Origin of the sequence: Bacillus salacetis (assembly GCF_049177075.1) — a bacterium.
Taxonomy (GTDB): Bacteria; Bacillota; Bacilli; order Bacillales; family Bacillaceae_B; genus Rossellomorea; species Rossellomorea salacetis_A.
This window is the reverse complement of record NZ_CP185377.1, coordinates 1136990-1194382: the sequence shown is the minus strand read 5'-3', so window position 1 is coordinate 1194382 and position 57393 is coordinate 1136990. Positions and strand designations below refer to the sequence as shown.

The following is a 57393-nucleotide window of genomic DNA, read 5'->3' as shown; positions in this document are numbered from 1 at the left end:
TGTTACTCCAAGTCTGTCTTTATCGATAAAATCGCAGTTTTCAGTAACATGGTTCACAGCAGCCATTACATCTTCATAATCTCCGCCTCCATAGTCCCCTCTCACCGCATCAACAAACGTCTGGCCGTACCCGTGGCTTCCCCTTGGATTGATGAACAATACGGCATAACCTTCAGCTGCAAGCATCTGGAATTCCTGATAATATGTATTACCATACATCATATGAGGGCCTCCATGAATTTCAACGACCAAGCCGCATTTTTCTCCTTCGCGCAAGCCCGCGGGCTTCATCAGCCAGCCATTGACTTCCAAACCATCCCTGCTTTTAAAAGAAATCGCTTCTGTTTCTGACAACGTAACTTCAGCCAGGAATTTTTCGTTCACAGATGTAAGCTTCTTCAAACCGCCTGATGGGATGTCGAGCATGAATAAATCTCCTGGCAGCAATGGATTGCTGATGGCCACAATCGCTCTTTGACTTTCAGCATCCAAATCGAACCCATAAACATGCTGATTATCCAAAAGGGCCGGATAGAGGGCTCCCTCGCGATTTCCATAATACAGGACGGTATTTCCATTATCAGATGTCAGGAAGTAAAAACTTTCATTATCTGCAGCCCATTGCACGCCGGGATTGGATACACCTTGCTGAAAGTCAATTACCATGAAATCGCCAACCGGGCTGTCCAGTTCACTTGTCATGCAGCTAAGGGAGCCTGTTTCCAATTCATACATCCATACTTTTGTCAGTGTCGCATTTTCATACTCTCTTTCATGGCCGAGCAGGGCGATGAAACGGCTGTCAGGGGACCAGGCTGCATTACCGAAATAGCCTGTTCCATTGGTTATTTTTTGCTCGTTGGATTCTTTTACATCATATAAAAATAAATCCGTTTGGAATGATGTATCAAGGTCGACACTTTTATCTGCACCATATGCTATGTATTTGCCGTCTGGAGACCAGGACTGCAGGGAGTAATCAATATCCCCCTCGGTTATGATTTCCATATCAAGGGTTTCCACATCAAGGACGGCAATATGGCTTCTCTTTCCTTTGAAAAAACCGCTGTCATCTGACTTGTATTTCATTTTTTTCACTTCAAGCGGCTGGGGATGCTTTTCTTCTTCTTTCCCTTCCGTCAACGTTTCTCCTTCCCGCAAGGCTGTTGAAAATGCAATCTTCGTGCTGCATGGAGACCATACGGGCTGTGATGCACCATTAGGGCAGAATGTCAGCTGCTTCGCTTCTCCCCCATTACAAGCCAGTAGATACAATTGGCTTTTATCAAAGCGGTCCGAGACAAAGACCACTTTTTCCCCATCAGGAGACCACTTGGGTGACGAGTTCCGATTTTCCCCGAATGTCCATTGCGTGCTTTTCCCCGTCTCAACATCGAGATGAAACAGGTTGGATATGTAATCATTTTTTTCTTTATCCATTTCCGTTACAACATAGACAGCTTCCTTTCCACTGGGTGAAAGCTTCGGGTCGGAAACAGACTTTAATTCAAATAAATCTTCTGCAGTTATACCTCTTTTATTCAAAGTGTCAACTCCCTTTCAATTGCATTATAGGTCCTATTGTAAAAAATTCGACAGGTATGCCTCAAATCCTTTGTCTCGGGAATTTTCAAGCGCCTTGGTGATTAGATTCCCAGCCAATTCACCATACTATGGAAAAAAGATTGAAATTCGACCGGATTCTGCAATATTGGATATTGAAAATTTGGTAAAAAATACGTACAATAAAAATACGAACAAATGTTCTGTAATTCCTTATAAAAAGGAGCATAATTATGACCAGGATATCCGAGGAAGATCGAAACATCTTAGAGCAGGCGATATACCTGCCAATGGTCTTGACTGTGCTTGACAGGGATTTCACCGTTGTGGAAAAGAGTCCCTTCAAACTGAAAAGACCCTACCTGGAACTCATCGAGGAAACGATGAAGATTATTCAAAGCGAACTTGCAGGTGTGAAAAAGCACATGAAACTGAATGGAATGAAAGTGGAAAGAATCAAGACTGATGATGCCTTCACCATGTACTTGTTTCTTTACAAAGGGTACGAGGAGCATCATAATTACTTCAATCCCCGCCTTCGCAACCGGGTAGAGGAATTGCTGAGGCACTATTTGTATCAGCGTTTCTTAAAAGTCGAGACTCAGGAAAGCAAAAAAGCCTAAGGCCTTACTTTACCTCCCATTGGCACGCCGCCAAACCGCCTTCCAAGAATTACACTCTTGATTACAAGCGAAAGCCGCAGGAATAACTCTATCCTGCGGACTTTCAGCTTGCCTCCTAAAACTTTCGAGGATAACCGGATCATCACATATCTTCCCCTGAAGTTTCCTGTCTCCAGGCATAAGCCGGCACCTGTTCTGATGCTCTCCCGGGATAGGAGGCAAAATGCCGCGATGAAGATTTCCTTTCCGCATTCACTATCCGATGCTGAAAGTTGATTCTCAGCATCGCTGTCCTCATCATCTGCGCCTCGAAACTTGCATAGGACATGGGGAGGGTGAAGCTGCCGCGATTACGGAATGTCACACTTATTTCTTTACTGTTTAATTTCCGATGCGAAAGTACGTGATCATGGGATACCCAAATACATTCTGATTTGGCTGGTGATGTGGTTGGAAATAGATAGATGGACGAATGAGGATCTACAATGATGGGGGCTTTGTGGGTGATGCCTGTTAAGCGTTTGGTTCCATCTTTCCGGCCTTGATACGATGACCCAAAAAACTCACAGCTTTTTTTAATAATATCAAAGGGTTTAAAGGGAGATAACAGCGTTTCGTTTACTTCATGAATTTCTGTATACGTCCTGGCTCCATATTCTATCGGCATAATCAGCATCGTATCAGGATTGATTTCATATTCTTCAATTATTCGAGATTTCTCGACCATTCCTCTGCCTCCTCTACATTTTCTCTTGTATAATAACATAATATTCCAAAAAGTTACACTATTTTACTATTTTTATGCCAGGAATAATTTTTCAGAAAATTTAAATATTTACGTTGTTTTCTTATGACTTTTCTCATATAATATAAAAAAGTTCTTTTCACCGGAAATACCCGGAGGGCCCAAAAGGAGCTTGTTTATAAACACAGCAAGGTTTTCGTTCCTTTCCGAAAGAAACCAAGTCAACAAGACGACACTGCAGACGCCCAGATAGATATCCTGATACTATTCCGCATACGGCAATTGATCACTTTGCGCATCTATAAACCGTTAACTATTATCCACTGAATTTTTCCTGTCATGGTGATGAATCGGTTTTTATGTAACGTGCTTTATAAAAAAGACTTCAGGGGTGAGCGTATGGATAAAAAGAAAACTTATTCAGAATTGATGAAGGCTGGTGCAATGTCCCGGAAAACGGCCACCGAAATGACTTTGAATGAAATTTATGTTGATATGGTGTTAAATGAACTTAGCTTGCTGAATCAAAAAAGAAAGCTGAAAGAAGAATTGGACCGCGCTCTTGATCAGCGCGATGAAAACAAATTCATGACACTTTCGCATCAATTAAAAAATTTGACCGAGGAATATGGCATATAACCATTGGACTGACTAATAAAGTCAGTCCAACTTTATTTTCAGGCATATTTTGCATCATTTAGAGACGAATGGAGTTTTCATAAAAAATCCCTCCCTTTTTCAAATAAAGGGAGGGTTTTGGTTTATTGATCTGTATCATATTCCTGAAGCATAATAAGCCTTTCAAGCATTGTCGGATGACCGTAACGGAAAAACTTGACCAGAAGAGGAGGGTTTACTTGGCTTAAACCGACTCTGGACAGCTCCTGGAATGATGATATAGCAGCTTCCTTATCACCCGTCATTTCAATGGCATACCGGTCCGCACGTGTTTCCTGATATCGGGATATGAAGTTGGAAAACGGACTGATTGTGAACATCAGCATAGAGGTGATCAGCAAGAACAGTGGCAGTGAACTCAAGCTCGATACTTTATTCACCTTTAGGTCATCTCCATGTTTTCTGACTAAATGATTCATAAGCTTGGCAGCAATCCACAGGCCGAAAAAGGAAAAAACTAAATACAGAGCTATGCCGATATAGATGTGTTTTTCAACATAATGAGCCATTTCATGGGCCATAACAAACAGTATTTCTTTTTCCGACAGTTTGTTGATGGTCGTATCCCACAGGACAATCCTCGAATTGGATCCCACTCCGGTCACATAAGCATTAAGCGCATTTGTCTTTGAGGACATATCGACTTCATATACATGATCAGCTGGAATGTTTGCCCGGTCAGCAATAGCCAGAATTTTTTCTTCCAGTACTTTATCCTGAAGAGGGGTGAACTCATTATATAAAGGATCAATAAGGACCGGCTGAATGAACATCATGAAGATACTGAATGGCACAGACAATCCCCATGCAGCCAGCCACCACCTTTTAGGAAACTTTCTGATCAACAAATAGAGCACGGTGATGATAATAAACATCGTCAGATAATTCACCCAGAAATCTGTCAATTCATCTTTCATCCACTGAGAAAAGCTTTGGGTAGAAATATCATAAGCCTTCGAAATCCTGAAGGAAATGTATTGGAAAGGAAAGATCACTACATTGGACAGCAGCGAAAGCCAGAAAAGATAAATTGCCGTCTGGAGGATCCTGAACTTGGATGTTGCTTCCGACCACCGTTCGAATGCCCTCGACACACCAAGTATTAAAATGATGAAATAAAATAACCATTCATATGGGGTGGAAAGAAAAAACAATAGATTTTTTATTTTAGAATACTCTTCACTCAGCATCAATTCCCTGCTGTTCATGAATGTTTCCGGGTCGGCACTGCTTCCTTTATAAATATCAGGTAAAGAAGAGTCGGCTAAAAAGTAAAGATAGACATAAAAAAATATTCCTAACAGCAAATAGAGCAATACTGCTCTGAAAGCCCATTTACGCAATACTCATTCCTCCTTTCATTCCTCTATACTATATGTAATGACATGTCCCAATAAATAGAACAGGCACTTTCAGAATTTCCGTTCACATCTCTATGTTGTATTTTACCACTTTATAACAAAGCTATTAAAAAAACAAAAAGGGAGGAATCGAAATTCTCCCCCTACATGAACAACAGCGAATATACAGAGAGCACGGCAATTGCCCCCAAAACAACCACAATCACATTGGCCCCCAGATAAGCCAGCAGGAATGCAGCCGCTGCACCTGCAGCCCCAAACCAGATATCACCCTCTTGAATGAGAAGGATTTTCGGAAAGATCAATGCTCCCAATACCGCGAACGGGACATTTTTCAGAACACCCTGTAAAAATGGAGGAAGCTCCTTCCCCTGGAACGTAACGAGAGGGACAAGTCTCGGGATGTAAGTAACAGCAGCCATCCCGACAATCATAATCAGAATCGTCTCATTCACTTAACGTCTCCCCCTTCTTTCTCTTGCTTGCCACAAACTCTACAAGAACTGCCGAGATTACCGTAGCAATCATAATCGCCCAGCCTTCGGAAATATTGGTCGTGAAAAGAAATACACTATTTAAGGCTGCTGCCGTTCCAGCAAGATAAACGACTTTGACACTTTTTTTCATGGACGGGACGAGCAGGCCAACGAACATGGCATATAAGGCTACGCCCATGCTCACCTGCAGGAACTGGGGAAGAATCTGTCCGATGACATAGCCGAGGCCGGAATTCACGACCCAGCTGAGATATGAAATAAGGATCACCCCAAAAGCAAAGGATGTTCTCACCTTTCCATCTTTAACGGAAATAACAGTAAAGGTTTCATCTGTTATGCCAAAAGAATAAATTGCTTTTATCCATCCCTTCTCTTTCTCTAGTTTCTCGTTCAGGGATGCGGACATCAGGAAATGGCGGATGTTCACAATGAACGTTGTGAGGATGATTTCAAATACACCTGTTCCAATTGCTATCAAACTCAAGGAGATATACTGCGCCGCGCCGGCAAACACAAGGAGACTCATCAAGACCGTCTCATAAAGTGTCAGCCCGGTTGTCCTGGCCAATAGACCAAAGGTAAGGGCAACAGGAAAATAGCCGACGGCAATACTGATCCCCGCCTGCAGCCCAACCCGGAATTCACCGCCGGGTTTTCTTGTATTGATTAACGCTTCCACTTTCAATCCCACCCCATTTATGTAAAATATATCAATTTCTGAAGTAAATAATTTCATTATATTATAGCGGTGAAGATTTTAGTATACAAGAATAATTGTTAAATATTTTTAAATATTTTGCTGGAGTATGAGAATCGTCCATTGCCCAAATAACCGGTAATCACTTTTACGGGCCGGCATCCACTTTCTCATTGGCCCTGTAACTCCCTTTACGGGCCAATACCCCTCCGATTCTTCCTTCTCATTGGCCCGGTAACTGCCTTTACGGGCCAGCATCCCTCCGAATCCTCTTTCTCATTGGCCCGGTAACTCCTTTTTCGGGCCAGCACCCCCACGTATCTTCTTTCTCATTGGCCCGGTAACTCCTTTTTCGGGCCAGCACCCCCACGTATCTTCTTTCTCATTGGCCCGGTAACTCCTTTAATGGACCATTAGAAGCCCTTATACCGTGAGAAGCCAGCCAATCATCAAAGCATTTTAAAGTATCAAGAACTTTCAGCTTCTTCATCAAATACAACCGCCTTCACAACCCCAAAATATTCTCGGATCATGTAATTGATTTTGATAAAGAAATCTGACTCTCCTCCGATTCCATAGCAATCCATCCCGATCTTTTCTGCAGTCAGCTTGGCCCGGAATACATGATAATCGCTGGTAACAATCAAGATAGGGCTGTCAGCCGCACCTTCCTTCTCCAGGATCCGCTTGGAATTCCGAAGATTTTCAAAGGTGGTCGTCGATTGGTTCTCTTCTGTTATCCGCTCTGCCGAAATACCACGGGAAACGAGATAGCTGGACATCGCGGTTGATTCGGGAATATCTTCCCCCTCTCCCTGACCGCCGGATACAATGACTTGAGTATCAGGGTTTTCTTGAAGATAATTCAGCCCTGCCTCCAGCCTGTTTTCAAGTGTCTCTGAAATCTCCTCTCCCTTCAGTCCGGCTCCAAGGATGACAGCATAATCAATGTTTTCAGGTGCAGGATTGTCCATCTCAACTAGAAGCAGCAATTGCACCGCCGCAAAAGACACAAGAAATAAGCCATAACCTGCAAGAAGTATTCTATGAATGCTCCTCCACACCCTGTCTCTGGTTAATGGAAGAGAATAGTATAAAAAGGCAGCAAGAAGAAGATTCAGCAGGATGAAGACAATTCCAAAAGTCACCCCGAATAATGCCGCAAAGATCAGGAATATCAAAGCGGAGGCTGCGCAAATAGATAAAAATGGTTTTAGTTTCATGAACTACATCCTCATTCTAAAATTATCTTTATTTTCCCATCATTTGGTCCTATATAATGAAAGCTTCACCAGACATAATCCTTAAAATATATAATTCTAGGAATAACTGTAGAAACGGCTCAGAAGCGAATGGTAAAATGGACCCAGCAAAATACCTCTACATAAAATGGATGGTGTTGTATGAAAGAGATTTCTAGTATATACAAGTGTGAAAACTGCCAGCGTATTCTGCCATGGATGTATCCTCTTTCTCCATTTGTCGACTCACCTTCATTCGCGGTATTCAGTCTGACTACCGGTCCTCAGCAGGTAGATCTTGTTGAAAAAATGAATGACTATACTTACAGGTTTCGATTATTTTGTAATCTCTGCGGATATACGAACATCTTCACCTATGAAATTGAAAACTAAAAGAAGCATATCAATACGGATATGCTTCTTTTTCCATCTTATTTCCCTTTAAACTGAGGCTTTCTCTTCTCCCCAAAGGCAACCAGGGCTTCCACTCGGTCTTCAGTGGGAATGGTGATTTCATATGCCTTTCTTTCAATTTGCAATCCTGTTTGCAGGTCTGTATTCATTCCATTCTTGATGGCAAACTTGGCTTGCTGAAGGGCAACCGGTCCATTGGACAGCATTTCATCTGCAAAAGCAATAACTTCTTCCATAAACGATTCGGCAGCTGCTGTTTTCGTCAGCATACCGATTTGCAAAGCTTCCTCCGATTTAAGTCGTTTAGCTGTAAGGATAAGCTCCATTGCTTTGGACTCTCCTATCAGTCTCGGAAGGCGCTGCGTACCTCCCGCCCCCGGTATGATAGCCAGACTTGTCTCCGTCAGTCCCATTAAGGTACCGCTCACAGCAATCCTGAAATCACATGCAAGGGCAAGCTCCATGCCTCCCCCGAATGCGTAGCCGTTCATTGCCGCTATTGTAGGCTGGGGAAGAGTAGAGACCGAATTGAACACATCTCCTATCTTGTTCACATTTCTTCTTACCTGCTGTTCCGTCAAAGTTTTCCGTTCTTTCAGGTCAGCTCCTACGCTGAATGCTTTCTCTCCCGCCCCTGTAAATACCACCACTCTGATGTCTGGATTAATCCGAATGGATTCCACTACTTTCTCCAGCTCTGCCAAAGTGTCATAGTTAAATGCATTCATGGCATCCGGCCTGTTGATTGTAACGATTGCAAGGTGTTCCCGCTGTTCCAGCAAGATTGTGTCCATATATGTATCCCCCTTATCGATATTATGAGTAAAACGCTTCCATTATCTCTTTCGACAAAAGCTGTAAAAAACCTTTTACAAAAAAGAGCTCATCTCCGAAAGCGGATGCTTACGGAAACAAGCCCATTTTTTCAAGACTGTACGACTTGCTGTTTCAATGCTCTGCGAAGGATTTTCCCTGTCGTGTTTTTAGGAAGCTCTTCCAAAAATTCAATTGAATTCGGAAGCTTGTATTTAGCCAGATGTTCGCTGCAATAAGCAGTCAATTCCTGCTCAGTCAATTCACTGTCCTTTTTCACAACAAAACACTTTACGGCTTCTCCCATTTCAGGGTCTGGAACACCTATAACGGCCACTTCCACTACTGCGGGGTGGCTGTATAATACTTCTTCCACTTCGCGGGGATACACGTTATAGCCGCCGACAAGAATCATATCTTTCTTGCGGTCGACAATGGTGAAATATCCCTCTTCATCCATCCTGGCCAAATCGCCTGTATAAAGCCAGCCGTCACGAATGGCAGCATCCGTTTCTTCAGGCATTTTGTAATAGCCTTTCATTACGTTAGGGCCTTTCACAGTAAGTTCGCCAACTTCTCCGACCGGCACTTCTTCTCCCAGCTCATTTACAACCTTATTTTCAACATTGACAATGGACGTACCGATGGAACCTGCCTTCCTTGGACGGTCAAGCGGATTGAAGCAAGTGACAGGCGCTGCCTCGGACAAACCGTATCCTTCGGAAATCATCACATTGAATTTTTTTTCAAAGTTTTTCAAAAGAGCTACCGGTAGTGATGCCCCGCCTGAAATACATAATCTTAAAGAAGAAAAGTCTTCAGGGTTGCCTTCCTCATACTGATATAGGAAGTTATACATTGTCGGAACACCAGCAAATACAGTCGGTTCGTATTCTTTTGCCAATTTAAAAATTTCCTGTGGACTGAATCTTGGGGTGATTAACAGTGTCGCGCCCATCATCAGTGGAGCATTCAGGACGACCGTCAAACAGAACACATGGAACATCGGCAGTGTCGTGATGACCTTGTCATCTTCATTCATCTTGAGATATTCCCCAGTATCCCTTGCATTAGAATAAAGATTTTTGTGAGACAACATAGCCCCCTTCGGCTTACCTGTCGTACCTGAGGTATATAGAATCACAGCTGTCTCGTCTTCATTTAACTCAGGTCCCTTGAATGTAACATCCCCGGATCCCACAACCTGTGAAAACGATTTCAATTTAGGGTATGCTGAAAGCTGTTCAGGCTGAATGCCTTTAGCTCTTTCATCCCCTGATTCACAATAGATAAAATGCTCGACTTCAGGCAGATGGTGATGCATCTTTTCAACCAGCGGCAGGATGATATCCAGTGTTACAACTGCTTTGACATCTCCATTTTTCATGATATACCCTATTTCATCCGGTGTATAAATTGGATTGATAGGTATGACCGTGGCACCAACTCTCATCGCTCCGTATAAGGCAATGATGAAGTGAGGTGAATTCCCCAGTACAAGTGCAATATGATCCCCTTTGCCCAAACCAAGTTTTTCAAGCCCGCTGGCAAACTTGTTAACTGCGCCATTCAATTCCCCATATGTACTGGACTGCCCCATAAAGTGGTATGCAGGCTTCATAGCATGAACCTTTGCCGACTCTTCTAATCGTAATGAAAGATTCACGTTCTCCCTCCCCTTTTCAAATTATGAATGAATAGTCATTCATCTAAAAATTATAAGTTTTCAAAATATATTTTATATAAAGAAAACAATTAATTCAAGCTCTCTCCTTCTATTTAAGCAAATAAAACACATAAATTGTCGATTAAGCTTCTTCGTTTCTCTCCTAATCGTGCCCCTTCAGCTGGTTTTCCCTATATTCTCTCCATAAAAAAAACGTAAGGACTGATATCAGTCCTTACGTACTTTTGTTTTTCTTGGCATTTATTATTTAGAAGAAATTCTTGACTACCTGTTCTTCACGTCCGCAAACTGTACACTTGTATTGGATTTCAAGTGCATCCTCTACTGCTTCATGAATCGTTTCTTTTTTGTCATTTTCACAATATCTTTTGACCTGAGCTTTTTCCATTTGAATTCACCACTTTCTTCAAATCTGCTCTCTACCTATGTTTTAACCATAAGCACCACGAATTAACCTGATTTGCAGAAAAAATCCAAACGGATGATTAATAAACTAGGTTCACAATATCCTCTTTTGTGACATTCCCAAAGTAGTGTTGAATCTCTACCGCTTCAAGTGCATGTTCGACCTCAGCTTTTTCATATTTCAAACCAATGAGTTTGTTCTCGATATCACTGACATCACCGACACCAAAGAAGTCACCATAGATTTTGCAATTTTCAATGACCCCTTTATTGACTTCAAGCCTGATATCAATGGATCCGACAGGGAAACGATGAGAATGCTGCAGATTGAACTTTGGCGATCTTCCATAGTTCCATTCCCAATTTTGATATCTTTGCTGAGACAACTCGTTGATATTTTTCCAATCTTCTTCTGTCAGGACATATTCTTCCACTTCATTCTCATCGAAAATATAACGAAGCAGCATGGAACGGAATTCTGTTATGGAAATTTTCTCTTCAAGGAACTCCGCGATATTGGCAACACGGCTGCGGATCGATTTAATCCCCTTGGATTCAATCTTGTCCTTTCTGACTTTCAGTGCAGAAACAACATTCTCGATTTCGGAATCGAACAGCAGTGTTCCATGGCTGAACATTCTTCCTTTTGTTGAAAACTGTGCATTCCCGGAAATCTTCCGGCCCTCTGCTTCAATATCGTTTCGTCCGCTTAGTTCGGCATTCACACCTAATTTTTTCAGAGCCTTGATGACCGGCTCCGTGAATTTTTGGAAGTTATGAAAACTCTCTCCGTCATCCTTTGTAATGAAGCTGAAGTTAAGGTTGCCGAGGTCATGATATACCGCACCTCCACCGGACAGGCGTCGGACCACATGAAGTTTTTGCGCTTCCACGTATTCTGTATTGATTTCTTCTATTGTATTTTGATTTTTTCCGATGATGATGGATGGCTCATTGATATAGAACAGTAAATATGTTTCGTTGATATCCAGATTTTTAAGAGCATATTCTTCAATTGCCAAGTTGATCCTTGGATCGGTGATGCCTTTATTATCAATAAATTTCATAAGATGTATCCTCCTTAAATCATTAACTGTAGATTTTTTTCAGCGAGAATGATCTCCCCATTATAGATACCGCCTGCTTCTTTTACAAGATTATTCAAATCACCGTAGTGCGGAAGGTGCGTGAGAACGAGCTTCTTGACACCTGCAGCTTTAGCGATTCTGCCGCTGTCAAGGCTGTTCATATGGCCTGCACCGCTTCCATCCATGTCCCCGTAAAAATTACATTCACAAAGAAAAATGTCAGCATCCTTAGAAAACGGAATGAAAGATTCCTGGTATGCAGAGTCAGCTGTATAGATGAGGACTTTGCCGCCTGCTTCAATTCTCATGGCATAGCATGGTACAGGATGCTTGGTCTTTAAAAAAGTGATGCTGAAAGGACCGACATTCAAAGGAGCACCCGGATTATAGGCCGTTCCTTTCATCAAATCTTTATATGTAAGTGACTCAAATCCCTGCTTGTCTTCATTATGGGCATAAAAAGGGAGGGATTTATTATATTTGCCCAGGTATTTCTGTATTAGCAGAGCATGCTGAAGGACGCCGATATCTGCTGTGTGGTCAGGATGATAATGAGACAAAATTGCTGCATCAAGGTCATATGCTTCAATATGTTCCTGCAAGAACGATAATACTCCGCTGCCGCAGTCAATCAGTAATTTAAACCCCTGCTCCTCGAGGAGATATCCGGAACTGGCTTCATTCTTCTTTGGATAGCCGCCCCAGTGGCCGATAACTGTCAATTTCAAAGAACTCTCTCCTTTCATTTTCTTTACGTGAGAATGATTTTCACCCTATCACCACTATACTTCAATACGCCTATTTTTTCATTATTTTAAGATTTAGATACAAAATCGATTGACTAAATCTTGACTGTTATAATACAATATAGAAAATAAGTTAATCAGTTATATAACAAAGGGGTATACTAAAATTGGAGGGTGATCAACATGTTAACAAATGTGATGGAATTTTTCAGAAACTTACCTAAGAAGCAGTGTGTACAATGCGGCGAGCATATCGAAGAGCAGCACGAGTGCTACGGCAACCATTGCGATAACTGTCTCACTGACCATGAATTATAAGCACAAAAGCGCAAGCGCCTGGATCAGCCCCGACAGGCATAAGACGAGCCGGCGGGAAGGTTGCTCTTTAACCTTCTTGACGGATCGGCTTATGACCCGAGGGGCTAGGCGCTGGAGCTGGATGCAGAAACATAGTTTCCTAGTATTAAAAAAAGCTGAAGCGAATGCCGCTTCAGCTTTTTATCTTGTAAATTAAGACACAAACCAGACTTTATTTATTTTATCTTCACTAATTTCATACATCGCTACAGCATAGACCTCATTGCCGTTTGCCCTGCCTGTTACATATTCATGGTCGATTGCAACGTTTCCTTTTGTAATGCGGCTTAGAAGTTCTGCATGATTATCGGGGTTCTCTTGGAACATCCGGGTGTACCTCTTCCTCATTTCACTCAGTCCCTGGTACATCACTCTATTCGATGGAAACTCCATGACTGTTACATCTTCACTGTAACAGTCCAAAAAAGCCTCTATATCCTGCGCATTATATGAATCAAGCTGTCTTTGCGCCAGCTCTTCTGCTTTATTGCTCATAATAAAACCCTCCCTTCTCATCTACTCTTCTACCTGTCTATAGACCGATTGGAACATCAGGCCGCTTACATACAAGGCATCCTTTTCACTCAATCCCTCTACACGATAGACCTTTATTCCGAACAGCCAATCATCGATCCCTGCTTCACTGCCAACCTTACCGATCAATTCTCCCATGTCTCCCTCTTCTTGAGCAAACTCTTCATACAGATCCACATCTGCTGCATACGTTTTTCCTTCATATATTACTGAAGAGCTTGTCATCTCATAGAGGCTTAAGTTGACAAAACGGTAGTATGACCAGCCAGCCAACAAAATAATCAATAAAATTAAACCGAGGAGAATCCGTGCAATAGAAATTTCATCTTTCCATTTCTTATTAACCATTAACCTTCGCCTTCCAATATGCCATGCTTATTTTGTGTTGTGTAAAGCATTTCACTCTTCTCTCCCGTTATCTTTGAGCCTGGCTGCTATGCAAAGAGTTGAAACCCTCTTCATAAAAGTTCAATTTTCTTTCCAGCTTGGTTATTAATTCGTTCACCCATTCAGGCTGTTCAGGGTCCAACCTGACATCCAGGGTACCAAGCAGTCCCTTATAAGTGATAAGATTATGCAAACGCAGGAACATCGGTAAATTGTCGATTTCCTGATCTGATAAAGCAGACGCCTTTCGGTACCCTTCTAAGAAAAGAGCGAATTTCTTGCCTTGCAAATCTATACCGTCTTCAAATAAATCCCTTAATGCAAAAGCCACATCAGCTGCATACCAGCCTGTCAAACCGCTTTCAAAATCAATAATCTGCGGTATATCTCCATTCCATATCACATTATCCAATTCCAAATCAAAATGAAGGGCACCATAAGATTCAGAGTTTTTCTGCAGCCCGCTCAACCAGCCGCGTAAATAATTTTCTTCCTGATGAGCTGATTTTGGCAGGACATCCACATGTGCTTCTAATAGGTTTTCCAATCTGAGAGAGTCTGTATTCAACCTCGCTCTCCTGGAAACAGAGTGGATACTGCCGAGGGCTTTCCCCCAGGCAGTCATCCTTGAATTACTAATCCCGCCTATTTCAATTTGTTCTCCCTCAAAATAATTAAATACAACTGCTTGAAAATCTCCTAATTCAGTATTGATTACTTCAATCAAATGGCCGTTCACGGACGGAACAGGCATATTGACTGTTAATCCGTTAGTCGACAGCACGGCTAGAAAATCCATCTCCCTCTTCAACTTGCTTTGATTCTCACCTGGTGTCAACCTTAAGATAAACGATTGATTTTCACTTTGAAATTTAAAAATGAAATTGCTGCTGACTCTTAAGAACTGCTCTGACCCCTCATTATAATTCCATAAAGAAAGTGCAGCTTTTACCCATTCCTTACAGGAAGAGTGCAGGAAATCACGCATAATAGAAATTTTCATCATAATCATATTCCTCCTGAATTATTCCAGAACGAAAGATGTCAGGATTGCCGGTCCCATAGGAAAAGGCTGCCGTAAACACGACAGCCTCCACCAGTAAGAATTTTTATTACTTCTGTATGAAAAAAGGGGCAATAAAGGATATCGGTTTTCTTTCGTTTAAATGGATTTGTTTCCGTACCACAATATCACTCCTTCCTGGTTAATTTTCCTAACATGAATATTTTACATGATTAGTAATTTTCTGTAAACAACCTTATTTCTGCTTTCTCAGCTTATCTCTATCCAGAGTTTGAGGAGGTTTTTCAAACCATCCGTTCCGAATCATGATTTTAGATCCCTCGTCGGCAAACTTTCCAAGATTGAGGATCAATGTTTCATAAAGCAAGGCAATATCCTTTCTCATCGAAGATGCAAGAGCCATTCCATAATCACCTAACCCAATGGCATTCAATGCAGAGATTTGGAACATCATAAGCTTGTCAGAAAAAGGACTCTCAGTTGATGAGGTAATCGTTGAGTCCCATGTCGACGGATAGGAAGCATCATTTGCTTTTAAACAGTTGATAAATTTCTCATTATGCTTCCGGGAAGCATCATATCCCCTTTTAAAATAATCTGCTATCTCTTTGGACTCCGCTACCTGGCTGAAGCCGAGAAGGAGAGTTTTCGCCACATTGGAAACTTCTATGTTTGTACCAAGATGGGCGACTTCCATAGCAAGCAGCGGCCGCTTCTTACCAAAGACTCCCCCCATAAAGTCTGTTTCCTTTACATATTCAACCCTTTCAGGATAAGCCATATAAGGTGAACGGATGAACACACCTTTTTCAAGCATGATTTCACAAGCCATTTCAAATAATTGATCAGATTGCTGCAGCCAGGTGCTGTAGAGCTTCCTCACATCCTTCCTGGCCAAAACTCCTTTTGCAAGTGAATAGGCGTTTAATCCACTTCTACCCACATGATGTATGTACCTTAAATAAGTGATGTCGGAAAATAGCTTCGGTGCCTCTGAATTGACGTCATTGCGCCCAAAACCGTCTGGTACAGGCAGTCCCTCGCTTATAAAGAGCTCCCGAATCACTTCAATATGCTCTTTGGCAATATCAGAAGCATATTTAATAACAGGGTCAACACCTTTATCCTCTGTTGTTTTTAAAAAGTGATGTAAAATACAGTAAGCCATCGTGTCCGCCATATATGTATTCCAGAGCATGGCAATCTCTGAAGAAGTAAGATTTGTATGATGCTTGATTTCCATAGGTCACCTCATCCAAACTCTTAGTAGCCTTTATTATTATGACCATGTATCCTTTTAAAATGTAAAAACATTTCCAAATTCGTTTTTATGTATAAAAAGAGCTGTTCCGGCAATGAAACCGAAACAGCTCAAGTTCGTTATGGTTATGATGTAGTCATTTCATTGTTATAAGTCTTTTTGAAGTAACCTGAAAAGTAAATAGCAGTCAGGCCAGCAAAGGCTGCGAAATACAAGCAAAGGATACCTGCATTCAGCCACATGAATTCAAAGTCACCACTGGAGATTACTGCTTTAAAAGCTGCAACAGAATAGGTCATTGGCAGCAGTGCACTGATAGGCTGCAATGGTGCAGGAATCAATTCAAGCGGAAATGTTCCGGCACTTGTTGTCAGCTGCAGAATCAAGATGATGATGGCAATAAATCTCCCTGGATCTCCAAGGATCGTCACCAAGGCCTGAACCAAGGCAATAAAGGTCAAACTTGCTGCAATTGATACAGCAATAAAGAACGGAACGCTTTGGACTTCGATCCCCAGCCCAAGCAGCAAGATACTATCTGCTAATAAGGACTGAATAATACCAAAGACAATCAATACAGCCAATTTCCCTCTGAACCATGCAAAACCAGAAGCAGGGATAATCGCAGGTTCTCTCAAAGGATAGACAATCGATATCAAGAGTGCACCGACAAACAATCCAAGAGAAAGGAAGTAAGGTGCAAAACCGGTACCATAGTTTGGAACGTGATTGACAGCGTCTTTCTCCACTTTAACAGGCTCTGCCATCATATCAGAGGTTTCATCTGTCGCCTCAAATGAATTGGCCTGCTCTTCAGCATTTTTCATTTCTTCACTGAATTCAGTGGTACCATCATAAAGTGATTTCGTACCTTCCTCCAGTTCCGATGAACCTTCAGCAAGGTCCTGCGAGCCTTGGGCCAATTGACCAGACCCATCTTGAAGTTTGGTTAGCCCTGATTGCAGATCGGATTCACCTGCAGCAATCTGGGTTGAACCACTCGCTGCGGATGCCAGCCCTTTATTTGCTTCAGAGAATTTAGTTAGGAATTCAGAATGACCCTCAGTTAAGGTTTCCATTCCGTCAGCAAGATCCCCGGCCCCCGCTCTTAAATCTGAAAGAGCAGTACTGAATTCGGCGTTACCCTCACTGAGCCCCTTCAGTCCGTCTTGAAGTTTTGCAGCACCGTTTTGTAAATCTGAAGCTCCGGCTGAGAGACCAGATGTTCCTGTTTCAAGTCTACTGCTGCCCTCTTGCAGTTGTGCCAGCAGGGTATCCAGCTGTGCTCGCTGCTCCTCGGGCATTGACTCCAATACCGGTGTAAGCGCCTGGTCAAGAGCCATGATACCTTTATTAAGGTTGACAGCTCCTGAATGAGCTTCAGACGCACCTTCTTCCAGGGATCCAGCTCCTGAAGCTACACTGCCCGCTCCATCCTTCAATGCATTTGTGCTGGACTGGATTTTTTCAAAACCGGCTGCTGCTTGATCCGTACCGGCTGATAACCGGCTTGAACCAGATGCGGCATCTGCGGAACCATTCTGGAGCTTTTCTGCTCCTTGGTACAGCTGGCTGTATCCTTCCGACAATTTATTCAATCCTTGGGACAACTCTTTTGTTTTGTCAGCCAGCTTATCAGCACCACTTTTGACCTCAGACAAACCATTATCGAATTCTATATTCTTCTCTGCCAATAGTGTCAGGTTTTCCTTAAGTTCAGCTGCGCCATTGGATACCTTGCCTGTTCCATCCTTCAGTTTGGCTGCCGCTTCACTAGCATCAGTAAAGCCCTGACCCATTTTATCAATACTTTCAAACATTGTTTCGGCATATGTTTCAGTTACGGTTTTTGACAAACTCGCTTTGATTTCCTTGACAGCTGTGTCGCCTATTTGAGCTGATAGAAAGTTGAAGCCTTCATTAGGTACATATTTTAAAGACAGTTTTTCAGGGTGTTCATCTAAAAGGGTCGTTGCATTTTTGGAAAAGGAATCAGGAATTTCAACTAACATGTAGTACTCCTGCCCCTGAAGGTCATCATAGCCTTCTTCTTTGTCTACAAATTGGAAGTTGAACGTATCGCTGTCCCTCAGTTTCTTGACAAGGTCATCACCCAGTTTGATTTCCTCTCCTTCAAGGACCGCTCCACTGTCATTGTTCACTATAGCTACCGGCAAATCCTTCAACTGGCTATATGGATCCCAGAAAGCCCATAGGAACATGCCGCTGTATAAAATCGGAATGAACATCACAGCAAGAATCGGTATGAGCAGTTTCCTATTTTTCATGATACTCTTCAATTCTGCTAAAAATAATGATTTCTTCATCTTTATCCTCCTGTTAATTGAATAAGTGACTATTTTGGACATTTGGTCATTTTGAACCAAAAAGAAAGAATTATCTTGGAGATAATCCCTGGAATAAATAAAGTTCAAAAAGTTTTGCAATTTCGTCCTTGTCAAGCGGTTTGTGCCTTTGTTCCCAATCAAAAATAAGTGAAACATAAAGCTGCAGCATGATAAAGGCCGTAAGTTCAGGGTCGCAGGCCTTAATTTCCCCTTTTTCAACCGCCTCGATAATTTTCACTTTAATATACGACAAAATCGCTTCTTCAAGCCTTTTTCTTACCTCAATCACAGCAGGAGTTCCCATCTCCTGCTCTTCCTGAAACAGCTTGATTGTCAATTGGTGCTCTTTTCGAAACTCCAATATTCTGAACAAGGCTGCATTCACATTTTCATAAAAAGAGTTGGCTGGTTCAATTACTTCCTCTGCAGCATCTTTCATCTCTTTTATCAATGAAGAAATAATCTCATCAAACAGCTCTTCCTTGTTCTTAAAAAAGTTATAAATCGTCCCTTTCCCTACATTGGCAAGCTTTGATACTTGATCCATTGTTGTAGCTTTATACCCAAATAAAGAAAAGGATTTTGTTGCAGCTTCTATTATTAATGTCTTTCGATCAACGGCCATCCACTCACCCTTTGACTATGTGACCAAAAATGAATTTCAGTCATATTTGATTCATATATACAATAGCATATCCTGTTCTGAATGACAACTACCTTCTAACAACCCTTTAATCTGATCCTTTAAAAATAATCTCAAAAAGAAAATTCTAATTTCACTTGAAATGATTCCGAGTCACTAAAATGTGGCGCGTTCTTCATGTAATACACCATAATATCATGAAGGATACAGAATGTTGGTCTATTCCTCAGAGTAATGCACCACAATATCATGCGGGATAGGGAATGTTGGTCTATTCCTTAGAGTAATGCACCTGAATATTATGAGGCATACAGAAATTTGGTCTATTCCTTAGAGTAATACACCAGGATATCATGCTACATATAGAAATTTGGTCTATTCCTCGAAGTAATGCACCAGGATATCATGCTACATATAGTAATTTGGTCTATTCCTCAGAGTAATACACCATAATATCATGGAGGATACAGGATTTTGGTCTATTCCTGGAGTGCAACCTTGTTTGTAATCAAAGCACTATTTCACAAACCCTCATTAGAAATTGTTCCCCGTATTATTCTAAACTCATAATCATCGTCTTCAGATTTACCCTCCCTTTAAACGTTCGAATTCTTGTCACAGTTTTACTCAGGCTTGAAATTCCTTATTATATCAAGGGTTCAAGCGGCATCCTCTTCCTGTCTTCCCGATTGTAAAAATCAACCTTCCCTTTTTTGTAACAAATTGAACGGGCCACCTGTGATATTATTCACTTACTAGAAGACGCGAGTGTGATTTGCGCTCTTCTGACACACATTAAATTTTTTTCGATAAGTTTGTGAAGTACTGAGCAAATTTTGAACAATTTGTGACATTTATAAAAGAAGGTGAGGAACAGAGATGAAATCACTAAAGCCTTTACTGATATTTCTTCCATTATCATTAGTGCTTTTCTTAAGTGGCTGCGAAACGAATATGGTTGTTTTCGAACCCCAGGGGCCGGTCGCAAGGTCCATCACGGATCTGATTAACTGGTCACTTATCTGGATGTTAATTGTAGTAGTATTCGTTTTTGCATTGTTCGCTTATATCATCTGGAAGTACAGAGAGAAACCTGAAAATCAGGATTACGAGCCGCCTGAAGAACACGGCAGCACACTGCTCGAGGTTATCTGGACAGGCATCCCGATCCTTATCGTCATCGCCTTGACGATTCCTACCGTCAAAACACTTTATGCGCTTGAAGAGGTTCCACAATCTCTTGAAGAAAAAGAACCGATTACGATTCACGTAACAGCAGCAGATTGGAAATGGATATTCAGTTATCCTGAAGAAGGAATCGAGACAGTCAACTACGTCAATATTCCTGAGGATACGCCGGTACTGTTCAAGCTTACTTCAGCAAGCACCATGCAATCTTTCTGGGTGCCTGCACTTGGCGGTCAAAAATATGCCATGGCCAAAATGGAAACAGAACTTTATCTTGCTGCCGATAATCCTGGTTCCTATATGGGGAAAAACTCTAACTTCAATGGACGCGGTTATGCAGAAATGGAATTTGAAGTCTTAGCCCAAACTCAATCAGACTATGACGAGTGGGTCCAGGAAGTAAAAGACACTGCTCCTAAATTGACAGAAGACAAATATGAAGAGCTTTTAGAGCCTACTCACTTAGGCAGAATGACATTCAATAACACACATCTTGCGTGGGTGAACCATGCTGATATGGATTCCAAAACGTACACGAACCCTGAATTATACCGCTACCACGGATACCAGGGAAAAACGTTTGAAGAAGAAGATAACTATAAAAACGCTGATGAATCTGAGGATGAAAATGAAGATTCTCACGGCGAACATGAAACAGATGAACACGACTCTGACGGAGGTGAACACCATGGGCATTAAATGGGATGAATTTTTCGTAACAGGAGACCCCCTTATCTTAGGAGCCCAGATCTCCATTGCACTGACAATGATCGGTATCGTTTTTGGTGTTACCTATTTAAAGAAATGGACCTGGTTGTGGAGAGAATGGATCACAACCGTTGACCATAAACGTATTGGGATTATGTATATTATCTCAGCAGTTCTGATGTTTTTCCGCGGCGGGATTGACGGCCTCCTGATGAAGGCACAGACATCCAGACCCGAAATGGAATTTCTGAACTCACAGCACTACAATGAAATTTTCACAACACATGGCGTTATCATGATTCTATTCATGGCGATGCCTTTCCTGATCGGTTTAATGAACGTAGTTGTCCCGCTTCAAATCGGGGCACGCGATGTAGCATTCCCGCAACTGAACGCACTGAGTTTCTGGCTTTTCTTTGCAGGTGCGATGCTGTTCAACCTCTCATTCGTTATCGGTGGTTCTCCCGATGCTGGTTGGACATCGTACTTCCCGCTCGCTGGTAAAGAGTTCAGCCCGGGTATAGCCAATAACTACTACGCAGTCGCCCTTCAGATTGCCGGTATCGGTACCTTGATGACAGGGATCAACTTTATCGTAACGATCTTGAAGATGAGAACAAAAGGCATGGGATTAATGAAAATGCCGATGTTCTCTTGGACAACGCTGATCACGTCAGTTATTATTGTCGCTGCATTCCCAATCTTCACGGTTGCATTGGCGCTTATGACAACTGACCGTATTTTCGGTACCCATTTCTTCACTGTATCAGGCGGAGGAATGGATATGCTTTGGGCCAACCTCTTCTGGTTATGGGGACACCCTGAAGTATATATTGTAGCCTTGCCTGCTTTCGGTATTTTCTCTGAAGTCATTGCTACATTCTCACGCAAGTCACTATTCGGTTACAAATCAATGGTGTATGCGATTGTCGGTATTGCCATATTGAGTATGGTCGTATGGGTCCACCACTTCTATACAATGGGCTCTGGTCCTGCGGTTAACTCATTCTTCTCGATAACTACTATGATGATTGCAGTTCCGACTGGTGTTAAGATCTTTAACTGGCTGTTCACGATGAGAAAAGGCCGTATCAAGATGACGACCGCCATGCTTTGGGCATTGGCCTTCATTCCGACCTTTACTATTGGTGGAGTAACCGGGGTCATGCTTGCTATGGGTGCGGCAGATTACCAATACCATAATACATTGTTCCTGGTAGCTCACTTCCACTATGTATTGATACCTGGTGTTGTATATGCTGTATTTGCCGGATTGTACTACTGGTGGCCAAAAATGTTCGGCCACATGCTGAACGAAAAGTTAGGAAAATGGCACTTCTGGTTATTCAATATCGGATTCAACGTAACATTCATGCCTATGTTCTTCCTGGGACTTAAAGGTGCGGTACGCCGTTCTTATACGTTCTCAGCTGAATCAGGATTCTCTGAATTATTCTTGGTATCTGCCCTTGGATCGATCATCCTTGCAGCAGGTTTCGCGGTGTTCTGCTATAACATTTATTGGAGCATCCGCTACGCAGACCGAAATATCTCAAGTGATCCTTGGGATGCAAGAACACTGGAGTGGGCAACCTCATCACCAGTTCAATATTACAACTTTGCAAAACAACCTGAAGTTAAAACGATTGATGCATTCTGGCATATGAAAAAGAATAATGAAGGCTTGACACTAAGTGACTCAGAAATCAAGAAAATCCACATGCCAAGCAACTCAGGCTTGCCGTTCATCATGTGTGTATTCTTCGGAATCGCAGGATTCTTCCTTGTATTTGAGTGGCAGATCGCAACTATCATTGCTTCACTTGGTATCATCGCCGGATTGATTTACCGTTCGTTCGACTATAACGATGGATACTACATTCCTGTCGAAGAAATCAAAGAAGTTGAACGTTCTTGGAGAAACAAAAAAGGAGAGGTGAACAAACATGTCAGCTAAAGTCGATACATCCCTTCCTTTAGAGTATCAAACAGAGCAGAACCGCTTGAATATCCTTGGTTTCTGGATATTCCTTGGAGCTGAAATCGCCCTCTTCGCCACCTTGTTTGCTGTATATGGAGTGTTGAGCCACCGCTATGCCGGTGGTCCGACACACCAGGATATCTTCATGATCAAAGAAGTCATGATACAGACTGTATTGCTTTTGACATCCAGTTTCACATGCGGATTGGCCATCTTTGAAATGAGACGCGGCAACCTAAAAGGATTGATTACTTGGTTAGTCATAACTCTTGGACTTGGGGCAGGATTCCTGTTCATGGAGATCAGCGAGTTCATCCACTATGTACATGAAGGTGCCACCATTCAGACAAGTGCCTTCCTTTCCAGTCTGTTTGTACTGTTGGGAACACACGGTGCCCACGTAACATTCGGTATTTTCTGGGCAACGATGGTCATCATCCAGCTTGTTAAGCGGGGATTGACACCGGTAACAGCCCGCAAAGTTTTCATTATCGGGCTATACTGGCACTTCCTTGATGTTGTCTGGATCTTCATCTTCACATTCGTTTACTTGAAAGGATTGGTGATGTAAATGGAACAGAGTACAAAGAGCTATCCTATCAGCCATGTTGTCGGTTTTATCATGTCACTCGTCCTTACTTTTGTAGCAGCATGGGCTGCTTTAAAAACAAGCCTTTCATTCACAGTTGTGATGTGGGTCATTGGTACACTGGCAGTCGTTCAAGCCGGCCTTCAATTATTCATGTTCATGCACGTTAATGAAGGAGAAGACGGCAAAGTGCAGATTATCAATATTGTTTATGCAGTATTCTGTGCGGTCGTCATCGTTGTCGGTTCAATCTGGGTATTGACTTCTGGTCATGCTGCTCATTAATAAAACAACCAAAAGGGCTTGGAGAATTATTCTCCAAGCCCTTTTTTTGCATTTTAGATTAAATTCTATTTTTGATCATACCGCTCATTTCAGGTTTGCTTTTTCCAGTGAACTCCTCGATCAAAGGAAGGAAAATCATTGTACCGAAGATAAACATGAATCCTACCATCACACCGATTCCGATCGAAAGCATATAATCCTGGGTGACACCGCTTACAAAAAAGCTGTAAAAAGTAATCATTAATCCGATAGCCGTACCTGCAACAGATAACCATTTAACAGCTGCTAATATTTGTTGTTTGTTTCCCATCCGTTTCTCCCCCTTTATATTCTATTTTATGCATGTTCACAAATTTGTCAAATAAAATTCTAAAAAAATTCAAAAAGAGTTTTCTGACTACTATAAGGAAAGAAGGAGAGTCCCCTTGGACTACTTGTGAGGAGGTCTAAAGGACATCATAGGCGCGATTGGGTGGCGGTCATGTACTTGAGAGGAGTCCTAAAGTACATCATAGGTGAAATTGTGTGTCGGTCATGTACTTGAGAAGAGGTCTAAAGGACATCCAAGACCAAATTGGGTGGCGGTCATGTACTTGAGAAGAAGTCTAAAGGACATCATAAGTGGGATTGGGTGGCGGTCATGTACTTGAGAGGAGTCCTAAAGTACATCATAAGCGAAGACAAGTGGCGTTCATGTACTTGAGCAGGCCTCTAAAGTATTGTTTACAGCTGGGGATGCTTTTGAACCTACTAATATAGAAAAAAACACAAAAAAAAGCATGCACACTGATTTCCAGCGTGCATGCTTTTTCATTAAGCCAGATAGTCCAATACGTCCTGGACTGCTTTTTCGCCTTGATCGATACAATCAGGAAGGCCAAGCCCTTCAAAAGAACTGCCGGCGATGAATAATCCCGGGAGCTCCTTCTTTACATTTGCCTGCATATTTTCTAACCGGTCTTTATGGCCGACAGTGTACTGCGGCATTGCTTCTTTCCATCTTGAAACGATTGTAAATTCAGGTTCCATGGTGATGTCCATGATCTTGTTGAGATCCTGGAGGACAATCTTTTCAATCTGGCTGTCCGAAAGATCCACAACGGCCTCATCACCTGCCCTGCCAACATAGCAGCGAAGCAATACTTTTCCTTCAGGTGTAGAATGCGGCCATTTCTTGTGTGTCCATGTACAGGCTGTAATGGTATAGTCACTGTTACGTGATACAACAAAACCGGTGCCTTCGATATCCTTTTTGATTGCTTCCTTAGGAAACGCCATTGCAACAGTCGCTACCGAGGTTGCCGGAGTCGTTTTTAGATGATCAAAGAAATTGTACTGCGGGAACATGGATGGAATCGTCGGATGCGGAGTGGTCACCACGACACTGTCCGCCTCCAGCCTTTCCCCATTGTTCAGCAATAGAGAAAAACGGTCAGTCTCTTCTCTCTCAATCTGTTCCACTCGGACACCTTTTAAGATGGAGTCAGCATCAAGCTTCTCTTCGATGGCGTCCACCAAGGATTGCAATCCTCTTGTCAACGTAAGGAATATTCCTTTTTTCTTACCGCTTTTATTCTGTGGTGCAGGCGTCGTCTTTTTCATTCCAAGGATCAAGCTTCTATGTTTCTGCTCAACCTGGTAAAACTGAGGGAATGTTGACATCAGACTCAACTGATCGATATCCCCGGCATAAATTCCCGATAACAGAGGCTCGATTAAATTCTCAACAACCTCATCCCCAAGCCTTCTTCTGAAAAACTGGCCGAGAGATTGGTCACCCTTTACGTTTGACTTCGGTAATACAAAGTCAGCCGCAGCTCTTGCTTTGCCTTGCATTGAAAACAAACCTGTGGTAACAAAAGGTGCCATCTGTGTTGGAATCCCCATAACAGATCCGCCCGGCATTGGATGAAGTTCTTCATTCACAAGAACATAAGACTTTCCTGTCGAATTGTTGACCAGTTCATTGTCAATGCCAGCTTCTTTTGCAAGCCTGGCAGCACTTTTTTTCCTTTCAAGAAACGAGTCCGGTCCTCTTTCGATTACAAAACCGTCCCTTTTCACCGTCTGGATTTTGCCGCCAAGTCTATGGCTCGCCTCGATCAATTTAATGTCAAGTGGACGCCCGGTCTTCTCGGCTTCTTTTTGCAAATAATAAGCTGATGTTAATCCTGTAATTCCCCCGCCGATAATTACTACCTTTTGTTTCTCCACTGGTTCATCGCCTTCTTTTTATAGTTTTGGTACTTATTTAAGATGCTTCATTACAACAGTCGCCAGCGCATCAATGAACTCCGGCTTTGCATTAGGCATTTCAGGTCTGTAATAGCTTGCGCCTATCTCATCTGTTACGACTTTGCATTCATAGTCATTGTCGTAAAGGACTTCCAGGTGGTCTGCTACGAAACCGACAGGAATATACACAAATGTGTTATAACCTTTTTCTTTATGCAGATCTCTCGTCAAATCCTGGACATCCGGTCCGAGCCACGGGTCAGGTGTATTACCTTCACTCTGCCAGCCGACAGCATACTCCGTAATACCTGCGCCTTTTGCGATCAAATAAGCTGTTTCCTGAAGCTGATTTGGATAAGGGTCTCCATCTTTCAGGATTCTTTCCGGAAGGCTGTGTGCGGACACAATCAATACTGCACCGTTTCGTTCTTCTTCCGTCATCTTTTCATAAGTGTCTTTTACTTTTTTCACCCAGTAATCAATGAATTTTGGTTCGTCATACCAGCTTTCAACCGAAGTGATTTTCGGACCGCCGATTTTAGCCGCTTCTTCCTTCGCGCGACCGTTGTAAGATTTTACACTGAATGTAGAGAAGTGAGGTGCAAGAACAATCGAAACTGCTTCCTCAATTCCGTCTTCATTCATTTGCTGCACAGCATCTTCAACAAACGGTTCGATATGTTTAAGGCCAAGGTACATTTTAAATTCGACTTCATCCTGAATTTCGTTCAGACGCTCTTCAAGGGATTTCCCCTGGTCAAGTGTGATTTTAGCCAATGGCGAGATTCCGCCGATTGCTTCATAACGCTGGGTCAAATCTTCCAGCATTTCAGGAGAAGGTGTTCTTCCATGGCGTATATGCGTGTAATAACGTTCGATGTCCTCTTCTTTATAAGGAGTCCCATAAGCCATTACCAAGAGACCCATTTTCTTCTTTGCCATTTAATCATTCACCTCAATATATAAGTTCGTGTTGTATATAAAATGTTATCCTCTCAGTTTCCCGGAACTGTATTCATGAACAAAAGCCGTCAGCCTTTTCAGTGTTTCTGGCTTTACTGATGGGAATACCCCATGGCCGAGATTAAAAATATGGCCTGGATTCTCGATGCCCTGGTCAATGATTGCTTTTGCTTTTTCCTCGATGACTTCCCATGGAGCAAGCAGAATTGCCGGATCTAAGTTACCCATGACCGTCTTAGTAATTCCATTAGAGCGTGCTTCCTGAATCGGCAGCCTCCAGTCAAGGCCCACCACATCAATCGGAAGGTCATGCCATTCCATGGAAAGATGACTTGCGCCGACACCAAACATGATCAAAGGCACATTCTCTTTCTTCAATTCAGTGAAAATCTTTTCCATCGTCGGTTTGATGAAGGTCCTGTAATCCTGTACATTCAATGCACCTACCCACGAATCAAAGATTTGAAATGCCGAAGCACCTGCTTTGATCTGAGAGCGGCCATATGTAATCGTCATATCAGCCAGCTTGTCCATCAACGTGAACCATGCTTTCGGTTCCGCGTACATAAAGGCTTTTGTCTTATTATAGTTTTTCGAAGGACCGCCCTCTATCATATAGCTTGCCAATGTAAAAGGGGCACCCGCAAATCCGATTAACGGTACGGAAAGCTGCTCTTGAGTCAACAGCTTGATCGTGTCCAATACATAAGGTACATCACTTTCCGGGTCAATTTCCCCAAGTTTCTCTACATCCGCAAGTGATTGGATCGGATTATCAATAACTGGACCGATTCCTGTTTTGATATCCACATCCACCCCAATTGAAGGCAGAGGTGACATGATGTCTTTATAGAGAATGGCTGCATCCACATCATATTGTTCAACCGGCAAACGAGTCACGTAAGCACAAATTTCCGGCTGGTGCGTAATTTCAAACAGTGAGTACTTCTCTTTCAATTCCCTGTATTCAGGCTGTGAACGCCCGGCCTGTCTCATATACCAAACTGGTGTATAATCCGTCTTCTCACCTCTGGCAGCTTTTAAAAATGTGTCGTTCATCTTTTTCATATTTATATGTCCACCCTTCTGATTCCTCTATGTATCCCATTGTATTATATTATGGCTCAAGAATAAAAAATGAAGCAGTTATATTAACCTATCCGTTCATATATCCCGTTTTCACTATAGACTTTTCCACTATAAAAGTATAGTTAAGGGCTGTAAATGTCATAAATTTGCCGATTTTATTATGGCGGAATGTTCAAAATTGAATCACTGGATTTGCGGGCTTCCTTTGAAAGCGATATCATATAAGATAAAATACATATGTTTTACCCGCATCCGGGAGTTTACCTGTTGCGGCAAAGGGAAAAATAAAAATAATCTGTAGTGGCAGGAGTGAAACGAAATGTATGTTTATATGACAAGCGGAACACATGAATTTTTAAAAACATTGGAAGACAAACATTCCGATCAAACAATCATCCTGATGGATAATGCCGATACTTCCGTTCTCGTCCATGAAACTAAAGGAAAATCGGTCTTTCAGGAACCAAGAAGATATGAAGTCATCGACTCTACAGGTGACCTCAAAAGGCATGGATTTGTTGTCATCAACAATATCCCTGTTTCTGATGAAGGCCGCCCCATCTTTGAATACCGATTCAAGAACCGTGCTGGGCTGATTGAACAGGTCGACGGGTTCATAGCTATCAGGGTTCTCCGTCCAATCGACACGGATACTTATTCTATCCTCACCCAATGGGAAGATGAGCATGCCTTCAAGCAATGGCAGGATTCCCAGCAGTATGCAAAAGCTCATGAAAAAAGAGGTACTGAGGATGGCGTGGATGCTCAAAGAAACTTGTTCCCCCGTCCTTCCTTCGTAACGAAGTACAGCATAGCTGACGACGAAGAATAACCAAAAGGCCGTTCCGCTTTCAACTGCGGACCGGCCTTTTGTTTTTTTATGGACACAAAATTGTTTCCTTGTGGCTCAATTCGATAATAGGAGAGTTAAAAAGGGGAGTAGATCTCCGCTACAGCTGTACGACTCCGCGGGGCGGGCGGTGAGCGTCCTCGGCTGCGCCTGCGGGGTCTCACCTGTCCCGCTAGTCCCGCCGGAGGTCGCACAGCTTCCGCTCCAATCAACAAATGTATATTAATACACCACTGTGGTTCTTAACAACTATCCAGTCTTTCTTTTAACTCACACTATTTTTTTGGATTAAACCGTTTTTTCTTCCGGTGTTCTTGCTTAATCACCCTATTACACGGCTTGGGCCACTCTGTAATCCAGTGTTTCTCCTTTATTCACCCTACTACTCGGCTTTGGACCGCTCTATATTCCGGTGTTTCTCCTTTATTCACCCTACTACTCGGCTTCGGACGACTCTATAATCCGGCGTTTACCTCTTAATCACCCTACTACTCGGCTTGGCACGGTCTATAATCCGGCGTTTACTTCTTTTTCACCCTACTACACGGCTTTGGCCGCTCTATAATCCGGCGTTCTAAAAGGAATTTTGCTAAAACAGCCTTGCCGCTTCATTTCCCTGGACTCTTCAGCAATATTCCATTTCTATTGGCATAAATGGCAGCCTGGGTACGGTCGGCAACGCCCAATTTGCTGAGGATGTTGCTTACGTGGGTTTTGGTTGTTTTGACACCTATAAACAATTCATCGGATATTTCCTGGTTTGTCATTCCTTCTCCGAGGCATTTCAAGACCTCCAGTTCCCTGGCGGTCAATTCCTCATGCAGCTTCCTTTCCTGAGGACGGAACCTGTTCATCATCTTATCGGCTACTTTTGGGGCAATTACGCTTTCCCCCTTTGCCGCTTTATAGACAGCCGATATCACTTCATCGGCGCTTGCTGTTTTTAAGAGATAGCTGTGGGCACCTGCCTCTATTGCGGGAAACACTTTTTCATCATCATAATAGCTTGTCAGGATAATAATTTTGCAGTCAGGCAGGAATGTAAGGATTTCCTTTGTTGCGTCGATTCCATTTCCGTTCTCCATTAATAAATCCATCAAGATGATCTGAGGCTCGTAAAGCTTGGCGAGTTTCGCTGCCTCATTCCCGCTGGATGCTTCTCCGAGAAATTCGATTCTCTCCTCGGTAAGCAGGTATGTCTTCATTCCGAGCCTGACCATTTCATGATCATCCACAATCATCACTTTGATTTTATCCATCACTGTTCTCCCCCTCTTCCCTTAATGGAATCCGTATATTAATATATGTTCCTTCGTTTTCCTTGGACCGGATTTGAAAGATGCCGCCGATTTCCTCACAGCGTTCCCTCATCGTCTGCAGCCCATAGGAGGTCATTTTTTGCTGGTTGACACTGAAGCCTTTTCCATTGTCACTGATGTATAAGTTCAGGCTTGAATCGATTCTTTTAGTGGAAATTTTAATCTGCGAGGCTTCGGCATGCCTTAGGATGTTGGAGATTCCCTCCTGGACAATCCGGAATAGATGTGCCTCGGCACCCTTAGTCAAACCGTCCAGGTGGTCGAACTCGGCTGTTATTTCAATCGGCGTTTTTTCTTTCAACTCCTGGATAAGCTTCTTTAATCCTTGAGCGAGGCTTTCACCCTTCAAATCTATCGGTCTTAAATGAAGCAGCAGCGCTCTCATTTCTCCTTGGGCTTTGGAAGCAATTTCCGCCACCTGTTTCAATATCGGTTCTGCATCTGCAGGCTTTTTTTGAACAGTACGTACTGCAGCGGAAGACAACATGTTAAGGGCAAACAGCTGCTGACTGACAGAGTCGTGCAGGTCCCTGGCCAGCCTATGCCTCTCTTCCATTACAGCAGCCTGGTGAGCCTGATCGGCCAATTCCGATTTCTCATCGGCCAATCTTTGCAACGACTTAACCTGCTCTTGAATATAAACAGCCAGCTGGTTTAATTCATCTGTCAAAATTCCAATCTCATCCTGTTTACCGTCATCCACCCTGGCGGAGAATCTCCCGCTCCGAAGGACGGAAACAAAGGTGGAGATATCATCAAGCCTACCTTTAAACAAATAGCCTGTCCGGAAACCAAAATAAATGCTCAGCAGTAAAAATATAATAAAAACAAGAAGAGTGAGATATAGGGAACCAGCCAGTGTAATATGCGGGGCTTCTGCGACCAGGATATATAATTGAATGATCAGGAAAAAGAATAATGTTCCCATTAATCCCATCATGAAAAAACCCTTGAAGAACCAGAATCGTATATTAGATGATTTATTCAATGGAAACACCTCATTAAACCTTATTGATTCGAACAGAACCTATGGTAAATTCTATTATGATTTTCAACTTTTTCTCCGCTTCTTCATATCCCGGGGACCGATAGCTTAAGCTAGGCTTGATATCTGAAGATTTCTGGCCGAAGATCTTAATGTCACCGATGCTTCCTTCTACACTTATATCTACCGGGATATCTTCGGGAATCAGCATCTTCACGTCTCCTATCCACCCTTTAATATGGATGGGGGTTTCTCCCTCAGGAATATACGCTTTGCTTATATCAAAATAGTAATCTCCAATCATGTTATAAAGCCTCATTGATTCAAGCGGCCAATTGGGCTGATTAAATTTCACATCCCCTATGATATATCCACGGTTTATTTTGACTTTTGTTTTTCCGCCTTCATGAGTTTCCTTCTGTACCGCTTTCTCTTCATCGAAAGGATAATCACTCGACAAAGTCACTCTGATCTGGCTTTTTTTCCATATGACCATAAAAGCAAAACCAATCAAGCTGACCGGCCACAGCCTCCACCAGTCACCATAGGTGAAAGAAACGACATCAAAGAAATTGAGTATGAGCAGTCCACCATATATAAACAAAAATAATCCAAATGTGAATTTAATCATTCTTCTCCATTTAATACTTGTATACATCCACTTCAATCCCTGTATCAGGATTAGAAAAGGGATGAATATGACAAATATCTGTTTTATTTCCAAGGAAATGACACCAATATTGATTAGAAGCAATACTATACCTGACATTAAAAGTATCGCTGCGAAAAACCATTGTTTACCGCCAGAACTTTTCACTTTCTACACCGCCTTTTACCATTCTTTTTTCATTTCGATGAACAACCCCATAATCCTTTTATTATTTCGCTGTATTCTTAAGTTTCCCAGGGATAGAAAATTTCGGGTTAATTACAGTCTACAAGGATTTCTTTCTTCTTCAGAGGAGCATCGGCATGATTTCAACTCCGTCCCAGGGCGGAAATTTTCACTTGGAACTCTCTCACCAACGGTATCAACATGAATATTCTGTAAAAAAAGGCTGATGCCCTTTTTAAAGTTTATCATCAGGTGAGGGGGAATTCATATGCTGGTGGAATTGACTGCATTACACTGGCTGTATTTAGTTTTTATCGGATTAATTATCATTTTCATGGTGTTCAGAAAAGATACGACCATCGTCTGTATTGCCGGGATTTTTCTTATTGCCCTGCTGGCGAAAGGTTCGCTGACGAGCTCTGTGAGCAGTGTCTTTAACAGCTTCATCTTTGCTATAACTGAGCTTTTGTCTACTATTCTGGTAATTTCAATCATCGTCGGGATGAGTAAAAGCCTTACTAAAACCGGCATTAACGATGTCATGATCAGCCCTTTCGCCAAACTGATTAAAACCCCCGCCCTCGCTTACTGGACCATCGGGATCGTGATGATGCTGATTTCATGGTTTTTCTGGCCTTCGCCTGCTGTAGCACTCCTGGGAGCAGTGCTTGTTCCGGTTGCACTCCGTGTCGGCTTGCCTGCTCTTGGAATTGCAATGGCCATGAACCTGTTCGGCCATGGGATTGCCCTTTCCGGCGACTTTGTCATTCAGGCCGCTCCCAAGCTTACTTCAGATGCTGCAGGGCTCGATGTTTCACAGGTTATACAGGCCAGCATCCCCCTTGTAGCTGTAATGGGGATCGTAACTACAGTGACAGCATTCCTATTTCTAAAAAGGGATATGAAGAAAGGATTGCTGACTGTTAAAGACTCAGAATTGCAAGAGACAGCCAAGGAGGAAGGACCGGAGTTATTGAGCAGCTCTGCTAAAAAGTTTTTTGCCCTCATGATTCCGTTCCTCTTTGCACTGAATATCTTGGCCATGTTCTTGTTTGACTTGCAGGGAGGAGATGCCACAGCACTTATCGGCGGTACATCCATTTTCATCCTGCTCATCATCTCTCTCGCCGGTTATAAAGCAAAAGGACTTGAACAAACAACAAGCTTCATCATTGATGGTTTTCAGTTTGGTTTTAAAGTATTCGGCCCCGTCATTCCCATTGCTGCGTTTTTTTACCTTGGGGATTCAGGCTTCACTGCCATCATCGGTGATGGGTTTTTACCGGAAGGTTCTTCGGGGATTGTAAACGACCTTGGCGGAGCTCTTGCGGCGGTAGTTCCACTTTCCAAAGCGGTTGGTGCTGTCACGCTGACAACAGTAGGGGCAATCACAGGACTGGATGGTTCGGGATTTTCCGGAATATCACTTGCCGGTTCAGTTGCCCTTCTATTCTCGGATAGTATCGGTACAGGTGCTTCAACATTAACAGCTCTTGGCCAGATTTCAGCCATTTGGGTCGGCGGCGGCACCCTGGTACCTTGGGCACTTATTCCTGCAGCTGCCATTTGTAATGTTGACCCTTTCGAGCTGGCAAGGCGAAACCTTCTGCCCGTCATCATCGGATTGATTGTGACTACAATCACCGCTATGTTCTTAATCTAAAAAAGCTGAATCCAAGAGGTGTTTAACATCCTCTTGCGATTCAGCTCTTTCTATTTTCTGGTTATTAATTTCAAATAAACAAGCTCACAGAGTACATAATAAGAAAACCCTATCAGAAAACCAGCCAAGACATCTGAAGGATAATGAGCTGCATCTGGAATCCTGCTAAGACCTGTCAATATCCCCAATACAATGGCAGCTGCGTATACAGTCAACTTCTGCTTGGCAGAAGTGAAATATTTTGAAACAATGAATGCCAATACAAGCATAAAAATCAGTCCAACCATCGCATGTCCGCTTGGAAAACTGAATCCATCTTCGCCATGCAGCGCTTCAGGCCTTTCTCTCTCTACCATAGTTTTTAGAAACTTATTAATGTAATTTCCTCCGCCGATTGCCAGTACAGTAAAAATGATGCCGGTAAAATTCTTTTCCTTCAAAGCCAGCCAAAGGATCAGAAGGATGCTGACGGATCCAATAAATAACTCTGAACCCAAAATAGCGAAGTACTCTAATATCGGGATGTTTTTAATCAAGGAATACATCGGCCGATCGAACCAATTTATGTAATCTGTTACGACAAGTACCATAACGATGATGAATGAAGCAAATGAAATCCAGCCCCAAGTTAATTTGCTTTTAGACATGTTCTCACCTCCCTTCATTGTTTTATCATAATTTAACTGCTTTCTCTACAGAAATCCCATCAACCATTCTTATAAATATAATGATATAATATTCTTAATTTTCTTTTATATATTTAAAATATACATAGGTTGAAGGGGAGGAAAGAGAATGCTTGATACATTGTTTGACAGACTGGAAAAGAGCTGGGGAGAAATGGTTGAAATCCGCAGGTATCTCCATCAACATCCTGAAGTTTCTTTCAAAGAGGTTAAGACAGCAAAATATATCGTGGATTACTACCGCAAGCTTGATATTGAGGTGACTCCGGGAGTCGGCGGAAACGGAGTCATTGCGAAAATCCAGGGAGGCAGGCCGGGAAAAACGATTGCTTTGAGGGCTGACTTCGATGCACTGCCGATCCACGATGAAAAGGACGTTCCCTACAGGTCAACCGTGGATGGAGTCATGCACGCCTGCGGCCATGACGGCCATACAGCTGCACTCCTTGTACTTGCTAAAGCAATGAATGAGCAGAAGGCAGAACTCCCGGGAACATTTGTGTTCATCCATCAGCATGCCGAAGAATATGCCCCCGGGGGAGCAAAATCAATGGTGGAAGCAGGCTGCCTGGACGGGGTGGATGCCGTATTCGGAACCCACTTATGGGCAACAGAACCGCTGGGGAAAATTCAATACCGGACAGGGCCCATAATGGCAGCTGCCGACCGTTTTGAAATCAACATCCAAGGTGCCGGAGGACATGGAGCGCAGCCTCACAAGACCAAAGATTCCATAGTTGCTGCTTCTCAATTAGTCGGTACACTTCAACAAATCGTCAGCCGGAGAGTCAATCCCATAGAACCTGCCGTCGTTACAGTTGGATCATTTACAGCAGAAAATGCCTTTAACGTCATTGCCGATACTGCGAAATTGATTGGTACCGTCAGAACTTTTAGCGAAGATACGAGAGATTTCATTATCAGCGAAATGGAAAGAATCATTCAGGGCACTTGTATTTCAGCTGACTGCACATATACCTTCAACTATGAAAAAGGCTATCCGGCTGTAGTCAATCATGAACAGGAAACTGAACATCTTATCAAGTCAGCAGAAGGGGTAAAAGGAGTCAACAGTATTGAAGAGTGTGAAATGCAAATGGGCGGAGAAGATTTTGCCTACTATCTGCAAAAGGTCCCGGGTACGTTTTTCTTTACAGGTGCGCAGCCTGAAGGCGTCGACCGCCCTTATCCCCACCATCACCCAAGATTCGATTTCAACGAGAAAGCAATGCTTACAGCTGCAAAAGTCATGGCCAAAGCAGCCATAACTTATGCTGAATAGAAAGAAACCGGTACACGTTGTACCGGCTTCTTTATTTTTCCAATTAACTTTTAGAACTAAAATGCCTTCTTCGATAAGCATATACTGCTGCTTCTCCAAGCTCTTCAAGAAGGCCATAGTTGGCATATGCCCCTACTACTGCACCAATTCCCGGTATGAGTTGAAGCATTTTTACAAAGTCAATATAATCGCGATACTCCTGCTGAAATACCTTCCAGTCCAGATCAACGAGTTTTTGCTTGAATTCATCCCAACGATCGATAATGTTGAATACCTCACGCCTGTGATCATCGCTTGAAAATGCAAGCTGAAACACATATAACATGAACAGCCTTTCTTCATAAGCCTTCGGATCCAGCCCATGTACTTGGGCTGTTTCATATAAATATTTCATTTTGATTGAAAGAAGCAGCGGAAAGTCAGCCATACCCAGGAAGATTCCGCCTGCACCTGTTCCTGCTCCTTCCAGCGCCGCTGCTTTTCTATAAAAAGACAGCCTTTCCTTCATATACTGCTCTTTATCTTCCAATGTTTCCGGGACCCTGACCTTATTGCTGGATGTAAAGCCTGATCCGGCCAAAGTTACCTTGACCATATTCCTGATACTGTCGGTAACCATTTTGTGCACTTTTTCAGGAATGACAGAATTGAATTTGATTTGTGCTTTTTTGGCTGTACGATTCAGTATTCCTGCTCTTTTCAGCCGCTTTCTCTTCCACATTTCCATCTCGTTCAGGGCATGGGATTCAAAGCTGTTCATGACAACCACCTGTCCTTTTTATTAGGCCGTTCTATTAATCATTGCAGCCTGCGGTGTGATGGCAAAAATCCGTTTCCGCCAACACTTACCTCATAATACGATTGAAGGGGCGTCTGGTTTCACTCAGTATTCAAATTTCTTCAGCCTTTGAATGAGATAAAATTGTGAAAAAGCAAAGGCAAATAAGAGCCCGGCTGCCAGCTGGATCCCTGCTCCCAGGAACTGTCCGCTCAAAGCGAGTGCCAGAGAGAACAATACAGCCTGAACAATCAACGACCACTGAACCACCTGCTGGAAAGACTGCTTCTTAACACTTTCTGCAACAGGGTATAATGAAACCCAAATTTTATAATCGAAGCGCTTATACATAGGGATCAATTGAAAGCCCGTCAAGTACATGAACAGCAGTCCGGTCAGGGTACAGATCCACAGTGAATCACTAAAGAAGAGGATCGCCATTGATATCAATGACAGACGGATATACAGCCCGTAGTACTCACTCGTCCGCAGCAGTGAGCGTACATACAAAAATTTATATGTTTGCTTTTGGTCATATTTCATACTATTTAAAAATGCATCGAGCCATTTCCGTCGATGGACTTTCCCTTTCAGCTTAGGGACATCCGTAAACATATTGGCCAATCTGTAAAACAGGAGCATCCTCTGCTCCTCCAAGGTAATCAGCACATCCCATTTCAGGCTCTTGCCTTTCACTGAAAACTGAAAGTAAATAAGGTATCCTATGAGAATAAGGGCAACGGCACCAACCAGGACCATGGACGCTTCACTAAGCACCATATATAAGAAAACGGCATTTAAGGCAAATCGGATAAAGTAATCCACAAAGTGCGCTTCCCGCTCCTGATTTTTCAAGGTATACCATCTTACATAGAGGTTCCATACCTTCAAAGCCAGTAAAATGACCAGAATGACAAAGAAGGATTGAAACCCGCGGTCCGTGACCTTTACATACATCGGCATCATTGCCGCGAGAACCAGCAGCAGAATATAGGATTGAGATAAAAAGCTCACCCATATCCCCTTCTGGAAGAATCCTTTCATACGGCTTTCCAGCGGAAGCAGGAAGACGGCATCCGCTTCCCGCAAGAATGTATAAACAGGACTCCACGACAGGATCAATCCAAGGATGACCGCCATGATGAAGGGGGCAGGGAAAGAACTGTCAAGAGTGCTTACCCACTGATTATAAGTGAACGCCCCGCCCCCCAAGGCAAAAATCAGGACAAACAGAAGGTGGTCATTAAACATGTACCGGAGATACTTCCTCAACTCAGCATTATATTCGACTACTCTCGTCTTCCATATTTCATCGATATTCCTCATTGCCCAGTTTCTTCCTTTGTCAGCTCAATATAGATGTCATCCAGCGTTGCACCAGGCATCGAGAATTCTTTCTGAAGTTCTTGAAGAGTTCCTTTAGCTCTTATTTGTCCCTCATGAAGGATGATAAAAGAATCACAATACCTTTCAGCAGTCGCGAGGATATGGGTGGACATCAAAATTCCCGCCCCATTCTTTTTCATTTCTTCCATCCAGTTCAATAAGGATTGAATCGCGAGGGGATCAAGCCCTACAAAAGGTTCGTCAATGATATAAAGACTTGGTTCCACTAAGAAAGCACACATGATCATGACTTTTTGTTTCATCCCTTTTGAAAAATGGGAAGGAAACCATCCCAGTCTTTTTTCCATCCTGAATTCCTTTAATAGGCCCTCTGCCCTCTTTTTATACTCTGCTTCGGTTACCCCGTAAGCCATGGCAGTTAGCCTCATGTGTTCTTCTAAGGTCAATTCATCATAGAGAATGGGGGTTTCAGGTATGTAAGCAAACTGTTTCCGGTATTCATCAGTATCACTTTTCAATTGAAGCCCATTGATTTTAATATCCCCCTGCTTTGGCTCCATCAGTCCGATAATATGTTTGATTGTCGTACTCTTACCGGCTCCATTCAACCCGATCAGACCAACGATTTCATTCGAATTTATGCTGAAAGATATATCTTTCAGGACAGGTTTCCGTGTATATCCTCCAACCAAATGCTGAATATCCAATAGTGACACAAGCAACGTCCTTTCTCTCTGTTGTTGGTTTTATTTTAGCAAAGCGAGTCTCTTCAAGCTATTTCTGAAATCCTCCGCAGAAATATTCCATGTTTTTCCTGTATTATAAACTTCAAAAATGTCCATCATAATGGAGGAAGGGGACAGCAAAACTTAAAACGGGGTGGTTGTTAAAGACCGGTATCCGAATTATACGTTTGCTTCCATCATTAATAAGGGGATGGTCGTCATGGATAGTTTTGGCCTGAACTCACACCATAATTTTTAAAAAACTTTAAAAATGAGGTGTTTATCAAAGAACACGGACTATCATTGAACTCTTAAAGCATAAAAAGCTATAAGATAAGGGGATGGTCGCTTTGAACCAGAGTCAGTCAACCCAATTTTCGATTAATCACTGATCTTGCAAAATAATGCAAAATGAGGTGTTTATCGCAGAGTATTCAGACGTTCCACAAATGAACCTTTAATGTATTCCCCCTTCAAATGGGGCTGGCAGAGGGTGATGCTGATATTACCTTCTTGCCGGCCCCTTCTTTGTACTTTCCATAATTTCACTTCTTATGATAAAATCAAAAAAACATTGAAAGGCGGGATATTATGAGTGACTGTATCTTTTGCAAGATAATCGATGGCGAAATCCCTTCCTCAAAAGTTTATGAGGATGAACATGTTCTTGCTTTCCTTGATATCAGCCAGGTAACCAAAGGGCATACACTGGTGATTCCAAAAGTACATAAAGAAAACGTGTATGAGCTTACAGAAGACATTGCATCCAAAGTCTTTGCAGCTGTACCAAAAATAACGAATGCAATCAAAGCGGAATATAATCCAATCGGCCTGAACTTGCTGAACAATAACGGTGAAGATGCCGGCCAGTCGGTCTTCCATTTCCACCTTCACATCATCCCCCGTTATGGACAAGGTGATGGATTCGGAGCTGTATGGAAAACACATACCGATCAATACAGCCCTGAAGAGTTAAAAGAAATTGCCCAAGGGATCAGCAAGCATCTTTAAATAAACATACTCTTACTATTACACAAGAGAATGAAAACTCCTCCTCAATGGGGAGTTTTTGTTTTGGGTTGATTCATGATCGTGAGATATTTGACCATTTTTTCTGCGTCAACCTCGAAATTTGGTGCTTTCCCTGAATCAATATCGATCCACCAGCTTTCCCCCGTTAAATTTCAAAAATTGTAAACTTGCACCTGTTAAAACCTTTTACCATATGATATACTGTTTTTAACTTTTCGCTGCCGGCAATAGTGCACGGCGGGAGAAGCAAAGTTGAGAAAAGATCAGATGAGGAGAGATGAGAAATGAATACAAAGACTTTGGTGGCACTATCACTATTAGTGGGGATAGGAGCCGTACTGCATGCCGTCATCCCGGGGGTTTTCCTTGGAATGAAGCCGGACATGATGCTGACAATGATGTTTCTTGGGATTTTGTTATTCCCGGATAAAAAGAATGTATTATTGCTTGGAATCACAACAGGAATTATTTCTGGACTGACAACCCAGTTCCCAGGCGGATTTGTTCCGAACCTGATCGACAAGCCCCTTACTGCTTTTGTTTTTTATCTGATGGTTTTGGGAATTAAGAAATATTCAACATCACTTGCAGGGACAGTCGCACTGACTGCAGTCGGAACTATCATTTCAGGAGTATTCTTCCTGACTTCCGCTTACTTGATCGTAGGCCTTCCAGGAGCATTTCTTGGACTGTTTGCAGCTGTTGTATTGCCTGCTACACTAGTCAATGCGGGTGCAATGTTTGTCGTTTATCCACTTGTTACATCGATACTCAAGCGAACAAGTTTCGCTCAAACTATATCTTCATAATAATTAACGAAAAAGGAACCTGGCCAAGGTTCCTTTTTCGTTTGCTAAAATGTCTTTAACTGTCTTATAGGAAACCTGTCAAAGGTCCCTTATTTGCGTCACTTAACGGCAAACCATAAAAGTATACCAAGCAGCAAGGCCACTACGCCTCCTGTTCCCAATACCCCGGCTCTTCTCTTCAGTATATTTTTTGGCGGGTACATTCCAGGCTTTTGGGTAGCCATAAAATAGTGGATCATTCCAAAAAACAATATCGCACTCAGCGCGAAAAATCCAAATATGATTCCATCCACATCCTCCACCCCTTCCTTATTCAGGCTGATCTCGCATTGATTATTGCTTGCTGGATATGGATTATTCCGAATCTGGATCAGGTAACGTCCTATACTTCCAGAATGCAGACGAGCGATAATATAGAAGCAAAACATTTACGAAACAAGCCTTGGTCAAACAACCCTTTATTAATGTTTATGCCCATTTAACAACGTTATGAGAAAAGTTGATTAGTGTTTTGCCTAAAAGGGTAAAAAGGATATACAGGATAAATGTCGAAGTAAAAACATAGTATTGATTTGGGGGAGATATATTTGAAAATCAAATCCATTACGTTTGGAATACTGGCAGGAAGCGCAATCGGGACAGTGGCAGCCCTCCTTTCCGCTCCTCAGTCCGGCAAAGATCTGAAAGGGCAAATTAAAAAGAATAAAGATGAATGGAAAGCTGTCTTTACAGAAATCAAAACAAATGCAGTGGAAGTCAAAGACGCTGTTTCCCGTCTTTCAACAGAAGGGAAAGAAACCATCACCCATCTTAAAGATGACATGCAAAACTCCATTCAGGCTTGGCAAGGCAGCACTGAACCTAACATCCAGCATATCAAGGATGATATCAGCGCCATAGAACAATTAGCAGAAAACATGGAACGGAAAGTAAGTAAACAATAATTTTAAAAAGGTGCGGCAGGATTTATCGGCCGGGCCTTTTTTAATACTTTCGTAAGTTAAATACTCATTATTTTAATAAAAAATCCTCCTTTCAAAAAATTTTGTAAATTTAAACCTTTATTAATTTTTATTTTATTGGCATAATAAAAGAGAGAGAGTTACAAGACTGAAAGATTAGTTGAAATGAAACTAGACACGGTAAATTAATCAACTTTTGCAAAGCGGGTGAATCGGGATGGAAGAAAGAGAATTTTCTATGAAGGAAGCGATGCTGTTCAGCCAAAGGATGGCACAGCTGAGCAAAGCCTTATGGAAAGCAATTGAAAAAGATTGGCAGCAATGGATTAAACCCTATGACCTTAATATAAATGAACACCATATTTTATGGATCTCCTATCATCTTAAAGGGGCATCCATATCAGATGTAGCCAAATTCGGGGTCATGCATGTATCTACTGCCTTCAACTTCTCAAAGAAATTAGAGGAAAGAGAATTGCTTCAATTTTCTAAGAGGGAAAACGATAAACGCAACACCTATATCCAACTCACTGAAAAAGGTGAAAGCGTTTTACTTGAATTAATGAGGAATTATAAACCGGAAAACCATTCAATCTTTCAAGGTGTCACACCTTTAAGAGAGCTCTACGGCCGTTTCCCGGATATGATTGAAATGATGGCTGTTGTTAAAAATATTTATGGAAATGACTTTATGGAGATCTTCGAAAAGTCCTTCCATAATATCGAAGTCGAGTTTACTGAAGAGGATGGAAAACTTCAAAAAGTTTCTGAAGATGAAGCTTAATTACAGGTTACGCTTGAGCTGTTCCATTAAAAACGGATATAGCCTTTGAGCCAAACAAGCTTCTATCACTTCTGCCGGGGACAATCGCGAATCCAGTTTCTCAGTAAACTCCTTAAAAAGCGGAGCAAAAAATACGAACCCTTCCGCTTTTTGTTCTTGTGAATGCTTGTTCAGTTTTTCACACAATTCAAAGAAATCAGTAACGTCCCCTTCAGCCAGCCCCTTTCGGATAACCAGCCTGTAAAATTCATACCCCTTTGCAGGTATCATTTCCATCAGCAGCTTTTGCTGGAACTCCAATTTCTCGATTCTCTTCACTAACATATTCATGCATTGCACCTTCTTTTTTTCTATCCCTTAAATTACTGCAGATGACAGATTTAACTTTGCAGCAGTATTAGTAAATACCTTATTGGGCATTGTTTTTAGACTGTTAGTTAAATCATACCAAATGCATTGAAAACTTGCTATCTGCCTGATTCAAAAGCCTCTATTAAACGGTGGCATAATGAAAAAATTATTTGAATTATTTTTTTACAAATTAATGTTAATTTTGCTATTGATTTTTTTCCTCAGACATCGTAAAGTATGAAAGCGAAAGATCAAAATCAATCTTGTCGTCTGATGGAGGCGATTTTTTATGCATTGCTGGAAAACTATCAATCTAGAAAAACAATTCGGCCACAGCCGTGTCATGTTACTATCTTTTATTGTGATGATGATGGTGTTCACCATTATTTATGTACCTGTCAATCTCATACTTTCAGAAGATCTTTATGACACTCATTTTTATCTGTTCCTGGCAGGGATGCTGATGATTTATCCATTGCATAAGGTATTGCATGTTGTACCTATCCTGTCCTATATAAATAAAATAAAATATAAAGTAACACGGCAACTTTTCTGTATCCCGATTGTATCGTTTCGGGTGGGTGAACCTATTTCCAAAAATAGGTTTGTACTGGCGCTTGTGTTTCCATTCTTTACAATTAACACAGTGCTCCTTGCAGGATGTGTCCTTATGCCGCACTATTCTCATTATTTCACCATCCTGACGGCGTACCATACAGGCATCTGTACAATTGATTTTCTGTATGCTAAATGTTTGCTCTATTCTCCAAGAGATGCGATGATTGAAGAAAACGAAGACGGATACGAAATTTTGAACCTTCAAAGAGGCACTATATAGATTTTCAGTGTTGAGCAATCCACCCGGTATGGTGATTCTCCCCGCTGTAACTTCTATCTATAAATGCCTCTTCTTCATTTCCGGAACTTCATTCTACCAATTCCAAGGATATTTTGGTATCGTATAGCATATAGGAGATATAGGGAGGGGATAAAATGATCTCCATTTTTATCATTTTTTCAGTATTTATCCTTTATTTTATAAACCAAATGACAAACGCACTTTGTCTGCAAAAAGAAATACCTGAAGAAAGACAGCCAAAAGTCTTCAGAACCATCAACATACTCATAACCATACTATTGATCTCATCATACATAGAAATATTGTATGCTTAAAAGAAAAGCGGAAGCGCCTTGCTCAGGGGCGACAAGCGCTGGAGCGAAAAATAGAGGAAGCCTGCACTCGGGCTTCCTCTATTTTTTGTGAAGCGACTCGAGGCCCTAGGCGCTGCAGCTGGACAGCGTTAGAAGTGGAGCCGGCTCTTTCAGCTCCGACATGCGCTAGTGCAAAAAACAGTGGAGGTTGGAACTTTAACCTCTGCTGTTTTTTGTCTAGCGACACGAGGAGCTAGCCGGCGGAACTGGACAGCGAAAAGCGGAAGGCGCTCGTCAGACCCGACAAGCGCTGGAGTGAAAAAGGAAGGAAGCCTGCACTTTGGCTTCCTTCCTTTTTTGCGAAGCGACTCGAGGGTCTAGCGCCTGGAGCTGGACAGCGAAAAGCGGAAGCGCCTTGCTCAGGGGCGACAAGCGCTGGAGCGAAAAATAGAGGAAGCCTGCACTCGGGCTTCCTCTATTTTTTGTGAAGCGACTCGAGCCCCTAGGCGCTGCAGCTGGACAGCGTTGGAAGTGGAGCCGGCTTTTTGCTCCTCCATTTCCTTGTAGAACCTCTCTATATACACTTTCCCCTGCTGTTTCACTCCTTCATGTCCTATAGAACCCCAAGTACTTTAAATTCTTTTTAGACACCAAACAATACAAAAACGGACTGCTCCGGGAGCAGTCCGTTTCCTGCATCTATTTTATGCGCTTGGGTTTAAATCCAAGCAGCACCGATGATAATCAACAAAATAAACAATACAACGACTAAAGCGAATCCTCCACCATAACCGTATCCACCAGACATACACGCTTCCTCCTTTCTTAATTGGCGCATAAGGCAGTTACTGCCTTATGCTGCCTGAGGTTAAATTATAGCCAAGCCGCACCTACGATGATTAACAAGATGAACAATACTACGATCAACGCGAATCCTCCGCCATATCCGTATGAGCCACCCATAACTTTCCACCTCCTTTAGAAGCGCTACTTTATCCTATTCAAATCATGTTTTTTTGTTTAGGCGTATTACATGGTTCCTAAGAAAAACTTAGCAAATGTAGGCTGCACCTACGATAATTAGTAAAATGAACAGCACCACGATCAGTGCAAATCCTGATTGATATCCGTAGCCCATGTTTATTACCTCCTTTTCTCTAGTCAAGATTATCTTATGTATAAAGAACTAATGTGGGTGTTATATACGCCCATTTTTTAGAAATCACTCCATTAAAATGTTTATTTTCCTGTAGAGTTTATGATATAGTATGATTTGTAGTTTTTAGACAAACCTTATTGACAATATAAACAATTAGGAGATGTTAGACCTATGAAGAAATGGATTTTGACAATGTCTTTAGCCGCTGGCGTAATTGGCCTTTCTGCATGCAGCAATGCTGACGAAAACGGTGGAAACAGTGAAGTTGTGGTGGAGACGAAAGCAGGAGATGTAACAAAAGAAGAACTTTATACATCAATGAAAGAAAAATTCACTCCTCAAATGGAACAAGCTCTGCAGGAACTTGTACTTACAAAAGTTCTTGGCGATAAATATGAAGTGACTGAAGAAGAAGTTGACGAAAAGCTTAACGAAGCGAAGGATCAGCTCGGACCTCAGTTTGACATGTTCTTGTCTCAATACAATCTTAACGAAGATTCTTTCCGTGAGTATTTAAAACTTCAGCTTCTTCAAGAAAAAGCGGCAACTGCTGATATTGAAGTATCTGAAGATGAACTGAAAGAATACTACGATAACTGGAAGCCTGAAATCGAGGTGCGCCATATCCTTGTAGATGATAAAGCAACCGCTAAAGAAGTTAAGCAAAAGCTTGCTGACGGTGCTAAATTTGAAGATTTAGCCAAGGAATACTCCAATGACCCTGGTTCTGCTGAAAACGGCGGAAGCTTAGGATGGGTTGATTATGAGGGCAGACAGAATTTTGTACCTGAGTTCTCAGAGGCTTTGGACAAGCTTGAAACTGGCAAAGTCAGTGACCCTGTTAAAACTCAGTACGGTTTCCATATCATCGAGGTAACCGATAAGAAAGAGAAAAAATCGTTCGATGAAATGAAAGATGAACTTGAAAAGTCACTGAAATTATCAAAAGTGACTCCTGAAAAAATCCAGCAGGCAATGAAAGAGGTTATTGAAGACGCAGGGTTGGAGATCAAGGACGAAGATCTTGAAAACAGCTTTGAGCAAATCTTGAATCCTCCTGAAGCACCAGCAGTGCCGGAAGAAGGCGAAACACCGGCTCCTTCTGAAGATGCGCCAGCTGATGATGAATCAGCTGAAACAACAGAAGAATAAAAACTAAGGGAAGCACCATAACAGTGCTTCCCTTTTTTATGTTATGTCCTGAATCAGGCAGATGGCTGTCTTCTTCTTTCCTTTTCGTCTTCCATCCGTTTGATATAGACTTCCCCTTCCTGTTCGATCCACTCATTTTCCACTTCTCTATCTTCTTTAGCTGATTTCATGGCCATGTAAGCACTGACGAATATACCTGCTACAATGAAATACACCCAAATTGGCAAAGTCATAATTTGATCCCCTCCACTGTTTGTCCTGCTAATGTAAAATATATGCCTGTCCATAAAAAAAATGACTTAAAATAGTGATTTCCGCTCCAGGTGCACGACTCCGCGGGGCGGGCGGTGAGCCTCCTCAGCTGCGCCTGCGGGGTCTCACCTGTCCCGCTAGTCCCGCAGGAGGTCGTACACCTTCCACTACAATCACACCGGTTATAAACTATAATTAGAGTTTTTAATAACTGAGCTGATAAGAAGCCTATTTTTTTAAAAAGAACCTAAATAAAAACCTAAATGACTTTCGATTGAAAGTCATTTAGGTTTTTACTTATGGAATGTCGGTTTGTAGAACGAGCGGTTATCAAGGGCAAATACTCTTTCGGTGTATTCTCCCGGCTTTGTTTTTTCCAGCACCTTATCCAGCATATTCATTTTTGCATCGATGTTATCGATGTAGTGAAGTATCTCAGCCTCTCTGATCATCGGGGGTTTAGGGCTTCCCCACTCTGCTTTGCCATGATGGGAGAGAACAAGATGCTGCAGGATCATGATTTCTTCCCCTTTTATCCCGAGTTCCTCAGCAGCCTTACCGATCTCATTTACCATAATTGAAATATGACCCAGCAGGTTTCCTTCAACTGTATAGGACGTTGAAGTGGCACCTGACAGCTCAAACACTTTCCCCAAGTCATGAAGGATGACACCCGCATACAGAAGGTCTGTATCAAGGGATGGATAGAGTGATGCTATGGATTTAGAGAGATCCAGCATCGAAACAACATGATAGGCCAATCCTGAAACAAATTCATGATGATTTTTGGTGGCGGCTGGATATTCCAGAAATGGCTTTTGATATTTTTTTATAAGGTGGCGGGTGATCCGCTGGATGTTCGGATTTTTCATTTCAAAGATATATTGAGTGATTTTGCTGGTCATTTCATCAATACTCAAAGGTGCAGTTTGAAGGAAATCGCTTAATTCCAAACCGTCACCCGGGGCACTTGGTTTGATCTGCCTGATTCTAAGCTGGTTCTTCCCTCTGTAGCTTTGAACATCTCCGGAAACCCTCACAATCGTTTCCGGCTGGTAATTTTTTTCGTCCTGCTCACTGGCATCCCAGAGCTTTGCTTCGATATCTCCGCTTTTATCCTGCAGGATCAAAGTTAAAAATGGTTTGCCTGTATTTGTGGTTCCTTTTGTTGTCTGTTTAATCAGCATGAATAAATCCACTGATGAGCCGACATCATATTGAGCAATCCCTGGCATTCTGTTACTCCTCCCATTTCTATTGTTTCTGCTAGTATATCATATTCCAATTCCCATATTGATAGGAAAGGACTTCTAGTAGTTTGCTTGATTAAATTGAAGCCTGACAAAAAACAGACAAGTACAACTCGCTTGTCTGCTCTTCTAAAAATTACTGATACCCTCCGGCTGCAGTCAAGGAATCCGCTTGTTGTTCACCTAAATGGATGATCCCCCCGCCATTTACCTTATTCAAAATATGGGGGTGACAAGTGAACAACAAAACCTGGGTTTCCTCTTTCAACATTTCCAGCAGTTTCAACACAGCTTCTGTCCTCTTCTCATCAAAATTCACAAACCCATCGTCAATGATGACCGGCATTGAATAGACATCCTTTAAAATACTTACCAAGGCAAACCTCAAGGCAATGTACACCTGTTCTTTTGTCCCCTGGCTGAGCTCATCCGGGGTAAAGGCCATTCCATCTTTCCTAATAACACTAAAATGATCTTCCTGCTGGGTTCGGATTTTTTTGTATTCTCCATTCGTCAGCAGTTCTAAGTGACTTTCAGCTGTTTGAATTACCCTTGGGAGCTTTTCCTTTTTGTAGTCCTCAATGGTCCTCTTCAGAGCTCCGCGAGCCAGTGAATACTTCAGCCACTCCCTGGATAAGTCATTCAAAGCAGCTTTCTGCTCATGAAATTTGTAAAGAAGCCTTGTATAAGATTCCCCTTCTTCCAGCACTGAAATCTCATAGACAGTCTCTGCAAGGCTTTCATTCTCTTTATAGATGTTTTCGTTTATGCCAGCAAGCGATTCTTCCAGATTGGCTTTTTCTGTTTTAATATCAAGATGTTTTTCTTTCGAGACTTTGAAAGCCTCAATTAACTTTCCGCCCAGGCGGTTATAAAGGATCCGCTCCTGTTGCTCCAACGAACTTTTTTCATTCACGATTGCAGCCTTCTGCCGGAACTCTTCCTCTGTTCCTGCACGGGCGGCTGCAAAGAGGTTTTTCTTTTCCCTCATTATTGTCTCTAATTGGGCGTGAATAAGTTCATGCTCTGTTTTCAATTCAGCCTGCTGCTTTTTCAGCTGGTCATATGTCAAGCTTTTCCTTTCATTTGTGACAAGGATATCTTTGATTCTGATCAAGGTCTCTTCTACTGTGGTATGGTTAATCGGAAGCCCCTCAAGAGCATTTTCCAATTCCTTTTTATAATTTGTTGTTTTCTCCAGACAGGTGCGGTGAATTTCTGCTCTCTGCTGCTTTTCTTTTAAAACACTCACTAGTTCCTTGAGTTTCTCAAAAGCTTCGCCAAGCAGCTTCCAATGCATATCTGAAGGCAGTCTCAATTCACCGGCAAGTCTGTAAAACTCCTTTTGAAGTTCCCCTTCCTGAAGGGCTAGATTCCGTTCTTCCTCCTGAAACTTATGAAGGGTATGCTGATGGTTTTCCAGTTTGAGGATCCAGTGTTTCCAAGATTCCCTTAGTTCTGTTTGTTCTTTCAATAAAGCCAGGTTCTTGCCTTTATCGTTACTTTCCTGGGCGTTCATTTTCTCCTGAAGGGTTTCAGCTTTGTTTTTCATCTCTTTCCAGTATCGGTCCTCACCTTGGTTGTCCCGGAAGTAAATTAGAAAGAGGGATACAGCCAGTATGGCAGCTAATGTTCCTCCTGCCTGCAGCAAAGAACCTGTAATGAACCAAATCAGCAGAGCTGTAACTGCCGAAAACAGTACACCGATAATGACAAATCCACCTTTTTTACTCTTACCGCTGTTTCTGTCCTTACGTTCTCTTAACTGTTCTTGAACAAGATCATATTGAATTTTTAGAGTTTCCGACTCATGACTATCCCTGACTTTTTTCTGCAGCTCTTGAAACTTTGATTCCTCCAACAGCTTGTCTTCAAGTTCGGTACAGCGTTCCTCAAGGTACTTTAGCTGATTTTCTTCAGCTTGGATGCTATCCTTTAATGATTCTTTTTTCAGCTGAAGCTTGTAAAGGGATTCTTCTGTATTCTTAACCCGGTCTTTCATGACCATGTCCAGTTGGACATCTGTGATGGACTCTGCTTCTTCAATATTCAATTCCTGCATCAATTGCCCGATTTTTGCATTATACTGGACAATGGTACGTTCATGGTCCTCCGCCTGATCCTGCCATCTTGCAAACAGCTCACGCCTTTCAAGGAGACTGGACAGCAGGGAAGCCCTGTCTGCAATCATCTTATCAGGCTTCGTTTTTTCTATTTCCTTTTCCAGTTCCGAGACACGGGATTCAGTGACTTCAAGGGCCGATTGCTGTTGAGCCAGCTGATGCTGCCACTTTTCAAGACGCTGAAGGCCGTCCACTGGAAAAGATGTAACAGTCTCTAATTCCTTTAATCTTTCTCTTATATCCTGGTGCTCATGAAGATCCTGCCACGACTTCTCCAATGCCTCAGCCTGCTTTATCTCTTCTTCTATCATTTCCTTGTTTTCTTTAAATTCAGCCAGCCTCTCTCTGGATTTCTCTTTTCTTTGAAGCAGAGCTGTGAAGGTCTCATTCTTTTCTTTCGCTTTCTTTAACTGTAATTCCGTTTCCCTCAGTTCCTTCAAGGACTGATTGATTTCCGGTTTCTTCCCTGATTTTTTAAATAGCCGGTCTAGTTCCTTTTGCCATTGATCTTCAAGCTTAAAGATAGCGTCTGTTCCCGTCATTCCTGAACTGAAAAGATACCGGTTGATTTCTGCTTCTTTCAATCTTGAAATCTCCTGCAGTCCATGAATGTTAAAGGAATAGACTCCCTGGAAAGCGGCTTTGTCTATACCGTTCAATTCCTTCTTCAACTCTTCTTCGCCGCCAATAGTGCCGTCTTCATAAAATACTTTCACATCGCCTGAAGCTTTTCCCTTCACACGTTCAACTATGATGGCAGTACCATCTTCTCTCGCAAGCGACAGTTTCCCCCCGTATTTCGCATGAGTTTTCGGTTCGTATCTTTGTTCAGATTGAAGCTTTGTGGGGAAACCGAACAATACGCCATGGATGAACGCCATGATGGTTGATTTCCCAGCTTCGTTTTCTCCATAAAACACTGAAAAGCTACGCAGATCGTTAAGTTGCAGATTCTCTAATTTCCCATATCCATAGATATGTATATCAGTGATTTTCACTGGATTACACCTCCTTTATTCCCTAAGTTCCTTTGATTGAAAAAGATGCAGCCAGCATGGATAAGACGGACTGTTTCACTTCTTCCTTCTCTGTTTTATCAAGAGCATCAATATAGCGGTGTGCCTGAGGGTGATGGAATAGATCAGAGGAAACATCATCCCACTCCTGCTCGTCCCAACTTTGGACTGCATGAATCATATCGTTCAGAAATGTCTCCTGTCCTTCAATATAGGCAAGCTTATTGCTTTCTTGGACTCTTAATGAATGGACCCAGACAAAATTCTCCTGGTGTTCCTCTCCGTCCTGAAAAGCCTCAAGGACTTCTCCATTCTTAATCTTGTTCAGAATGTCAGCTCCTGTTTCCTCTGTATCCAAAAATTCTATCTCCAAGAGGGTACCTCCTTCTTTCCTGTATAGTTCAATTTCAGCTCTGCATACATCAAATATCTGGCTGAGTTTGTTTATACCTTTTAAGGAAATTGAAGTCTTCTCCCAGAGGATTTCCTGCGTTTCTATAAAGTCGAGCTGTGTTTCTTCATCCGTTACCGTCACGGCATAGCAGCCCTTTGCACCAGTTTCCTTCCGATGTCTTCCCTGTATATTTCCAGGGTACACAATAGGTGGAAGCGCCGATAATTCCTGGCGTACATGGATATGCCCCAGTGCCCAATAGTGATAATTTTTTTCTTTCAATTCCTTAAGGGTGAATGGAGCATAAGGCTCATGGGCAGTTGTCTCCCCTGCCTCACTTCCATGAAGAAGACCAATATGAATGCCTCCACCTTTTGCTGCAACAGGATAACCGGCTATCTTTCGATCAAGCACGTGGCGTGTATCATAACTGAATCCGTACAGATGAACCTGTGTTCCTTCAGAAGTTTCATGGATCATTTCCTCTACTTCACTGTCGAAGACCTTTACATTATCCGGCATATCTAAATGAGACCAATTGCTGCCGAGATAATCATGATTCCCGTGAATAAGATAGACGTTGATATCTGCTTGCTGCAAGCGCTCAAACTGTTTTTTCAGCCTTGCTTGGGCGCGGATGCTCCTATCTGCTTCATCATACAAGTCACCTGCCATTAAAACGAAATCAACGTTCAACTTGATAGCTGAATCCACTATTCTTTCCAAAGACCGAAAAGTACTGTTCCATACTTTTTGAAACAACTCTTCGGGAAGGTGCATCAATCCTTTAAAAGGACTGTCCAAATGCAGATCGGCCGTATGTATAAACTTAACTTTCCCCATCAAATGATCCCTTCTTCCATAGATACGAATACACGTTCTCTTATTCTTTCATTATAGACTACTTTTCAGGAAAAAATAAGGATTCGGCTTTAAATTGTCAATTAAAACTCTTACTTAAATGTTGTGATTTTAGAGGGGATTATTGATTTCCACTACAGGTGCGCGACTCCGCGGGGCGTGCGGTGAGCCTCCTCGGCTTCGCCTGACTAAAAAGCGCAAGCGGCCGCTCAGCGCCGTACAGATTGGAGGGCTCCCGCATGAGATAAAGGAATCACGAAGAGCTTTAGCGATTCGATGATGACTTATCGCAAGGAGGGAGACCGAAATCTGCTAGGCGCTGGCCGCTGGAGCTGGATTGCGGGGTCTCACCTGTCACGCTACTCCCGCAGGAGGTCACGCACCTTCCGTTCCAATCAATACATACTAGTCATTTGCCGTTTTTATATAGGAACAATACTCCTTTTTTAAAAAATACAATCAAAAAAAGAAGCCCCATATATCCGGGCTTCAAAGTAATTATATTCACCACAAATCCCCATTTATTTTTTGTCAAAATGACAATTCAGCCTTTATCGAACAGAATGTTCAGCTTTAGAGAATCTCCCGGCAAGGTGTTTGCCCAGCCAGATTCCGCTTGCTGCTGCCTGTGAGAGGGAATGAGTTTCCCCGGAGCAATCACCTATCAAAAACAAATTAGGGACTTCCGTTTCAAAGTAAGGAGTGGTAAAGATCTTCGGTTCATAAAACTTTGCATCAATACCGTACAGCAGTGTATCATCATGAATTTCTTCACCAAGGAGTCCCTCCAAGGCAGATAACATCTCCTGTGCTGCCCGGATATATAATGCAGGGACCTCTTCATTGATATTGCCGCAATCTGCTTCCAATGTTGGAACAATTACGTTACTGCCAAGGTACTCTGTTTCTCTATCAAATTTCAGGTCTCCCAGCCTTTGCACGACGATTCGGTCTGACCCTCTGTTAATCTTTTCAATGACCGACCGCGCAAACTCTTGTGCCTCTTCATAAGATGAAAAGTAGCGCGGAACAAATAATGTGAAATTAAGATTTGAACTTGGCATATCCCGCTCTTTAGCATTCTGGCCATCAGGCATGACAAGGCCATGCTGATGTTTCCGGATAATCCTTCCTTCCGGATTCATGCAGTAAGTAGTCGCAGTATATGAATCTCCCAGATATGTAAGTTTTGTTTCAAATGTATCTTTGAGGATTGCCTTTAGCTGTCCTCCTTTCATCTCGATGCGAAGACCCAGGTCCAGCCTTGTTTCCGCAGGTGAAAGTCCCAGTGATTCTGTCTGCTTTTTCAGCCATTTGCTGCCGCTCATTCCTGTGGCTAATACAAGTTCCTTTGTGTGAAACTCCTTATCCTCCGCACGTAAAAGGAAATTCCCGCCTGTCTTTGTTATCGAATCAATCAGTGTTTCAAAAGTGAATGTAACTTTTTCTTTTTTCAAGAATTCATACATCTCCTGAAAAACTTTCTTGGCCAGCCTGGTTCCGAGATGACGCACTTCAGTAGAGAGAACCCTGAAAGAATGTTCCCGTGCCCTTTCAGCCAGCTCCTTGTTCTCTGTGTTGTATGTCTGGACCGCATCCCCTCCAAATGCACAAAGAATGGTGTCTACCTCTTTCATCAGGCAGCTCGCCTTGCTTTCACCAATTTTTCTGCCAAGTTCACCGCCAAAATCATTTGTATAATTGAATTTTCCTTCGGATTTGCCAAGTCCTGCAAACCCGATATACTTGCTGCAGGTCCCCTCACAGGTGCACTCGCCGCCCGTTTCCAGCCCGCAAATCCTTTCCTCCAGCCTTTTTCCAAGATCAATGATATGTATGTTGAGATCCCTGTTTTCTTTGATTAACTGATAGGCTGTGAAAACACCGCTTACGCCTGCTCCAACAATCGTGACATCATACAGGCACTCTTTCATCAGTCTCACTCCTTTTCAATCTGTTACTGATCCACGTTCCGCGTTGTCATTTGCTTTGCTGCTTAGAATTTGCACCTTAGGTCAGCGGCTCCATACATAACACAAAAATGTCTCTCCTGAATGCGGGTCTTCTTCTGAATTAATAAAAAGAAAGCCGTTTCTCAGCAGCACTTTTTGTGAAGGGATGTTATTGACAGTCGTTTTCGCCTGAATTTCCTTCACATGATATTTTTCACTATCTCTAAGCAAAAGATTAACTGATCTTTCCGCAATTCCCCGACCTGTAAATGCTTCTCCAACCCGGTATCCAATATGGCCAGTCCCGGTTCCCTTATCTATATCCACCAAATTTAACCTTCCCAGGATTTCCCCGGACTTGTCCTTGATCAGGAAAAAGAAAGAAAGCTCAAGGCGCTGTTCATCCAGAAGGGCTTGATGTCTTTCCAGGAAGGTATGATAACGATAATAATCATCTCCGCGTCCCGGTACCATTATTTCAAAGAATGACCTGTTTTCACATTCAAATGCATATAATTTTTCCGCATCTTCCTGTACAAGTTGTTCAAGATACAACTCCATTTACATTAACTCCCTCTCTTTCAAGCCTCTCCAAAAATACGGCTATTTCCTGCCTGTTTTTCAGTTTGAACACCCTCTTTTCTGCACCCAGTGACTGAAAGCGCGCCATCCGTTCTTCCATCTTCCCTTTCCGGGAACGATACGTTGTCACTATGAACTTCAAAAAGGCCCAATCCATTTTTTCTTCGCAGCCTTCTCCCATGTCCGGCCTGGTTTTGCCTAAATTGGTAAGCCACCTTTTTAGTACTCTATACAAACAGACATAAAGGGGGAGCTCCAAATAAATGATTGTATCCGCAAACTCAAAACGCAGATCAAAGGTACTGCTGTAGTTGCCTTCCATGATCCATTGAGGTTTCTGAACGATCTCCTTCTGAGGAGCAGAAAACTCCTCGAAAGTTGCCTCCACCCATCCGGGCTTCCAATACAAGGAATCAAGATGGGTAACTTCTATCCCAAGGATTTCCCCAAGCCTCCTGGCAAAGGTTGATTTCCCGACTCCCGCTGATATACCCACTACCATTATCCGTTCCATTTTACTCCTCATTTCACTTACTAAAATTTAGCTGGCAAACAAATAATTGCATCTTCTAAAACTTCTCCTTTCGACAGCGAAATACCTCCTTGTTTCCCTCTCACTATCACAAAAAAGCAGCCTCCCCTCAATAGGGAAACTGCTTTATTAATATTAATTCTTCTTTGTCAATTCAATCGCTTTTTTGATATCTTTAAACGAATTGGACTTTCCATACATCAATACCCCTCCGCGGTAAATCCGTGCACCGAACCAGCCAAGGAGGAGAATGGAAAGCAATAGAACTGCAATACCGAGAATCGGTTCCCAGGCAGCAATATTGAGCATTCCCACCCGCAGAAACATAACCATCGGCGTAAAGAAAGGAATGTACGAAGATGCAGTAACGAAGCCAGCTTCAGGACTGCCCAATCCATACATGGCAATAAAGAACCCTATCATGATCAGAAATGTCATTGGCATGACCATCTGCTGGACATCTTCTATCCTGCTGACGAGCGAGCCAAGCAGTGCCGCTAATGTGGCATACAGGAAATACCCCAGCAGGAAGAATACTATGGCGTAAATGATGATACCCGAAGGAATATCAGCGAAGCCGAAGAACTCCATGATTCCTCCCATTTGAGCATCCCCTTTGCTGCTCAGGGCAAAGTATCCGACAGCAAGCAATACCGTCAGTTGAGTAAGGCCGACAAGACCGATACCGATAATTTTTGCAAACATCTGCTTCACTGGGGACACGCTTGAAATCAAGATTTCCATTACGCGCGAAGATTTCTCTGTGGCCACTTCCATCGCAATCATGTTTGCATAGACTATGACCGAAAAGTAGATGAAGAATAGCAAAATGTATACGATGCCCCTTGCCTGGTTCAATTCTTCTTCTGACTTAGCACCTTCCACAAGCGCTTCTCTTTCAAATGAAACCGGTGAACTTAATGAAGCAAGTTCTGACGGAGATAATTCTAAATTTTCAGCTGCTGCAGCTGATTTAATCCCCTGCAAGGCAGACTGCAAATCATTGGCGACATCAGATTCTGCAATAGATTCGGCTTTATAGACCCCTTGTGGCAGCCCGTTCTCATCTTCTGAAAGAATCAGGTAGCCATTGTAGGTGCCCTCTTCTACGCTTTCCTTCAAACTGTCTTCGCTTTCACTGGTTTTTTCCAACTCCAAATCTTCATTCAAAGAGCCCGCTTGGGCGGCAAATTGTTCATACAGGACACCAGTCTGGTCGACCACAGCCACTGTATCCTGTTCATCCCCGCTGAAACTCTCGATGATATCCTGTAAATTCACCAGTAACAATATCCCCGCAGCCACTATGAGAGTCGTAATGATAAAGGACTTCGCCTTTAATTTGTTCAGGTAGGACTGTCCCAGGATCAGGAAGAAATTATTCATATGAAGTCCCCACTTTCTCTATGAAAATATCATTCAATGACGGTTCTTCCAATTCAAACTTCCGTACAAAGCCTTTTTTCACAACTTCATGGAAAACATCCTGGGCAATCTCTTCAGACTCAACCTGAAGTTGTATTCCTTCTGTCGTCTTCTTCGACTTTGTCACTCCCCGGACTGTTTGGAGAAAGTTTAAATCATAGTCAGCATGTATCGTAACGTTCTTTTTCCCAAAGGAACGTTTGATTTCTTTCAATCCCCCATGGACGACAGGTGTCCCCTTATGCATAATGCACAGGTTTTCACAGAGCTCCTCTACATGCTCCATCCTGTGGCTGGAAAACACAATCGTTGTACCGCTCTCCTTGATTTCAGCCACTGCATCCTTCAGCAATTCCACATTTACAGGGTCCAATCCGCTGAAAGGCTCATCAAGGATTAGAAGTTTTGGCTTATGAATGATGGACGCTATCAACTGGATTTTTTGCTGATTTCCTTTTGATAACTCCTCGACTTTCTTGGTTTTGTATTCAGGTACATTAAACCGTTCAAGCCAGTACTCCAGTTCTTTATCAGCTTCGTTTTTATCCATGCCCCTTAATCTGGCAAGGTAAATGATCTGGTCATTGACTTTCATTTTTGGGTACAAGCCCCGTTCCTCTGGCAGATAACCGATTTCCGGGCTTGTGGAATAATCAATCTTTTTACCATTCCACGTTATCGTGCCGCCGCTTGGATCAAGCAGGCCAAGTATCATTCTGAAGGTTGTTGTCTTTCCGGCCCCGTTCCCTCCTAAGAAACCAAACATTTCTTTTTCCGGGATGCTGATTGATAAATTGTCCACCGCAGTGAAGTTTCCGAACCGTTTTGTTACATTGTTCAGTGACAGTGCCATGCATTTTCCTCCCCTTTTCTCCCTGTTCATTCCCTCTATAAAAATATTTCCATACTCCTATACGATTATATAGCAGCAAAGTTTCCTTTTTCGTTAAAAAAGAAACTTTTTCCGGGCAGGAAAAAACTTTAT

General features: G+C 42.4%; 60 protein-coding genes and 1 pseudogene (1 of these 61 running past the window's edge). 18 read left to right on the top strand and 43 right to left on the bottom strand.

The annotated features are described in order from the left end of the window. Positions 1-1545, bottom strand: partial view of a S9 family peptidase gene (locus ACOJQI_RS06055; protein WP_421384115.1) — the 5' portion only. Its footprint begins 426 nt before the window's first position; only the first 1545 of its 1971 coding nucleotides appear in the window; it begins with the start codon at positions 1543-1545; its stop codon lies beyond the left edge, outside the window. A gap of 251 nt (positions 1546-1796) precedes the next feature. Here ACOJQI_RS06055 and ACOJQI_RS06050 point away from each other — a divergent pair, with 251 nt between their 5' ends. Next, complete coding sequence (locus ACOJQI_RS06050) at positions 1797-2186, top strand: hypothetical protein (protein ID WP_421384114.1); 390 nt, start codon at positions 1797-1799, stop codon at positions 2184-2186. Between the two features lie 142 nt (positions 2187-2328). On the opposite strand, the gene ACOJQI_RS06045 is transcribed toward ACOJQI_RS06050, so the two are convergent. Next, positions 2329-2913, bottom strand: a complete 585-nt coding sequence (locus ACOJQI_RS06045; RefSeq protein ID WP_421384113.1) for a competence protein ComK — start codon at positions 2911-2913, stop codon at positions 2329-2331. Between the two features lie 417 nt (positions 2914-3330). Between ACOJQI_RS06045 and ACOJQI_RS06040 the strand changes: the two genes are divergently transcribed. After that, positions 3331-3570 carry an IDEAL domain-containing protein gene (locus ACOJQI_RS06040; protein WP_421384112.1) on the top strand — a complete coding sequence of 80 codons (240 nt, stop codon included), beginning with the start codon at positions 3331-3333 and terminating at the stop codon, positions 3568-3570. Between the two features lie 122 nt (positions 3571-3692). On the opposite strand, the gene ACOJQI_RS06035 is transcribed toward ACOJQI_RS06040, so the two are convergent. From ACOJQI_RS06035 to ACOJQI_RS06015, 5 genes are all read right to left on the bottom strand, one after another. After that, entirely contained in the window at positions 3693-4952 is a 1260-nt protein-coding gene (locus ACOJQI_RS06035; RefSeq protein WP_421384111.1) for a M48 family metallopeptidase, read from the bottom strand. Positions 4953-5113: 161 nt separating this feature from the next. Beyond that, the gene (locus tag ACOJQI_RS06030; RefSeq protein ID WP_421385401.1) at positions 5114-5404 is read right to left on the bottom strand and encodes an AzlD domain-containing protein; all 291 of its coding nucleotides are present in this window, start codon (positions 5402-5404) and stop codon (positions 5114-5116) included. A gap of 13 nt (positions 5405-5417) precedes the next feature. Further along, positions 5418-6146 carry an AzlC family ABC transporter permease gene (locus ACOJQI_RS06025; RefSeq protein WP_421384110.1) on the bottom strand — a complete coding sequence of 243 codons (729 nt, stop codon included), beginning with the start codon at positions 6144-6146 and terminating at the stop codon, positions 5418-5420. Positions 6147-6254: 108 nt separating this feature from the next. Then, positions 6255-6422 carry a hypothetical protein gene (locus tag ACOJQI_RS06020; RefSeq protein ID WP_421384109.1) on the bottom strand — a complete coding sequence of 56 codons (168 nt, stop codon included), beginning with the start codon at positions 6420-6422 and terminating at the stop codon, positions 6255-6257. A gap of 209 nt (positions 6423-6631) precedes the next feature. Further along, positions 6632-7387: a YdcF family protein gene (locus ACOJQI_RS06015; RefSeq protein ID WP_421384108.1), complete on the bottom strand. Its 756-nt coding sequence runs from the start codon at positions 7385-7387 to the stop codon at positions 6632-6634. Positions 7388-7567: 180 nt separating this feature from the next. Here ACOJQI_RS06015 and ACOJQI_RS06010 point away from each other — a divergent pair, with 180 nt between their 5' ends. Further along, entirely contained in the window at positions 7568-7798 is a 231-nt protein-coding gene (locus ACOJQI_RS06010; RefSeq protein WP_421384107.1) for a hypothetical protein, read from the top strand. Between the two features lie 38 nt (positions 7799-7836). Here ACOJQI_RS06010 and ACOJQI_RS06005 read toward each other — a convergent pair whose 3' ends face one another. The 5 genes from ACOJQI_RS06005 to ACOJQI_RS05985 form a co-directional block, all read right to left on the bottom strand. After that, complete coding sequence (locus tag ACOJQI_RS06005; RefSeq protein WP_421384106.1) at positions 7837-8613, bottom strand: enoyl-CoA hydratase-related protein; 777 nt, start codon at positions 8611-8613, stop codon at positions 7837-7839. A 131-nt stretch (positions 8614-8744) separates the two neighbouring features. Continuing rightward, on the bottom strand, positions 8745-10298 hold the full coding sequence (locus ACOJQI_RS06000; protein ID WP_421384105.1) for a fatty acid--CoA ligase family protein: 1554 nt from the start codon (positions 10296-10298) through the stop codon (positions 8745-8747). 268 nt (positions 10299-10566) lie between these two features. After that, positions 10567-10707: a hypothetical protein gene (locus ACOJQI_RS05995; protein ID WP_421384104.1), complete on the bottom strand. Its 141-nt coding sequence runs from the start codon at positions 10705-10707 to the stop codon at positions 10567-10569. 97 nt (positions 10708-10804) lie between these two features. Next, on the bottom strand, positions 10805-11791 hold the full coding sequence (locus ACOJQI_RS05990) for a lipoate--protein ligase (RefSeq protein ID WP_421384103.1): 987 nt from the start codon (positions 11789-11791) through the stop codon (positions 10805-10807). Positions 11792-11805: 14 nt separating this feature from the next. Further along, positions 11806-12540 carry an MBL fold metallo-hydrolase gene (locus tag ACOJQI_RS05985; protein ID WP_421384102.1) on the bottom strand — a complete coding sequence of 245 codons (735 nt, stop codon included), beginning with the start codon at positions 12538-12540 and terminating at the stop codon, positions 11806-11808. 201 nt (positions 12541-12741) lie between these two features. Here ACOJQI_RS05985 and yhfH point away from each other — a divergent pair, with 201 nt between their 5' ends. Next, entirely contained in the window at positions 12742-12876 is a 135-nt protein-coding gene (gene yhfH / locus ACOJQI_RS05980) for a protein YhfH (RefSeq protein ID WP_421384101.1), read from the top strand. A 192-nt stretch (positions 12877-13068) separates the two neighbouring features. Here the strand turns inward: yhfH and ACOJQI_RS05975 are convergent, their stop codons facing one another. The 6 genes from ACOJQI_RS05975 to ACOJQI_RS05950 all read right to left on the bottom strand — a co-directional run bounded on the left by ACOJQI_RS05975 (position 13069) and on the right by ACOJQI_RS05950 (position 19094). Next, positions 13069-13410 (bottom strand): nuclear transport factor 2 family protein, encoded by a 342-nt coding sequence (locus ACOJQI_RS05975; protein WP_421384100.1) that lies wholly within the window; start codon positions 13408-13410, stop codon positions 13069-13071. Positions 13411-13431: 21 nt separating this feature from the next. Continuing rightward, complete coding sequence (locus tag ACOJQI_RS05970) at positions 13432-13797, bottom strand: hypothetical protein (protein WP_421384099.1); 366 nt, start codon at positions 13795-13797, stop codon at positions 13432-13434. A gap of 67 nt (positions 13798-13864) precedes the next feature. Next, positions 13865-14842 carry a phosphotransferase enzyme family protein gene (locus ACOJQI_RS05965; RefSeq protein WP_421384098.1) on the bottom strand — a complete coding sequence of 326 codons (978 nt, stop codon included), beginning with the start codon at positions 14840-14842 and terminating at the stop codon, positions 13865-13867. Between the two features lie 253 nt (positions 14843-15095). Next, the gene (locus ACOJQI_RS05960; RefSeq protein ID WP_421384097.1) at positions 15096-16103 is read right to left on the bottom strand and encodes a DUF3231 family protein; all 1008 of its coding nucleotides are present in this window, start codon (positions 16101-16103) and stop codon (positions 15096-15098) included. Between the two features lie 143 nt (positions 16104-16246). Continuing rightward, positions 16247-18448 carry a YhgE/Pip family protein gene (locus tag ACOJQI_RS05955; protein ID WP_421384096.1) on the bottom strand — a complete coding sequence of 734 codons (2202 nt, stop codon included), beginning with the start codon at positions 18446-18448 and terminating at the stop codon, positions 16247-16249. Positions 18449-18518: 70 nt separating this feature from the next. After that, complete coding sequence (locus ACOJQI_RS05950) at positions 18519-19094, bottom strand: TetR/AcrR family transcriptional regulator (RefSeq protein WP_421384095.1); 576 nt, start codon at positions 19092-19094, stop codon at positions 18519-18521. Positions 19095-19991: 897 nt separating this feature from the next. Here ACOJQI_RS05950 and qoxA point away from each other — a divergent pair. From qoxA to qoxD, 4 genes are read left to right on the top strand one after another with little or no spacing between them, the layout of a single operon-like run. Then, positions 19992-20999, top strand: coding sequence for a cytochrome aa3 quinol oxidase subunit II (gene qoxA / locus ACOJQI_RS05945; RefSeq protein ID WP_421384094.1), 1008 nt, complete (start codon positions 19992-19994; stop codon positions 20997-20999). After that, positions 20989-22965, top strand: coding sequence for a cytochrome aa3 quinol oxidase subunit I (gene qoxB / locus ACOJQI_RS05940; protein ID WP_421384093.1), 1977 nt, complete (start codon positions 20989-20991; stop codon positions 22963-22965). Before qoxA ends, qoxB begins: the two co-directional genes overlap by 11 nt. Further along, entirely contained in the window at positions 22955-23560 is a 606-nt protein-coding gene (gene qoxC / locus ACOJQI_RS05935; protein ID WP_421384092.1) for a cytochrome aa3 quinol oxidase subunit III, read from the top strand. The genes qoxB and qoxC overlap by 11 nt, the downstream gene beginning before the upstream one ends. Beyond that, a complete protein-coding gene (qoxD, locus tag ACOJQI_RS05930) occupies positions 23561-23863 on the top strand; it encodes a cytochrome aa3 quinol oxidase subunit IV (RefSeq protein ID WP_421384091.1) in 303 nt (100 codons plus the stop codon). Positions 23864-23921: 58 nt separating this feature from the next. On the opposite strand, the gene ACOJQI_RS05925 is transcribed toward qoxD, so the two are convergent. From ACOJQI_RS05925 to hemE, 4 genes are all read right to left on the bottom strand, one after another. Beyond that, entirely contained in the window at positions 23922-24173 is a 252-nt protein-coding gene (locus tag ACOJQI_RS05925) for a hypothetical protein (protein WP_421384090.1), read from the bottom strand. Positions 24174-24676: 503 nt separating this feature from the next. Further along, entirely contained in the window at positions 24677-26077 is a 1401-nt protein-coding gene (gene hemY / locus ACOJQI_RS05920) for a protoporphyrinogen oxidase (RefSeq protein WP_421384089.1), read from the bottom strand. Positions 26078-26110: 33 nt separating this feature from the next. Next, positions 26111-27040, bottom strand: coding sequence for a ferrochelatase (hemH, locus tag ACOJQI_RS05915; protein ID WP_421384088.1), 930 nt, complete (start codon positions 27038-27040; stop codon positions 26111-26113). Positions 27041-27085: 45 nt separating this feature from the next. After that, entirely contained in the window at positions 27086-28129 is a 1044-nt protein-coding gene (gene hemE / locus ACOJQI_RS05910) for a uroporphyrinogen decarboxylase (protein ID WP_421384087.1), read from the bottom strand. 340 nt (positions 28130-28469) lie between these two features. Here hemE and ACOJQI_RS05905 point away from each other — a divergent pair, with 340 nt between their 5' ends. Further along, a complete protein-coding gene (locus ACOJQI_RS05905) occupies positions 28470-28982 on the top strand; it encodes an antibiotic biosynthesis monooxygenase family protein (RefSeq protein WP_421384086.1) in 513 nt (170 codons plus the stop codon). A 626-nt stretch (positions 28983-29608) separates the two neighbouring features. Here ACOJQI_RS05905 and ACOJQI_RS05900 read toward each other — a convergent pair. From ACOJQI_RS05900 to liaF, 3 genes are read right to left on the bottom strand one after another with little or no spacing between them, the layout of a single operon-like run. After that, positions 29609-30259, bottom strand: a complete 651-nt coding sequence (locus ACOJQI_RS05900; protein WP_421384085.1) for a response regulator transcription factor — start codon at positions 30257-30259, stop codon at positions 29609-29611. Next, the gene (locus ACOJQI_RS05895) at positions 30252-31307 is read right to left on the bottom strand and encodes a sensor histidine kinase (protein ID WP_421384084.1); all 1056 of its coding nucleotides are present in this window, start codon (positions 31305-31307) and stop codon (positions 30252-30254) included. The genes ACOJQI_RS05900 and ACOJQI_RS05895 overlap by 8 nt, the downstream gene beginning before the upstream one ends. A gap of 13 nt (positions 31308-31320) precedes the next feature. Beyond that, on the bottom strand, positions 31321-32121 hold the full coding sequence (liaF, locus tag ACOJQI_RS05890) for a cell wall-active antibiotics response protein LiaF (RefSeq protein WP_421384083.1): 801 nt from the start codon (positions 32119-32121) through the stop codon (positions 31321-31323). A 286-nt stretch (positions 32122-32407) separates the two neighbouring features. Here liaF and ACOJQI_RS05885 point away from each other — a divergent pair, with 286 nt between their 5' ends. Further along, positions 32408-33802, top strand: a complete 1395-nt coding sequence (locus ACOJQI_RS05885; RefSeq protein ID WP_421384082.1) for a hypothetical protein — start codon at positions 32408-32410, stop codon at positions 33800-33802. Positions 33803-33852: 50 nt separating this feature from the next. Here the strand turns inward: ACOJQI_RS05885 and ACOJQI_RS05880 are convergent, their stop codons facing one another. After that, positions 33853-34449 (bottom strand): phosphatase PAP2 family protein, encoded by a 597-nt coding sequence (locus ACOJQI_RS05880; RefSeq protein WP_421384081.1) that lies wholly within the window; start codon positions 34447-34449, stop codon positions 33853-33855. Between the two features lie 148 nt (positions 34450-34597). On the opposite strand from ACOJQI_RS05880, the gene ACOJQI_RS05875 reads away from it, so the two are divergent. After that, on the top strand, positions 34598-35770 hold the full coding sequence (locus tag ACOJQI_RS05875; RefSeq protein ID WP_421384080.1) for a M20 family metallopeptidase: 1173 nt from the start codon (positions 34598-34600) through the stop codon (positions 35768-35770). 43 nt (positions 35771-35813) lie between these two features. Here the strand turns inward: ACOJQI_RS05875 and ACOJQI_RS05870 are convergent, their stop codons facing one another. From ACOJQI_RS05870 to ACOJQI_RS05860, 3 genes are all read right to left on the bottom strand, one after another. Then, complete coding sequence (locus tag ACOJQI_RS05870; protein WP_421384079.1) at positions 35814-36530, bottom strand: EcsC family protein; 717 nt, start codon at positions 36528-36530, stop codon at positions 35814-35816. A 123-nt stretch (positions 36531-36653) separates the two neighbouring features. After that, complete coding sequence (locus tag ACOJQI_RS05865; protein ID WP_421384078.1) at positions 36654-37874, bottom strand: ABC transporter permease; 1221 nt, start codon at positions 37872-37874, stop codon at positions 36654-36656. After that, complete coding sequence (locus ACOJQI_RS05860) at positions 37871-38611, bottom strand: ABC transporter ATP-binding protein (RefSeq protein ID WP_421384077.1); 741 nt, start codon at positions 38609-38611, stop codon at positions 37871-37873. Before ACOJQI_RS05860 ends, ACOJQI_RS05865 begins: the two co-directional genes overlap by 4 nt. Positions 38612-39211: 600 nt before the next feature. On the opposite strand from ACOJQI_RS05860, the gene ACOJQI_RS05855 reads away from it, so the two are divergent. Together ACOJQI_RS05855 and ACOJQI_RS05850 are read left to right on the top strand one after the other, a co-directional pair. Then, positions 39212-39631, top strand: coding sequence for an HIT family protein (locus ACOJQI_RS05855; protein WP_421384076.1), 420 nt, complete (start codon positions 39212-39214; stop codon positions 39629-39631). Positions 39632-39936: 305 nt separating this feature from the next. Further along, positions 39937-40461, top strand: coding sequence for a tryptophan transporter (locus ACOJQI_RS05850; protein WP_421384075.1), 525 nt, complete (start codon positions 39937-39939; stop codon positions 40459-40461). Between the two features lie 98 nt (positions 40462-40559). Here ACOJQI_RS05850 and ACOJQI_RS05845 read toward each other — a convergent pair whose 3' ends face one another. Continuing rightward, positions 40560-40754 (bottom strand): hypothetical protein, encoded by a 195-nt coding sequence (locus ACOJQI_RS05845; protein WP_421384074.1) that lies wholly within the window; start codon positions 40752-40754, stop codon positions 40560-40562. Between the two features lie 294 nt (positions 40755-41048). Between ACOJQI_RS05845 and ACOJQI_RS05840 the strand changes: the two genes are divergently transcribed. Together ACOJQI_RS05840 and ACOJQI_RS05835 are read left to right on the top strand one after the other, a co-directional pair. Beyond that, a complete protein-coding gene (locus ACOJQI_RS05840; protein WP_421384073.1) occupies positions 41049-41405 on the top strand; it encodes a YtxH domain-containing protein in 357 nt (118 codons plus the stop codon). 235 nt (positions 41406-41640) lie between these two features. Beyond that, on the top strand, positions 41641-42207 hold the full coding sequence (locus tag ACOJQI_RS05835) for an HTH-type transcriptional regulator Hpr (protein WP_421384072.1): 567 nt from the start codon (positions 41641-41643) through the stop codon (positions 42205-42207). Here ACOJQI_RS05835 and ACOJQI_RS05830 read toward each other — a convergent pair whose 3' ends face one another. Next, positions 42208-42537: a DUF1878 family protein gene (locus ACOJQI_RS05830; protein WP_421384071.1), complete on the bottom strand. Its 330-nt coding sequence runs from the start codon at positions 42535-42537 to the stop codon at positions 42208-42210. Between the two features lie 310 nt (positions 42538-42847). Here ACOJQI_RS05830 and ACOJQI_RS05825 point away from each other — a divergent pair, with 310 nt between their 5' ends. Continuing rightward, complete coding sequence (locus ACOJQI_RS05825) at positions 42848-43396, top strand: DUF3267 domain-containing protein (RefSeq protein ID WP_421384070.1); 549 nt, start codon at positions 42848-42850, stop codon at positions 43394-43396. A 155-nt stretch (positions 43397-43551) separates the two neighbouring features. Beyond that, on the top strand, positions 43552-43731 hold the full coding sequence (locus ACOJQI_RS05820) for a hypothetical protein (RefSeq protein ID WP_421384069.1): 180 nt from the start codon (positions 43552-43554) through the stop codon (positions 43729-43731). Positions 43732-44428: 697 nt separating this feature from the next. Here ACOJQI_RS05820 and ACOJQI_RS05815 read toward each other — a convergent pair. The 3 genes and pseudogenes from ACOJQI_RS05815 to ACOJQI_RS05805 form a co-directional block, all read right to left on the bottom strand. Next, positions 44429-44509 (bottom strand): annotated as a pseudogene (locus tag ACOJQI_RS05815) (YjcZ family sporulation protein); the annotation flags it as partial. Positions 44510-44583: 74 nt separating this feature from the next. Then, positions 44584-44673: a YjcZ family sporulation protein gene (locus tag ACOJQI_RS05810; RefSeq protein ID WP_044022974.1), complete on the bottom strand. Its 90-nt coding sequence runs from the start codon at positions 44671-44673 to the stop codon at positions 44584-44586. Between the two features lie 88 nt (positions 44674-44761). Then, complete coding sequence (locus tag ACOJQI_RS05805; RefSeq protein WP_044022975.1) at positions 44762-44848, bottom strand: YjcZ family sporulation protein; 87 nt, start codon at positions 44846-44848, stop codon at positions 44762-44764. 192 nt (positions 44849-45040) lie between these two features. Between ACOJQI_RS05805 and ACOJQI_RS05800 the strand changes: the two genes are divergently transcribed. After that, complete coding sequence (locus tag ACOJQI_RS05800) at positions 45041-46021, top strand: peptidylprolyl isomerase (RefSeq protein ID WP_421384068.1); 981 nt, start codon at positions 45041-45043, stop codon at positions 46019-46021. A gap of 53 nt (positions 46022-46074) precedes the next feature. Here the strand turns inward: ACOJQI_RS05800 and ACOJQI_RS05795 are convergent, their stop codons facing one another. The 9 genes from ACOJQI_RS05795 to ACOJQI_RS05755 form a co-directional block, all read right to left on the bottom strand. After that, complete coding sequence (locus tag ACOJQI_RS05795) at positions 46075-46254, bottom strand: sporulation YhaL family protein (protein ID WP_421384067.1); 180 nt, start codon at positions 46252-46254, stop codon at positions 46075-46077. Between the two features lie 312 nt (positions 46255-46566). After that, complete coding sequence (gene yhaM, locus ACOJQI_RS05790) at positions 46567-47508, bottom strand: 3'-5' exoribonuclease YhaM (protein ID WP_421384066.1); 942 nt, start codon at positions 47506-47508, stop codon at positions 46567-46569. A gap of 151 nt (positions 47509-47659) precedes the next feature. Beyond that, on the bottom strand, positions 47660-50644 hold the full coding sequence (locus ACOJQI_RS05785; protein ID WP_421384065.1) for an AAA family ATPase: 2985 nt from the start codon (positions 50642-50644) through the stop codon (positions 47660-47662). 22 nt (positions 50645-50666) lie between these two features. Continuing rightward, positions 50667-51899: a metallophosphoesterase family protein gene (locus tag ACOJQI_RS05780; RefSeq protein ID WP_421384064.1), complete on the bottom strand. Its 1233-nt coding sequence runs from the start codon at positions 51897-51899 to the stop codon at positions 50667-50669. Positions 51900-52468: 569 nt separating this feature from the next. Beyond that, positions 52469-53839: an NAD(FAD)-utilizing dehydrogenase gene (locus ACOJQI_RS05775; RefSeq protein ID WP_421385400.1), complete on the bottom strand. Its 1371-nt coding sequence runs from the start codon at positions 53837-53839 to the stop codon at positions 52469-52471. A 93-nt stretch (positions 53840-53932) separates the two neighbouring features. Continuing rightward, positions 53933-54430 (bottom strand): GNAT family N-acetyltransferase, encoded by a 498-nt coding sequence (locus tag ACOJQI_RS05770; protein ID WP_421384063.1) that lies wholly within the window; start codon positions 54428-54430, stop codon positions 53933-53935. Beyond that, positions 54414-54965 carry a topology modulation protein gene (locus ACOJQI_RS05765; RefSeq protein WP_421384062.1) on the bottom strand — a complete coding sequence of 184 codons (552 nt, stop codon included), beginning with the start codon at positions 54963-54965 and terminating at the stop codon, positions 54414-54416. The genes ACOJQI_RS05770 and ACOJQI_RS05765 overlap by 17 nt, the downstream gene beginning before the upstream one ends. A 153-nt stretch (positions 54966-55118) precedes the next feature. Then, the gene (locus ACOJQI_RS05760; RefSeq protein WP_421384061.1) at positions 55119-56369 is read right to left on the bottom strand and encodes an ABC transporter permease; all 1251 of its coding nucleotides are present in this window, start codon (positions 56367-56369) and stop codon (positions 55119-55121) included. Then, positions 56362-57261 carry an ABC transporter ATP-binding protein gene (locus ACOJQI_RS05755; protein WP_421384060.1) on the bottom strand — a complete coding sequence of 300 codons (900 nt, stop codon included), beginning with the start codon at positions 57259-57261 and terminating at the stop codon, positions 56362-56364. The genes ACOJQI_RS05760 and ACOJQI_RS05755 overlap by 8 nt, the downstream gene beginning before the upstream one ends. Positions 57262-57393: the final 132 nt, after the last annotated feature.

Bases quoted from the DNA above. Each gene is read 5' to 3' on its own strand.
- ACOJQI_RS06050 (WP_421384114.1), top strand. From the start codon at position 1,797: ATGACCAGGATATCCGAGGAAGATCGAAACATCTTAGAGCAGGCGATA.
- ACOJQI_RS06045 (WP_421384113.1), bottom strand. From the start codon at position 2,913: ATGGTCGAGAAATCTCGAATAATTGAAGAATATGAAATCAATCCTGAT.
- ACOJQI_RS06040 (WP_421384112.1), top strand. From the start codon at position 3,331: ATGGATAAAAAGAAAACTTATTCAGAATTGATGAAGGCTGGTGCAATG.
- ACOJQI_RS06030 (WP_421385401.1), bottom strand. From the start codon at position 5,404: ATGATTGTCGGGATGGCTGCTGTTACTTACATCCCGAGACTTGTCCCT.
- ACOJQI_RS06020 (WP_421384109.1), bottom strand. From the start codon at position 6,422: ATGCTGGCCCGTAAAGGCAGTTACCGGGCCAATGAGAAGGAAGAATCG.
- ACOJQI_RS06015 (WP_421384108.1), bottom strand. From the start codon at position 7,387: ATGAAACTAAAACCATTTTTATCTATTTGCGCAGCCTCCGCTTTGATA.
- ACOJQI_RS06010 (WP_421384107.1), top strand. From the start codon at position 7,568: ATGAAAGAGATTTCTAGTATATACAAGTGTGAAAACTGCCAGCGTATT.
- ACOJQI_RS06005 (WP_421384106.1), bottom strand. From the start codon at position 8,613: ATGGACACAATCTTGCTGGAACAGCGGGAACACCTTGCAATCGTTACA.
- ACOJQI_RS05995 (WP_421384104.1), bottom strand. From the start codon at position 10,707: ATGGAAAAAGCTCAGGTCAAAAGATATTGTGAAAATGACAAAAAAGAA.
- ACOJQI_RS05990 (WP_421384103.1), bottom strand. From the start codon at position 11,791: ATGAAATTTATTGATAATAAAGGCATCACCGATCCAAGGATCAACTTG.
- yhfH (WP_421384101.1), top strand. From the start codon at position 12,742: ATGTTAACAAATGTGATGGAATTTTTCAGAAACTTACCTAAGAAGCAG.
- ACOJQI_RS05975 (WP_421384100.1), bottom strand. From the start codon at position 13,410: ATGAGCAATAAAGCAGAAGAGCTGGCGCAAAGACAGCTTGATTCATAT.
- ACOJQI_RS05970 (WP_421384099.1), bottom strand. From the start codon at position 13,797: ATGGTTAATAAGAAATGGAAAGATGAAATTTCTATTGCACGGATTCTC.
- ACOJQI_RS05965 (WP_421384098.1), bottom strand. From the start codon at position 14,842: ATGATGAAAATTTCTATTATGCGTGATTTCCTGCACTCTTCCTGTAAG.
- ACOJQI_RS05960 (WP_421384097.1), bottom strand. From the start codon at position 16,103: ATGGAAATCAAGCATCATACAAATCTTACTTCTTCAGAGATTGCCATG.
- ACOJQI_RS05955 (WP_421384096.1), bottom strand. From the start codon at position 18,448: ATGAAGAAATCATTATTTTTAGCAGAATTGAAGAGTATCATGAAAAAT.
- ACOJQI_RS05950 (WP_421384095.1), bottom strand. From the start codon at position 19,094: ATGGCCGTTGATCGAAAGACATTAATAATAGAAGCTGCAACAAAATCC.
- qoxA (WP_421384094.1), top strand. From the start codon at position 19,992: ATGAAATCACTAAAGCCTTTACTGATATTTCTTCCATTATCATTAGTG.
- qoxB (WP_421384093.1), top strand. From the start codon at position 20,989: ATGGGCATTAAATGGGATGAATTTTTCGTAACAGGAGACCCCCTTATC.
- qoxC (WP_421384092.1), top strand. From the start codon at position 22,955: ATGTCAGCTAAAGTCGATACATCCCTTCCTTTAGAGTATCAAACAGAG.
- qoxD (WP_421384091.1), top strand. From the start codon at position 23,561: ATGGAACAGAGTACAAAGAGCTATCCTATCAGCCATGTTGTCGGTTTT.
- ACOJQI_RS05925 (WP_421384090.1), bottom strand. From the start codon at position 24,173: ATGGGAAACAAACAACAAATATTAGCAGCTGTTAAATGGTTATCTGTT.
- hemH (WP_421384088.1), bottom strand. From the start codon at position 27,040: ATGGCAAAGAAGAAAATGGGTCTCTTGGTAATGGCTTATGGGACTCCT.
- hemE (WP_421384087.1), bottom strand. From the start codon at position 28,129: ATGAAAAAGATGAACGACACATTTTTAAAAGCTGCCAGAGGTGAGAAG.
- ACOJQI_RS05905 (WP_421384086.1), top strand. From the start codon at position 28,470: ATGTATGTTTATATGACAAGCGGAACACATGAATTTTTAAAAACATTG.
- ACOJQI_RS05900 (WP_421384085.1), bottom strand. From the start codon at position 30,259: ATGGATAAAATCAAAGTGATGATTGTGGATGATCATGAAATGGTCAGG.
- ACOJQI_RS05885 (WP_421384082.1), top strand. From the start codon at position 32,408: ATGCTGGTGGAATTGACTGCATTACACTGGCTGTATTTAGTTTTTATC.
- ACOJQI_RS05880 (WP_421384081.1), bottom strand. From the start codon at position 34,449: ATGTCTAAAAGCAAATTAACTTGGGGCTGGATTTCATTTGCTTCATTC.
- ACOJQI_RS05875 (WP_421384080.1), top strand. From the start codon at position 34,598: ATGCTTGATACATTGTTTGACAGACTGGAAAAGAGCTGGGGAGAAATG.
- ACOJQI_RS05870 (WP_421384079.1), bottom strand. From the start codon at position 36,530: ATGAACAGCTTTGAATCCCATGCCCTGAACGAGATGGAAATGTGGAAG.
- ACOJQI_RS05865 (WP_421384078.1), bottom strand. From the start codon at position 37,874: ATGAGGAATATCGATGAAATATGGAAGACGAGAGTAGTCGAATATAAT.
- ACOJQI_RS05855 (WP_421384076.1), top strand. From the start codon at position 39,212: ATGAGTGACTGTATCTTTTGCAAGATAATCGATGGCGAAATCCCTTCC.
- ACOJQI_RS05850 (WP_421384075.1), top strand. From the start codon at position 39,937: ATGAATACAAAGACTTTGGTGGCACTATCACTATTAGTGGGGATAGGA.
- ACOJQI_RS05835 (WP_421384072.1), top strand. From the start codon at position 41,641: ATGGAAGAAAGAGAATTTTCTATGAAGGAAGCGATGCTGTTCAGCCAA.
- ACOJQI_RS05830 (WP_421384071.1), bottom strand. From the start codon at position 42,537: ATGAATATGTTAGTGAAGAGAATCGAGAAATTGGAGTTCCAGCAAAAG.
- ACOJQI_RS05825 (WP_421384070.1), top strand. From the start codon at position 42,848: ATGCATTGCTGGAAAACTATCAATCTAGAAAAACAATTCGGCCACAGC.
- ACOJQI_RS05820 (WP_421384069.1), top strand. From the start codon at position 43,552: ATGATCTCCATTTTTATCATTTTTTCAGTATTTATCCTTTATTTTATA.
- ACOJQI_RS05810 (WP_044022974.1), bottom strand. From the start codon at position 44,673: ATGGGTGGCTCATACGGATATGGCGGAGGATTCGCGTTGATCGTAGTA.
- ACOJQI_RS05805 (WP_044022975.1), bottom strand. From the start codon at position 44,848: ATGGGCTACGGATATCAATCAGGATTTGCACTGATCGTGGTGCTGTTC.
- ACOJQI_RS05800 (WP_421384068.1), top strand. From the start codon at position 45,041: ATGAAGAAATGGATTTTGACAATGTCTTTAGCCGCTGGCGTAATTGGC.
- ACOJQI_RS05795 (WP_421384067.1), bottom strand. From the start codon at position 46,254: ATGACTTTGCCAATTTGGGTGTATTTCATTGTAGCAGGTATATTCGTC.
- yhaM (WP_421384066.1), bottom strand. From the start codon at position 47,508: ATGCCAGGGATTGCTCAATATGATGTCGGCTCATCAGTGGATTTATTC.
- ACOJQI_RS05780 (WP_421384064.1), bottom strand. From the start codon at position 51,899: ATGGGGAAAGTTAAGTTTATACATACGGCCGATCTGCATTTGGACAGT.
- ACOJQI_RS05770 (WP_421384063.1), bottom strand. From the start codon at position 54,430: ATGGAGTTGTATCTTGAACAACTTGTACAGGAAGATGCGGAAAAATTA.
- ACOJQI_RS05765 (WP_421384062.1), bottom strand. From the start codon at position 54,965: ATGGAACGGATAATGGTAGTGGGTATATCAGCGGGAGTCGGGAAATCA.
- ACOJQI_RS05760 (WP_421384061.1), bottom strand. From the start codon at position 56,369: ATGAATAATTTCTTCCTGATCCTGGGACAGTCCTACCTGAACAAATTA.
- ACOJQI_RS05755 (WP_421384060.1), bottom strand. From the start codon at position 57,261: ATGGCACTGTCACTGAACAATGTAACAAAACGGTTCGGAAACTTCACT.